50 protein-coding genes (1 of these 50 running past the window's edge) are annotated in these 56,886 nt (G+C 66.9%); 27 read left to right on the top strand and 23 right to left on the bottom strand.

From position 1 onward, the window contains the following. The 4 genes from BUB09_RS06455 to BUB09_RS06440 all read left to right on the top strand — a co-directional run. Positions 1–1,058: the 3' portion of a DUF885 domain-containing protein gene (locus BUB09_RS06455; RefSeq protein WP_217650251.1), read on the top strand. 778 nt of this gene lie to the left of the window's left edge; 1,058 of the gene's 1,836 nt are visible here — the last part of the coding sequence; its start codon lies off the left edge, out of view; it ends in the stop codon at positions 1,056–1,058. Between the two features lie 44 nt (positions 1,059–1,102). After that, on the top strand, positions 1,103–1,963 hold the full coding sequence (locus BUB09_RS06450; RefSeq protein WP_072895803.1) for an outer membrane lipoprotein-sorting protein: 861 nt from the start codon (positions 1,103–1,105) through the stop codon (positions 1,961–1,963). Between the two features lie 6 nt (positions 1,964–1,969). Then, complete coding sequence (locus BUB09_RS06445) at positions 1,970–4,738, top strand: MMPL family transporter (RefSeq protein WP_084083219.1); 2,769 nt, start codon at positions 1,970–1,972, stop codon at positions 4,736–4,738. Positions 4,739–4,868: 130 nt separating this feature from the next. Next, complete coding sequence (locus BUB09_RS06440; RefSeq protein ID WP_072895800.1) at positions 4,869–5,288, top strand: hypothetical protein; 420 nt, start codon at positions 4,869–4,871, stop codon at positions 5,286–5,288. A gap of 59 nt (positions 5,289–5,347) precedes the next feature. Here the strand turns inward: BUB09_RS06440 and BUB09_RS06435 are convergent, their stop codons facing one another. Both BUB09_RS06435 and BUB09_RS06430 read right to left on the bottom strand, forming a co-directional pair. Beyond that, complete coding sequence (locus BUB09_RS06435) at positions 5,348–5,884, bottom strand: NUDIX domain-containing protein (RefSeq protein ID WP_072895796.1); 537 nt, start codon at positions 5,882–5,884, stop codon at positions 5,348–5,350. A 10-nt stretch (positions 5,885–5,894) separates the two neighbouring features. Beyond that, entirely contained in the window at positions 5,895–6,347 is a 453-nt protein-coding gene (locus tag BUB09_RS06430; RefSeq protein ID WP_072895794.1) for a YiiD C-terminal domain-containing protein, read from the bottom strand. 48 nt (positions 6,348–6,395) lie between these two features. Between BUB09_RS06430 and BUB09_RS06425 the strand changes: the two genes are divergently transcribed. From BUB09_RS06425 to BUB09_RS06415, 3 genes are all read left to right on the top strand, one after another. Continuing rightward, positions 6,396–8,186, top strand: a complete 1,791-nt coding sequence (locus tag BUB09_RS06425; protein WP_072895791.1) for a patatin-like phospholipase family protein — start codon at positions 6,396–6,398, stop codon at positions 8,184–8,186. A 107-nt stretch (positions 8,187–8,293) separates the two neighbouring features. After that, positions 8,294–10,435 (top strand): prolyl oligopeptidase family serine peptidase, encoded by a 2,142-nt coding sequence (locus BUB09_RS06420; protein ID WP_072895788.1) that lies wholly within the window; start codon positions 8,294–8,296, stop codon positions 10,433–10,435. A 7-nt stretch (positions 10,436–10,442) separates the two neighbouring features. Then, positions 10,443–10,847 (top strand): CAP domain-containing protein, encoded by a 405-nt coding sequence (locus BUB09_RS06415; protein ID WP_072895785.1) that lies wholly within the window; start codon positions 10,443–10,445, stop codon positions 10,845–10,847. A 25-nt stretch (positions 10,848–10,872) separates the two neighbouring features. Here BUB09_RS06415 and erpA read toward each other — a convergent pair whose 3' ends face one another. Genes erpA through argC form a run of 4 tightly spaced genes read right to left on the bottom strand, consistent with a single transcriptional unit; the run spans position 10,873 to position 13,594 of the window. Next, complete coding sequence (gene erpA, locus BUB09_RS06410) at positions 10,873–11,271, bottom strand: iron-sulfur cluster insertion protein ErpA (protein WP_072895782.1); 399 nt, start codon at positions 11,269–11,271, stop codon at positions 10,873–10,875. An 11-nt stretch (positions 11,272–11,282) separates the two neighbouring features. Continuing rightward, a complete protein-coding gene (locus tag BUB09_RS06405) occupies positions 11,283–11,786 on the bottom strand; it encodes a bactofilin family protein (RefSeq protein WP_072895776.1) in 504 nt (167 codons plus the stop codon). Beyond that, positions 11,783–12,559 (bottom strand): DUF6776 family protein, encoded by a 777-nt coding sequence (locus BUB09_RS06400; RefSeq protein ID WP_072895759.1) that lies wholly within the window; start codon positions 12,557–12,559, stop codon positions 11,783–11,785. Before BUB09_RS06400 ends, BUB09_RS06405 begins: the two co-directional genes overlap by 4 nt. 3 nt (positions 12,560–12,562) lie before the next feature. After that, entirely contained in the window at positions 12,563–13,594 is a 1,032-nt protein-coding gene (gene argC, locus BUB09_RS06395; RefSeq protein ID WP_072895756.1) for an N-acetyl-gamma-glutamyl-phosphate reductase, read from the bottom strand. A gap of 147 nt (positions 13,595–13,741) precedes the next feature. Here argC and hemJ point away from each other — a divergent pair, with 147 nt between their 5' ends. Next, positions 13,742–14,158 carry a protoporphyrinogen oxidase HemJ gene (gene hemJ / locus BUB09_RS06390; RefSeq protein ID WP_072895754.1) on the top strand — a complete coding sequence of 139 codons (417 nt, stop codon included), beginning with the start codon at positions 13,742–13,744 and terminating at the stop codon, positions 14,156–14,158. A 73-nt stretch (positions 14,159–14,231) separates the two neighbouring features. Here hemJ and bfr read toward each other — a convergent pair whose 3' ends face one another. The 3 genes from bfr to BUB09_RS06375 form a co-directional block, all read right to left on the bottom strand. Continuing rightward, entirely contained in the window at positions 14,232–14,714 is a 483-nt protein-coding gene (bfr, locus tag BUB09_RS06385) for a bacterioferritin (protein WP_072895752.1), read from the bottom strand. A gap of 116 nt (positions 14,715–14,830) precedes the next feature. Next, positions 14,831–15,055 carry a (2Fe-2S)-binding protein gene (locus tag BUB09_RS06380; protein ID WP_072895749.1) on the bottom strand — a complete coding sequence of 75 codons (225 nt, stop codon included), beginning with the start codon at positions 15,053–15,055 and terminating at the stop codon, positions 14,831–14,833. A gap of 83 nt (positions 15,056–15,138) precedes the next feature. Further along, positions 15,139–15,651, bottom strand: a complete 513-nt coding sequence (locus BUB09_RS06375) for an RNA pyrophosphohydrolase (protein WP_139250147.1) — start codon at positions 15,649–15,651, stop codon at positions 15,139–15,141. Between the two features lie 99 nt (positions 15,652–15,750). On the opposite strand from BUB09_RS06375, the gene BUB09_RS06370 reads away from it, so the two are divergent. Further along, the gene (locus BUB09_RS06370) at positions 15,751–16,410 is read left to right on the top strand and encodes a histidinol-phosphatase (protein ID WP_072895744.1); all 660 of its coding nucleotides are present in this window, start codon (positions 15,751–15,753) and stop codon (positions 16,408–16,410) included. 9 nt (positions 16,411–16,419) lie between these two features. Here the strand turns inward: BUB09_RS06370 and BUB09_RS06365 are convergent, their stop codons facing one another. Then, complete coding sequence (locus tag BUB09_RS06365; protein ID WP_072895741.1) at positions 16,420–17,364, bottom strand: SPOR domain-containing protein; 945 nt, start codon at positions 17,362–17,364, stop codon at positions 16,420–16,422. 286 nt (positions 17,365–17,650) lie between these two features. Between BUB09_RS06365 and BUB09_RS06360 the strand changes: the two genes are divergently transcribed. From BUB09_RS06360 to BUB09_RS06350, 3 genes are read left to right on the top strand one after another with little or no spacing between them, the layout of a single operon-like run. Next, complete coding sequence (locus BUB09_RS06360; protein ID WP_072895738.1) at positions 17,651–19,117, top strand: RimK family ATP-grasp domain-containing protein; 1,467 nt, start codon at positions 17,651–17,653, stop codon at positions 19,115–19,117. Beyond that, complete coding sequence (locus tag BUB09_RS06355; protein ID WP_072895735.1) at positions 19,117–19,572, top strand: GNAT family N-acetyltransferase; 456 nt, start codon at positions 19,117–19,119, stop codon at positions 19,570–19,572. The genes BUB09_RS06360 and BUB09_RS06355 overlap by 1 nt, the downstream gene beginning before the upstream one ends. A gap of 25 nt (positions 19,573–19,597) precedes the next feature. Continuing rightward, complete coding sequence (locus BUB09_RS06350; protein ID WP_072895732.1) at positions 19,598–20,356, top strand: hypothetical protein; 759 nt, start codon at positions 19,598–19,600, stop codon at positions 20,354–20,356. Between the two features lie 18 nt (positions 20,357–20,374). On the opposite strand, the gene BUB09_RS06345 is transcribed toward BUB09_RS06350, so the two are convergent. The 3 genes from BUB09_RS06345 to lpxL form a co-directional block, all read right to left on the bottom strand. Beyond that, positions 20,375–21,571, bottom strand: a complete 1,197-nt coding sequence (locus BUB09_RS06345) for a L,D-transpeptidase family protein (RefSeq protein ID WP_072895729.1) — start codon at positions 21,569–21,571, stop codon at positions 20,375–20,377. A gap of 7 nt (positions 21,572–21,578) precedes the next feature. Next, a complete protein-coding gene (locus tag BUB09_RS06340) occupies positions 21,579–22,565 on the bottom strand; it encodes a tetratricopeptide repeat protein (RefSeq protein WP_245793169.1) in 987 nt (328 codons plus the stop codon). 80 nt (positions 22,566–22,645) lie between these two features. Further along, entirely contained in the window at positions 22,646–23,584 is a 939-nt protein-coding gene (gene lpxL, locus BUB09_RS06335; RefSeq protein WP_072895726.1) for an LpxL/LpxP family Kdo(2)-lipid IV(A) lauroyl/palmitoleoyl acyltransferase, read from the bottom strand. A gap of 109 nt (positions 23,585–23,693) precedes the next feature. Between lpxL and waaA the strand changes: the two genes are divergently transcribed. Genes waaA through BUB09_RS06320 form a run of 3 tightly spaced genes read left to right on the top strand, consistent with a single transcriptional unit; the run spans position 23,694 to position 27,607 of the window. Further along, a complete protein-coding gene (gene waaA, locus BUB09_RS16915) occupies positions 23,694–24,950 on the top strand; it encodes a lipid IV(A) 3-deoxy-D-manno-octulosonic acid transferase (protein ID WP_072895723.1) in 1,257 nt (418 codons plus the stop codon). A 12-nt stretch (positions 24,951–24,962) separates the two neighbouring features. After that, complete coding sequence (locus BUB09_RS16910) at positions 24,963–26,012, top strand: ligase-associated DNA damage response exonuclease (protein WP_072895721.1); 1,050 nt, start codon at positions 24,963–24,965, stop codon at positions 26,010–26,012. Beyond that, positions 26,012–27,607, top strand: a complete 1,596-nt coding sequence (locus BUB09_RS06320) for an ATP-dependent DNA ligase (RefSeq protein ID WP_072895718.1) — start codon at positions 26,012–26,014, stop codon at positions 27,605–27,607. Before BUB09_RS16910 ends, BUB09_RS06320 begins: the two co-directional genes overlap by 1 nt. An 11-nt stretch (positions 27,608–27,618) precedes the next feature. Here the strand turns inward: BUB09_RS06320 and rarD are convergent, their stop codons facing one another. Then, positions 27,619–28,563 (bottom strand): EamA family transporter RarD, encoded by a 945-nt coding sequence (gene rarD / locus BUB09_RS06315; RefSeq protein ID WP_072895715.1) that lies wholly within the window; start codon positions 28,561–28,563, stop codon positions 27,619–27,621. Between the two features lie 149 nt (positions 28,564–28,712). Here rarD and gcvA point away from each other — a divergent pair, with 149 nt between their 5' ends. The 4 genes from gcvA to BUB09_RS06295 all read left to right on the top strand — a co-directional run bounded on the left by gcvA (position 28,713) and on the right by BUB09_RS06295 (position 32,740). Beyond that, on the top strand, positions 28,713–29,609 hold the full coding sequence (gcvA, locus tag BUB09_RS06310) for a transcriptional regulator GcvA (RefSeq protein ID WP_072895712.1): 897 nt from the start codon (positions 28,713–28,715) through the stop codon (positions 29,607–29,609). Between the two features lie 164 nt (positions 29,610–29,773). Then, positions 29,774–29,980, top strand: a complete 207-nt coding sequence (csrA, locus tag BUB09_RS06305) for a carbon storage regulator CsrA (RefSeq protein WP_072895710.1) — start codon at positions 29,774–29,776, stop codon at positions 29,978–29,980. A 42-nt stretch (positions 29,981–30,022) separates the two neighbouring features. Further along, entirely contained in the window at positions 30,023–31,021 is a 999-nt protein-coding gene (locus tag BUB09_RS06300; protein WP_072895707.1) for an enoyl-CoA hydratase/isomerase family protein, read from the top strand. A gap of 240 nt (positions 31,022–31,261) precedes the next feature. Continuing rightward, on the top strand, positions 31,262–32,740 hold the full coding sequence (locus BUB09_RS06295) for a flavin-containing monooxygenase (protein WP_245793166.1): 1,479 nt from the start codon (positions 31,262–31,264) through the stop codon (positions 32,738–32,740). 87 nt (positions 32,741–32,827) lie between these two features. Here BUB09_RS06295 and BUB09_RS06290 read toward each other — a convergent pair whose 3' ends face one another. From BUB09_RS06290 to BUB09_RS06280, 3 genes are read right to left on the bottom strand one after another with little or no spacing between them, the layout of a single operon-like run. Then, positions 32,828–33,829 carry a hypothetical protein gene (locus BUB09_RS06290; protein WP_072895701.1) on the bottom strand — a complete coding sequence of 334 codons (1,002 nt, stop codon included), beginning with the start codon at positions 33,827–33,829 and terminating at the stop codon, positions 32,828–32,830. A gap of 35 nt (positions 33,830–33,864) precedes the next feature. Beyond that, complete coding sequence (locus BUB09_RS06285; protein ID WP_072896626.1) at positions 33,865–34,464, bottom strand: DJ-1/PfpI family protein; 600 nt, start codon at positions 34,462–34,464, stop codon at positions 33,865–33,867. Positions 34,465–34,500: 36 nt separating this feature from the next. Beyond that, positions 34,501–35,136 carry a LysE family translocator gene (locus BUB09_RS06280; RefSeq protein WP_072896624.1) on the bottom strand — a complete coding sequence of 212 codons (636 nt, stop codon included), beginning with the start codon at positions 35,134–35,136 and terminating at the stop codon, positions 34,501–34,503. A 138-nt stretch (positions 35,137–35,274) separates the two neighbouring features. Here BUB09_RS06280 and BUB09_RS06275 point away from each other — a divergent pair, with 138 nt between their 5' ends. Then, positions 35,275–35,694 carry an HIT family protein gene (locus tag BUB09_RS06275; RefSeq protein ID WP_072895698.1) on the top strand — a complete coding sequence of 140 codons (420 nt, stop codon included), beginning with the start codon at positions 35,275–35,277 and terminating at the stop codon, positions 35,692–35,694. Positions 35,695–35,748: 54 nt separating this feature from the next. Here the strand turns inward: BUB09_RS06275 and BUB09_RS06270 are convergent, their stop codons facing one another. From BUB09_RS06270 to aceE, 4 genes are all read right to left on the bottom strand, one after another. Further along, entirely contained in the window at positions 35,749–37,218 is a 1,470-nt protein-coding gene (locus BUB09_RS06270; RefSeq protein WP_072895695.1) for a M20/M25/M40 family metallo-hydrolase, read from the bottom strand. A 71-nt stretch (positions 37,219–37,289) separates the two neighbouring features. Next, entirely contained in the window at positions 37,290–40,673 is a 3,384-nt protein-coding gene (locus BUB09_RS06265) for a pyruvate carboxylase (protein WP_436232908.1), read from the bottom strand. A gap of 256 nt (positions 40,674–40,929) precedes the next feature. Continuing rightward, positions 40,930–42,672 carry a dihydrolipoyllysine-residue acetyltransferase gene (aceF, locus tag BUB09_RS06260; protein WP_072895690.1) on the bottom strand — a complete coding sequence of 581 codons (1,743 nt, stop codon included), beginning with the start codon at positions 42,670–42,672 and terminating at the stop codon, positions 40,930–40,932. 18 nt (positions 42,673–42,690) lie between these two features. Continuing rightward, entirely contained in the window at positions 42,691–45,351 is a 2,661-nt protein-coding gene (gene aceE, locus BUB09_RS06255) for a pyruvate dehydrogenase (acetyl-transferring), homodimeric type (RefSeq protein WP_072895688.1), read from the bottom strand. A 115-nt stretch (positions 45,352–45,466) separates the two neighbouring features. Here aceE and BUB09_RS06250 point away from each other — a divergent pair, with 115 nt between their 5' ends. After that, positions 45,467–46,360 (top strand): LysR family transcriptional regulator, encoded by an 894-nt coding sequence (locus tag BUB09_RS06250; RefSeq protein WP_072896622.1) that lies wholly within the window; start codon positions 45,467–45,469, stop codon positions 46,358–46,360. A gap of 362 nt (positions 46,361–46,722) precedes the next feature. On the opposite strand, the gene BUB09_RS06245 is transcribed toward BUB09_RS06250, so the two are convergent. Then, the gene (locus BUB09_RS06245; RefSeq protein ID WP_072896621.1) at positions 46,723–47,625 is read right to left on the bottom strand and encodes a LysR family transcriptional regulator; all 903 of its coding nucleotides are present in this window, start codon (positions 47,623–47,625) and stop codon (positions 46,723–46,725) included. A gap of 118 nt (positions 47,626–47,743) precedes the next feature. On the opposite strand from BUB09_RS06245, the gene BUB09_RS06240 reads away from it, so the two are divergent. From BUB09_RS06240 to BUB09_RS06215, 6 genes are all read left to right on the top strand, one after another. Next, the gene (locus tag BUB09_RS06240; protein WP_072895685.1) at positions 47,744–48,538 is read left to right on the top strand and encodes an SDR family oxidoreductase; all 795 of its coding nucleotides are present in this window, start codon (positions 47,744–47,746) and stop codon (positions 48,536–48,538) included. A 38-nt stretch (positions 48,539–48,576) separates the two neighbouring features. Next, positions 48,577–49,560 carry an NADPH:quinone oxidoreductase family protein gene (locus BUB09_RS06235; RefSeq protein ID WP_072895682.1) on the top strand — a complete coding sequence of 328 codons (984 nt, stop codon included), beginning with the start codon at positions 48,577–48,579 and terminating at the stop codon, positions 49,558–49,560. A 16-nt stretch (positions 49,561–49,576) separates the two neighbouring features. Then, positions 49,577–50,791 carry an acyl-CoA dehydrogenase gene (locus BUB09_RS06230; RefSeq protein ID WP_072895679.1) on the top strand — a complete coding sequence of 405 codons (1,215 nt, stop codon included), beginning with the start codon at positions 49,577–49,579 and terminating at the stop codon, positions 50,789–50,791. Positions 50,792–51,114: 323 nt separating this feature from the next. Further along, positions 51,115–52,041 (top strand): lysophospholipid acyltransferase family protein, encoded by a 927-nt coding sequence (locus BUB09_RS06225; RefSeq protein WP_072896619.1) that lies wholly within the window; start codon positions 51,115–51,117, stop codon positions 52,039–52,041. A 30-nt stretch (positions 52,042–52,071) separates the two neighbouring features. Further along, the gene (locus tag BUB09_RS06220; protein WP_072895676.1) at positions 52,072–52,656 is read left to right on the top strand and encodes a c-type cytochrome; all 585 of its coding nucleotides are present in this window, start codon (positions 52,072–52,074) and stop codon (positions 52,654–52,656) included. 51 nt (positions 52,657–52,707) lie between these two features. Next, positions 52,708–54,534, top strand: coding sequence for an acyl-CoA dehydrogenase (locus tag BUB09_RS06215; RefSeq protein WP_072895674.1), 1,827 nt, complete (start codon positions 52,708–52,710; stop codon positions 54,532–54,534). A gap of 6 nt (positions 54,535–54,540) precedes the next feature. Here the strand turns inward: BUB09_RS06215 and BUB09_RS06210 are convergent, their stop codons facing one another. Continuing rightward, positions 54,541–56,058, bottom strand: coding sequence for a sulfatase family protein (locus BUB09_RS06210; protein ID WP_084083217.1), 1,518 nt, complete (start codon positions 56,056–56,058; stop codon positions 54,541–54,543). Positions 56,059–56,886: the final 828 nt, after the last annotated feature.

Below are 56,886 nucleotides of genomic sequence, written 5' to 3'. Positions count from 1 at the left end.
CCTGCGCCGCCGCACCCGGTCTCGCCGCGCAACCGCAAGGCGATGCGTTCTATGCCTACCTGGCGCGTCACCACACGACGACGACGCTGACGCCGGATCAGATCCATCAAATCGGCCTGAGCGAAGTGGCGCGCATTCGTGCGCAGATGGAGACGATCCGCAGCCAGGTTGGGTTCGAAGGCGACTTGAAGGCCTTCTTCGAGCATCTGCGCACCGACCCGCGCTATTTCTACGAGTCGCCGCAAGCGCTGATGGACGCCTACACGCTGATCGTCAAGCGCATCGACCCCCAGCTGGTGCGCTTGTTCGGCAAGCTGCCGCGCACCCCCTACGGTGTGCGCGCGATCCCCGACAGCTCGGCGCCCGACACGACCACCGCCTACTACTACCCACCCGCTGCCGACGGCAGCCGCGCCGGCTATTACTACGTGAACCTGTACCGGCCCGAGACGCGGCCGAAATGGGAGATGGAAGCACTCAGCGCGCATGAGTCGGTACCGGGCCATCACCTGCAGCTGGCGCTGCAGATGGAACTGGGTGACATGCCGGCCTTCCGCAAGTACGGCGAGGGCTATACGGCCTATGTCGAAGGCTGGGGCTTGTACGCCGAGTCGCTCGGCGGCGAGCTGGGCTTGTATGCCGACCCGTATTCGCGATTCGGACAGCTGACCTACGAAATGTGGCGCGCGGTGCGTCTGGTGGTCGACACCGGCCTGCACGCCAAGGGATGGACGCGGCAGCAGGCGATCGACTACTTCGCCGACAACGCAGCCAAGACGCCGCTGGACATCGCCAACGAAATCGACCGCTACATGGCGATGCCGGGCCAGGCACTGGCGTACAAAATCGGCGAGCTGAAGATCAAAGAGCTGCGTGCGCGGGCCGAGCAACGCCTGGGCGCGCGCTTCGACGTGCGCGCGTTCCATGACGCGGTGCTGGCCAGCGGCGCGGTGCCGCTGCAGATTTTGGAGCAGCGCATCGACGCCTGGATCGAGACACAGGCGCAAGCCGGCGCCGGGTCGGGAAATCGCTCAGGCGCCGGCGGGCAAGTCGGCTAGACTTCGGCCGATCGCCCATCGGCATCGTCGCCAGGAACCCTCACATGAAGTCCGCCTTCGTCCGCGTCTCCGGTCTTGCCTTGCTGCTTGCCAGCACCGCTGCTGCCGCTGCCAGCCCGGCCGGCAACAAGCCGGTGCCGACCGCCGCGCCGGGCGCCGGTTCGCCGCCGTTGAACGCGTTTGCCGCCACGGTCGAAGAGATCAACGTCTGCACGCGCGGCAACCTCGCCGACCGCGGGTCGTTGCGCGACGTGACGCTGACCAGCAAGGCTCGTGACGGCAAGGAGCGCGCGCTCAAGCTCAAGCTGTTCTGGAAGCCGGTCAAGGACACCGGCGAAGCCCGCCTCAACGTGCGCGTCACCGAACCCAAGGACCTGGCGGGCTCCAGCTACTTGCTGGTGCGCAGCGAAGGACAGGAGCAGATCTACTTCTACCTGCCGGCCGCCAACAAGGTGCAGCAGGTCAGCGGTGATGACCTGAATCGCCCGCTGTGGGGCACCGACCTGTCGTACACCGACCTCAAGCAGCTGCAGGGCCTGGCCGCCAACGGCACCACGAAGCGCATCAACGACACCGTGATCGCCGGCCGCGCGCACTATGTGCTCGAAACCCAGCTCGCCGACGCGGCGCCGCAGTACGCGACGCTGCGCACCTACGTCGACCAGCAGAGCTGTGTGCCGATGCGCTCGGACTTTCTCGACGGCAGCGGCAAGCTGGTCAAGCAGCTGCAGGCCGATGCCGCAACGCTCAGCGAGCTGTCGCCGTACTGGTTTGTCACGCACTACGCGATGAAGGACCTGGCCCGTAACAGCGAAACGCAGATCGAGCTGTCGGACATCTATTTGCTGGAACGGCTGTCCGAAAAGAACTTCGCGCCCGCGACGTTCTATCTGAAGAACGAGTAAGCCGCGATGGCGACAGCGGCGCCGGCGGATACCGCGGCGCGCCGTGGCAGCCTGGCCGCCTGGATCGCCGAGCGGCCGCGGCTGATCGTTGTGCTGATCACGCTGCTGTCGCTGGCAGCGCTGCTGCAACTGGTCGACTTCCGCGAGCAGCGGCTGAGACTGACGGTCGACGCCTCGCTCGACCCGATGATCGCCCCCAACCTGCCGGCGCAACCGGTCGACGACATCGTCCATGCGCGCTTCGGCGCCGCCGACGACGCCGTGCTGGTGCTGCTGCAAGCGGCCGACGTGTATTCCCCGGCGGTGCTGCGCCAACTCGATGAATTGAGCCGGGCGCTGGCCGCACTGCCGGGCGTGGCCGAAGTGCAGTCGCTGACCCGCGTGCCGTTGCCACGCGGCGGCGACGGACAGCTGAGCCTGCGACGCCTGAAGCCGTCCGAATTTGACGACGCGGCACTGATCGCAGCCTTGCGCCGCAGCCTCGATGCCGACCCGCTGCTGCGCGGACAACTGGTGACGCTCGACGGCCGGTCGGCCGCGATCCGCGTTGCGCTGAGCACGCGCAGCGACCGCGACACGCTCGAAAGCGGTGTGGCCGAAGCGATCCGGCAAACCGCGCATCGCTTCGACGGTCCCGACTTGAGTATCGCCGTCACCGGCATGCCGATCGTCCGCGACGCCACCAGCCGTGCGGTGCTCGACCAGCTCGGCTGGACCGTGCCAGCGATCGTGCTGGTGCTGGCCGGCTTGCTGGCGCTGGCGTTTCGCAGCTGGCGCGGCGTCTGGCTGCCGCTGCTGACGATCAGCCTGGCCTTGCTGTGGACGATGGCGACGCTGTCGGCCAGCGGCCGTCCGCTGAACCTGATCACCAGCCTGGTGCCGCCGCTGCTGGCGACGATGGGGCTGGCCTACTGCGCTCATGTACTGACCGACTTTGAAGCGCTGCTGCGCGAGCCGCGCATCCGCGACCGCAGCAAGCGCATCGAGCATTTGCTGCGCGACGTGACCGGGCCGGTCGTGCTGACCGGTTTCACCACTGGCGTCGGCGTGCTGGCGTTGGTGACCAACGATCTGCCGGCGATCCGCGAATTTGCGCTGCTGTCGTCGCTGGGCGTGGTCTACACGGTGCTGCTGGTACTGACCTTCGTCCCGGCGATGTTGGGACTCACAACCCGTCGCACGCCGCGTCAGCCGTTGCCGGCGGACCGTTTGTTCCGCAACGGCAGCGCAATGATCGGGCGCTTCGACGTGGTCAATCGGCGGCGCATCCTGTGGGTCGCCAGCGCCATCGGCGTCGCCGCCGTGCTGCTGGCCACCAGGATCGACGTCGGCGATCGATTCGTCGGCGCGTTCTCGGCGGGCAGCGAAGTGCGCCGCGACTACGAGCGCGTCAATACCGCGCTCGGCGGCGTGACGCCGCTGTCGATCCTGATCGACGGCGCGGTTCCCGAGCTGTTCCTCGAACCCGAGTCGCTGCAGGAACTCGACGCGCTGCAAGCCTGGCTGCGACAGCAGCCAGGCGTCGGCACGGTGACCGGCATCACCGACCATCTGCGATCACTGAATCGCTTGCTGACCGGCAGCGATGTCGCCGCCTTGCCCGACAGCCGCGAGCTGACCAGCCAGCTGCTGTTTTTCGGCGATACCGACACCTTGTCGCAGCTGATCGACAGCGACCGTCAATCCACGCTGATCAACCTGCGGCTGACGATCGACGACACCGCCGAGATCGGCGATCTGCTCGCGCGCATTGAGCAGCGCCTGCAGCAACTGCCCAAGAGCATGCACGCACAGGCCAGTGGCGAAGCCGTGCTGATGACGCAGTCGGTGCATGCGGTTACGTCGGGTCAGCTGCAGAGCATCGCGCTGGCACTGGGCGTGATCTATCTGTGCCTGGCGATCCAGTTCGCCTCGCCCTGGGTCGGGCTGCTGGCCAGTCTGCCGACCTTGCTGCAAACCGCGCTGTACTTCGGCGCGCTGGGCTTGTTCGGCGTCAAGCTCAACGCGAGCACCAGCTTGGTGGAATGCCTGGTGCTGGGCTTGGCGGTGGACGACACGATTCACTACCTGTCGCGGTTCAATACCGCCGCGCGACGCACCGCGTCCGAGACCACGGCCGCCGTGTCGGCGCTGCAGGCCGTGCTGCGACCGATCACGCTGACCAAGGCGATTCTCGCTGCCGGCTTTCTGGTGCTGACCACCGGCGAGTTGCAGAACCAAGTGCTGTTCGGCTGGCTGGCCGCGTTCACGCTGGCCTGTGCCTGGCTGGTTGACGTATTCGTCACGCCGGCCTTCATCAGCGGCGTGCGCGTCGTCACGCTGTGGGATTCGCTGCGCTTGAACCTGGGCGCCAACGTGCAGGGCACGATCCCGCTGTTCGCCGGCCTGAGCTCGCGCGAGGCGCGCATCTTTGCGCTGATGTCGCGTGTCGAAGTCGTGCCGGCCGGCGTGCTGATCATCCGCGAAGGCGATCCGGGCGGCGACATCTTCATCGTCATCGACGGCAAGCTGGCGGTATGGACGTATCGCGACGGCGAGCGCGTCGTGCTCAACCAGCACAAGCGGGGCGGCGTCGTCGGCGAAGCCGGCTACTTCGGTCAGAAGCGCATGGCCAACGTCGAAACGCTGAGCAAGACGCGATTGCTGCGCTTCGACGATGCCGATCAGGAGTTGATCTGTCGCCGTTACCCCCGGATCGCGGCCCGCATCTTCCTGAACATGAACCGCATCCAGGCCGAACGTCGCGCCCGCGATACCGCGATGCCGGCGACTTGAGTCAACAACGCACGTCGTGTCGGTCCAACCCGATATCGCGCCCCCAACGGATCACGGTCGCGCGCTTGATCGGCATTGATCACACCGGCGTCACGCGCGCGGCTGAATCCTGGAACGGAGTACCGACACGATGCGCATCGATCTTCAGTTCAGGCTGTCAGCGATCGGCATGATCGGCCTCGCCGCGCTGTCGGCGACACACGAACTGCGCGACCGCATGACCGAGCCGGAGCCGCTGCTCGCACTGAGCCTGGGTGTCATGCCCAATCTGGCCGCGGCGTTCGGCATGCCGCTGATTCTGGTCAGTTTCACGACCCCGGCCGCCGGCCTGCCCGATGCAAGCGCGTGCCATCGCGCATTCCGTCGCGTGCTGGCATTCACCACGCTCGGCTTGTGCGGATGGGAACTGGCGCAGACCACCAACCCGCGCTTCGTGTTCGATGTTGCCGACCTGATCGCCACCGGGCTCGGCTCGGCCCTCGCATACTTGGCGTTTACCTGGCAGCTACGGCGCGAGCGGGCAGCGCACTCGGGTCATGGCCCGACGTGATGTCCGCGGTCAGTCCCGTTGCCGACGAGACGGCGATCGCGACGTTCGAGCCGCCTTGCTCAAGATGACGTCGTGCCACCCCGCGCGCTCGGCCATTCGATCGGCTGCGCGTCGATGCCCTTGGCCATGAGCCAATCGCGCAGCGCAAAGCCGGTACCGGCGGGCCAGTAGCGGCACTGGTCGAACGGGACGTGCTTCCAGTCGACCAACTCTTCGTTGAGGCGCACGGTGCCGGTCGCGGGCACGTGGTACGCGATCAGCAGCTGGTTCATCCGGTGGAACTCGTACAGCCCGACGAAGTTCGCGGCCAGTGGCGTCAGGCCCAGCTCTTCCTCGACTTCGCGCTGCACGCCGATCTCCGGGGTTTCGCCGCGTTCCAGAAAGCCGGTGATCAGCGCATACGCGCCCGCCGGCCACGCTGCGTTGCGCGCCAGGATGATCTGCCCTTCGTGCTCGACGATCGCCGCCACGACCGGCACCGGATTGTCCCAGTGCACGTAGCCGCACTGCGGATCGGCGCAGCCGCTGCGGTCACGGTCGCCGAAGCGGGCGACGATCAAGGGGCGTGCGCATTGCGGGCAGTACTGGAATTTCATGGCAGCGGACTCAGGCAGGTTCGATCAGCGCAGCGTAGGTGGCATCGTGGATCACCGCGTCGGCGGCGGCATCGGCGCCGATCACGCGGCTGTGCAGGTCGATGCGTGCGCGGCCGCGGCTTCGCAGCCGATCGACGAACGCCGGCCAGTGCTCGGCCGGCAAGCGCGCTTCCGACACCAGCGCGCCGGTCACCGGCCGATCGAACCGGCATTGGCTGCGCTGCACGACCAGCGCCGCGTCGATGCCGGCATCGCGCAGTGCCACATGCAGCAGTGACCAGCCGGTCAGCACACTCAGCAGGGCCAGGCTGCCGCCAAATGCGGTGTGATGATGGTTGAGGTTGTTGGCCAGCGGCGCTTCAAGCACCACGTGCTGCGGCGTGCAGACGCGCACCCGCACGTCGACGGCCGTCAGCAGCGGAATGCTGCGACGCAAAAATTCAGTCAGTTCGGCGGGAGACATGCGCAAGGATAGCGTCGCTCCGTGGGCTTGAGACTACACTCGCTGCCCATGGACCCCCATGCGTTGCTCGCTCAGAGCCGATTGTTTGCCGGCATCGCGTCGACCGCGCTCGACGCGCTGGCGCGTTGCACGACGATCTGCGGATTCCGCAGCGGCGAATCCGTGTTTGCGATCGGCTCACCGGCCGACTGCATCTATGTCGTCGCCACCGGCCGGCTGCGCGTCGAGAACGCCGACGGCAGCTTGCGCGGCGAAGTCGGCATGCTCGAGTGCGTCGGCGAAGTGGCGATCCTCGGCGGCAACGCGCGCAGCGCCCAGGTCTACGCGGTGCGCGACAGCTACCTGCTGCGGATCGGCCGCGACGACCTGCTGGCGTTTCTGCAGGATCATCCCGATGTGCTGCTACGCCTGACGCAGATGATCATCTCGCGGCTGCAAGCACGGCCGACGCCATCGGCACTGGCGGCTGCCAACCGGCCGCGCTGCATCACGCTGCTGCCGGTGACGCCGACCATCGACTTGCACGCGATCGCCGAGCGCATGCGCGACACGCTGGCCGAATGCGGCGACGTGCGCATCGTCGATGGCCCGAGCGTGGACCGGTCGCTGGGGCGCGGCGCATCGCAAATGGCGCCGGGCTTGGCATCGGAAGGCAAGCTGGTGCAGCACCTGCACAGCGCCGAACGCGTACACCGTCACTTGATCTACTTGGCCGACCGCGTGCCGAGTAGCTGGACCGACCGCTGCCTGCGACAGTGCGACCGCGTGATGGTCGTCGTCGATGCGCGGACGCCGCCGACGTTGACGCCGATGCTCGACGAACTACGCAGCCTCAATCTGCGAGTCCCTGTCGAACTGGTGCTGCTGTGCCCCGCCGACGCGAGCGCCGAAAACGTACTGCTGTGGCGCGAGCTGTGCGGCGCCCGCACGCATTACCTGCTGCGCCCCGATGTGCCGCGCGATGCCGAATCACTGGCGCGCAGCATCAGCGGGCGTGCGCTGGGGCTGGTGCTCGGCGGCGGCGGTGCGCGCGGCTTTGCGCACATCGGCCTGCTACGCGCGCTGCATGAGCTGCGCCTGCCGCTGGACGTGCTCGGCGGCACCAGCATGGGCGCGTTCATTTCGGCGTTGACGGCCTGTGGCTACGACTGGCGGCAAGTGCTGGAAATCACGCGCGACACCTTCGTCGAACACCGGCTGCTGAACGATTATCTGCTGCCACGCGTCGCGCTGATTCGCGGGCGCAAGTTCTATCGACACTTGCAGAAGCTGTTCGGAGAGCGGCGTATCGAGCAGCTGCGCACGCCGTTTTATTGCGTCAGCACGAACCTGACGCGCGGTCAGCCGGTGGTGCACGATCGTGGCCCGCTGGCGCTGTGGGTCGCCACCAGCATGGCGATCCCAGGGGTGGCACCTCCGGTGGTCTGGCGGGGCGATTTGCTGGTCGACGGCGCCATCGTCAACAGTCTGCCGACCGACATCATGCAGAGTCTGGAACGCGGCCCGATCATCGCGTCGGACGTGTCGACCGAAGGCGCGCTGGCGATGCCCGGCGTCGAAGGTCCGGACCCGGATGCCGTGTTGCGCTGGGCGCCGCTGCGGCCTCACGAAGGACGCCGGCCGAGCCTGATCTCGATCTTGTTCCGCACCGCGACGCTGACCAGCGAATCAGGCGTGGCCGCGCGCGCGGCGCGGGCCGATGCCTATCTGCGGCTGCCGGTGTCCGGCATCGCGATGTTCGACTGGGACAAGCTCGACGATGTGGCGCAGCGCGGCTACGAGTTCGCGATGCAGGAGCTGCCCAAGCTCGAAGGCCGGCTGCGCGCCTGCCCGATCTAGCGGCAATGCGGGCGACGCTCGTCGTGTCGGCTGCGATCGATGCCACGCTCGGCCGACATCGTTTTGCGGCAAGCTAGACACTGATCCCTTGGGCGAAGGACTGCGTGATGCGTTCACTGTGGCTGGCAGCGGCACTGGGGATACCGATGACCGCGATGGCGCTGGACTACCCGGCATCGCCGCGTGGCGATGTCGTGGATACCTACTTCGGCACCGCGGTGGCCGATCCGTATCGCGCGCTCGAAGACCTCGACGCGCCGCAGACACGCGACTGGGTCAACGCACAAAACGCGTTGACGCTGCCGTTTCTGGCCGCGTTGCCCGAACGTGAAGGCTTGCAGCAGCGCCTGACGCAGCTGTGGAACTACGAGCGCTTCGACGTACCGGCCAAGGCCGGCGGGCAGTACTTCTACACGCGCAACGACGGCCTACAGAACCAGGCCGTGCTGTACGTGCAAAAAGGCAGTGATGCGCCGCGCGAGCTGCTCGATCCCAACCGTCTGTCCAGCGACGGCACCGTGGCGCTGACGCAGTTCGAACCCTCGCCCGATGGCCGGCGGATCATGTACGCGACGGCCGCCGCCGGGTCGGACTGGAACGAGTTCCGCATCCGCGATGTCGCCAGCGGCGTCGACAGTAGCGAGACGCTGCAGCGGATCAAATTCTCCGGCGTGTCGTGGACGCAGGATGGCGAGGGTTTCTACTACTCGCGCTATCCCGATCCGCCCGCCGAGTTGGCCGACAAGACCAGCAATCGCGCAGTGTTCGACGGGCTGGCGAACCAGAAGCTGTACTACCACCGCGTCGGCACACCGCAGCGCGACGACGTGCTGGTCTTCGAGATGCCCGACCAGCCGAAGTGGTTCATCGACGGCCAAGTGACGCGCGACGGCCGGTATCTGATCGTGACGATGCGCGCCGGCTCGGGCGACAAGAGCCGCGTCTACATCCGCGACCTGCAGCAAGCCGATGCGCCAACGATCAAGCGCGTCGACTCCTTCGATCACGCCTACCAGTACATCGGCCACCACGGCAGCCTCGCCTACTTTATGACCGACCGTGACGCACCGCGTCGCGCGATCGTGTCGCTGGACTTGTCCCAGGCCGCCGACGCGCCGTGGACCCCGGTCGTCGCTGAAACGCCCGACACGATCGTCAATGCCAAGCTCGCCGGCGGTCAGCTGGCAGTGCTGAGCCTGCACGATGCGTCCAGCCGGCTGACGCTGTACACGCTGGCCGGCAAGCTGCTCGGGCCGATCAAGCTGCCGGGTCTCGGCGCCGTGGCCGAGGACTTCCATTGCAGCCATGACGACGACGAGCTGCTGTTCGGCTACACCAGCTACAACCAACCGCTGACGCCGTATCGCGCCAGCATCAAGGCGCGTTCCGCCAGCGCGTTCCGCACGCTGCGGCTGGCATTCGACCCGACGCAGTACGTCACCGAGCAAGTGTTCTATCCGTCGCGCGACGGCACGCGCGTGCCGATGTTCATCAGCTACCGCAAAGGCTTGAAGCGCGACAGCCGCACCCGCGCGTTCCTGCACGGCTACGGCGGTTTCGACATCGCCAAGACGCCGGCCTTCGATGTGTCGGCGCTGGCCTGGATGGAGCGCGGCGGCGTCTATGCGGTGGCCAATCTGCGCGGCGGCGGCGAATACGGCGAAGCTTGGCACCTGGCCGGCACGCGCGAACGCAAGCAGAACGTGTTCGACGACTTCGTCGCCGCGGCCGGCTACCTGGTGTCGCAGCGCTACACGGCCTATCCGCGGATCGCGATCTGGGGCCGAAGCAACGGCGGCCTGCTGGTCGGCGCCAGCGTCAACCAGAACCCGCAACTGTGGGGTGCGGCGGTGGCGACGGTCGGTGTGATGGACATGCTGCGCTTCCACAAATTCACGGTCGGCTATGCGTGGACCGGCGACTACGGCTCGTCCGACGACGCCGACGGCTTTGGCTATCTGTCGCGTTATTCGCCGTTGCACACACTCAAGCCGGGCACCGCCTATCCGCCGACGCTGATCACCACCGGCGACCACGACGACCGCGTCCATCCAGCGCATTCGTACAAATACGCCGCCGCGCTGCAAGCAGCGCAGGCCGGCGAAGCCCCGGCACTGATCCGCATCGACACGCGCGCCGGCCACGGCAGCGGTAAGCCGGTGTCGAAAGTCATCGAAGAAGAAGCCGACAAGCTGGCCTTCATGTGGCATTACACGGCCGGATCGGCCGAATCGCCGTCGGCGCCGTGAGCAGGCAATGAAGGGCGACACGCAGCTGATCGAGATCCTGAGGCTGACCAATGCGTCGAGGATGGCCGCCGGCATGGAGCCGCTGGTGCACGACTCGCGTCTCGGCCGCGCCGCGCAGTTGCACGCCGAATACCTGGCCGAAGGCGGCTTTCTATCGCATGGCGGTTTCGGCGACAGCTCGCCCGGCGACAGGGCGACGGCCGCCGGCTATGGCTGGAGCCGCGTCGGCGAGAACGTGTTGGCGCGGACCCGCGCCGAGCCCGAGGCGGCCTACCAGCAGTGGTGGCTCAGCCAGGGCCATCGCGACAATCTGCTGACGGCCGCATTCCAGCACTGCGGCCTGGGGCGGCATTACTCGCCCAAGGTGGACTGCTGGTACTACGCGATGCTGCTGGCGACGCCGGCCGCCTGATCGGCAGCGGCGTCGCAATGACGCCTTAGACCGAGAACGACGACCCGCAGCCGCACGTGGTCTGCGCGTTCGGATTGCGGATCACGAACTGCGCACCTTCGACCGTGTCCTTGTAGTCGATCTCGGCGCCGATCAGATACTGCAGGCTCATCGGATCGACGACCAGCGTCACGCCCAGCGTCTCGACGCGGGTGTCGTCGTCTTCAGCGGCTTCGTCGAACTTGAAGCCGTACTGGAAGCCCGAGCAGCCGCCGCCGGAAACGAACACCCGCAGCATCTGGTTCGGGTTTTCTTCTTCGTCCAGCAGTTCACGCACCTTGCGGGCCGCCGACTCGGTGAAGATCACGTCGCTGGCCGGCGCGGCAGCCGCGGCCGCCGCCTTGGACGGGGAATAAACGCTGGGTTCGGTCTGCTGCGTGCTCATCTGGACATCCTCTAGCCCGGGGTAACAGCGACCGAGGAAGTGGTTTCCCCGTCGATGATCCGGGACTCATCGCTGCTGAAAGACTGACGGTGATCCTGTACGGCGGCCGGCGCGCGGGCCACCACCATCGCGGCGGCCATCGATTCGTGTACCAGCTGCCCGTTGACCTGCGCACCCGGCTGCATCTCGATGACCTTGTAGAACACGTTGCCGGTTACGCGAGCCTTGGCGCCGAGCGTGATCTTCTCGGCCACATGCACGTCGCCAACGACGGCGCCGTTAAGAACCAACATGGGGACGCGCACCTCGCCTTCAACCGACCCGGTTTCGCTGATCGACAGATGCGCCGATTGTTCGGCCGTGGAACAGACGTTGCCGAACACGCGGCCGTCCAGATGCAGGCCGCCGCTGAAGCGGATATCGCCGGCCACTTCGGTCTGACGGCCGATCAAGGTCTCGACGGAACCATTGCTGCGGGGCGGCGGCGGCGCGCTGGCCTTGTTGGAGAACTTCATGGTGCGGGATCGAGGCTGGCGGACGGGAACGACGAGTCGTCCTTGATCTTACTCCAGTCGAACGGGTTCTCGACCGTCGCCTCGGCGCCGTCGATGTCCAGCATCACCGTCATCCGGGCCGGGCGGAAACCGGCCGGCAAGCGGAATTCACCCGAGAATTCCTGGAAGTACTTGAACGCGAACTGCGGCAGGCGCCGGTCGCCGGTCAGCAACGTTTCGAGATCTTCGGTCGTGTCCTTGCCGTCGCGGCTACCGGCGATCACGACGCGGATGCGCCCGGCCACCCGCTTGTCGTGGCGCACCGACTGAATCAGCACCAGGTCGTAACGCCAGCGATCGGCGTCGGCCTGAGGCGTGACTTTCAGATCGAGCACGCGCACGCCGGCGCGGGTTTCGTCGGGCGATACGATGCCGCGATAGAACGCCACTTGTTCGCGCAGGTCGGCGGCCTCGGCCTGCAGTTCGGACAGCGACGCTTTGACGTCGGTACAGGCAGCGCCGTCGATTTCGCCGGCGCGCTCCGCGTACACCACCTGCTGGCGCAACTGGGCGTTCTCGGCGCGTGCCGCGCGCAACTCGCGCGCCAGATCGCGGCGCTCGTCACGCAGCTGTTCCAGCTCGGTCTTGGTTTCGCGGAATTCCGAAATCAGGTTGGTGCGCGCCCACGCGTAAACAGCAAATCCGGCAATCGCAAGGCCGGCGACGCTGCCGGCGATCAGCCCCGCCTTCAGCCAGGGCCGATGCTGCTTGACGATGATCCGGTGCTGGACCACGCGTTAAGGCGTCATGCCCGGCGCATCGAGCCCGGCGGTTTCGGGCAGGCCGAACATCAGGTTGAAGCACTGGATCGCTTGTCCCGACGCGCCTTTGACCAGGTTGTCGATGACCGACAGCACGACCACGGTTTGGCCATCCGGCGCCAGATGCACGGCGATGCGGCACTGATTGCCGCCGCGGACGCTGCGCGTCTCCGGGTGATCGCCGGCGGGCAGCACGTCGACGAACGGCTCGCCGCGATAGCGCGACTCGAACAGCGCCTGCAAGTCGACGCCGGGCTGCGTCAGCCGGGCATAGAGCGTCGCGTGGATGCCACGAATCATCGGCGTCAGATGCGGCACGAACGTCAGTGATACCGGGCCGTCGGCCGCGACGCGTAAGCCCTGCTGGATCTCCGGCAAGTGGCGATGGCCGGGTACCGAATACGCGCGGAAGTTATCGCCGGCCTCACAGAACAGCGAGGTCACGCGCGCTTCGCGCCCGGCGCCGGACACGCCGGACTTGCAGTCGGCGATCAGCTGCGAGGCGTCGATCAAGCCCGCTTCCAGCAGCGGCAGAAAGCCGAGCTGCACTGCGGTCGGATAACAGCCGGGGTTGCCGATCACGCGCGCATTGGAGATGGCGTGACGATTGACTTCCGGCAGGCCGTACACCGCTTCCTCGAGCAAGGCCGGGGCCGTGTGGTCGAGCTGATACCAGCGCTTGAATTCCGCAGCATCCTTGAGCCGGAAGTCGGCCGACAGATCGATGACCTTGACGCCCGCCTCGACCAGCGCCGGCGCCATCTGCATCGCCGTGCCGTGCGGCGTGGCGAAGAACACCGCGTCGCAGGCTGCCAGCGCCGCTTCGTCTGGCGCCGAGAACACCGCGTCGCAGTGGCCACGCAAACTCGGGAACAGATGGTCGGCACGCAGCCCGGCCTCTTTGCGCGAGGTCAGCGTCGTGACCGCCACTTCGCGGTGCCCAGCCAGCAGTCGCAACAGTTCGGCGCCGGTGTAGCCGGTGCCGCCGACGATTCCCACCTTGATCATGGCCCGCCCTAATCTGTGATGCCGCTAACAAAAGGACCGGGATGATAGGCTTTTGCCGCGGCGCAATGAAACACGCGCCGGCAACCGGGCCCGTCGTCACCCTGCCCGCCGCCTACGCCTCGTCTAACCCTCGTTTCTGGAGTCCGCATGCTTTGGGTCAAAGCGATACACGTGATCTTCGTCGTCGCCTGGTTCGCCGGGCTGTTCTATCTGCCGCGGCTGTTCGTCTACCACGTCGACACGCAGGACACCGCGGGTCATGACCGCTTCGTGCTGATGGAACGCAAGCTCTATGGCCTGATGACGATCGCGATGATCGGCACCTGGGTGTTTGGCCTGGCAATGGTGGTGATGAATCCCGGCTACCTGCAGCTCGGCTGGATGCACGCCAAGCTGACGCTGGTGATCGCGCTGAGCGGCTACCAGGGCTGGTTGAAGGTCAATCTGCGCAAGTTCGCCAACCGCACCAACACCCGCAGCGGCCGCTTCTGGCGCATAGCCAACGAAGTGCCGGCCGTGCTGCTGATCGCGATCGTGATTCTGGTCGTCGTCAAGCCGTTCTAAAACGGCCCAAGGTCGCGGCGGCGCCAAGCGCCCGCCGCGACCTGTACGGCGGTACGCCGGATGGACCTTCGGATCAGGGGCCCTTCAGTTCGCCGACCGCCGACTGGATGTAGTTGGGCAGACCCATCTGCTCGATCAGCTTGAGCTGCTCTTCGAGGAAGTCGATGTGGTCTTCCTCGCTCTGCTGGATCGCGACCAGGATCTCGCGCGTGCCGTAGTCCTTGACGCTTTCGCAGTAGGCGATCGCTTCCTTGTACAGCGGATGCGCCTCGTACTCGCGCTTGAGGTCGCATTCGAGCACCTCCTGCACGTTCTCGCCGATGTACAGCTTGCCGAGGTCCTGCAGGTTGGGCAGGCCGTCGAGGAACAAGATGCGCTTGATCAGCTTGTCGGCGTGCTTCATCTCGTCGATCGATTCCTCGTACTCGAGCGCTTCGAGCTTTTTGAGGCCCCAGTTGCCGAGCATTCGTGAATGCAGGAAGTACTGGTTGATCGCCGTCAGTTCGTTCTTGAGGCCGAGGTTGAGGTACTCGATGACCTTGGTATCGCCGCGCATGGCTGTCGTCCTGGGAAAGTCGCCGCAGTGTAACGGCGCACGCCTCGGTGAGTCCAGCCTAAGTGTTTGTTAGACAAGCACTTTTAGAGTGGTTATGCGTCTGATTCGCAACTGCCTCAAGCGGTGGCGGCAAACCCCGGCGCAATGCCCAGGTCAGCCAGCCGCAGCGGCTGCGACGACCGCTGGGACGACAGCAGCTCGCGCGCGGCCGGCACGCACTTGCCGCAGCAGCTGCCGAGCCCGGTTTCCCGGACGACCTCACGCAACGTGGTGGCGCTGCCTTCACAGACCATGCGCTTGATCCGGGTATCGGAGACGGCCTTGCAGACACAGACGTACATGGCGGCGGCGATTGCGTGAATGAGAACGATTGACAATACGCTACGCCAACTGCGAACTGGAATCAAATAACAATGGTTCTCGTCTAAGACGCCGTACCCAGCGACGAGGCCACCAGCGGCAACGGCACGCCGGCCGCGTCGGCCAGTTCGGTCAGCGCCCGGCGATACACCTCGCGTTTGAACTCGATGACCTGCTCGGCCGGCGTCCACCAGTCGATCCAGCGCCAACCGTCGAATTCCGGCGTCGGACTGGCGTCAAAGTGCACGCGATCTTCCGAGCACAGCAGCCGCAGCAGGAACCACTTCTGCTTCTGGCCGATGCAGACGCGGCCACGGCCCTGACGCAAATAGCGCTTGGGCAGTTGGTAACGCAGCCAACCCTGGGTGACGGCGACGATCTCGACGTCGTCGGCGGTCAGCCCGAGTTCTTCGTGCAACTCGCGCAGCAGTGCGTCGCGCGGTGCTTCGCCGCGCTGAATGCCACCTTGGGGAAATTGCCAGGCGTCCTGGCCGATGCGCTTGGCCCACAGCACTTGCCCGGCCGGGTTGGCCAGGATGATTCCGACGTTGGGACGGTAGCCGTCCGAATCAATCACGTGAATCGACCGCGCAATGGGCTGAGCTGGATTCTTCCACAAGGCCGCGAGCAGCGGCAAACTGCGCGACCTTTTATTTTGACGGCCAAAACCGCTGCCATGCGTCTTGCGATCTTCGATCTGGACAACACCCTGCTGGCCGGTGACAGCGACTACCTGTGGGGCCAGTTTCTGGTTGAACAGGGCGTGGTTGAGCGCGTCGCCTACGAACGCGAAAACCAGCGGTTCTACGACGAATACAAAGCCGGCACGCTCGACATCGAAGCGTTCTGCCACTTCAGTTTTGCGCCGCTGGCCGCGCACGACCTGCCGACGCTGCTCGGCTGGCGCGAGCAGTTCGTCCAGACCAAGATCGTGCCAGTGATCGCGCCTCTGGCGCCGGCGCTGCTGGAACGCCATCGGATGCAGGGCGATCACCTGATGATCACGACCGCGACCAACCGCTTCGTCACCGAGCCGATTGCCGAGTTGCTCGGCGTCGACACGCTGATCGCCACCGATCCGGAATTCGTCGACGGCCGCTACACCGGGCGCCTCGCCGGGCTGGCCAACTTCCAGGGCGGCAAGGTCGTGCGCCTGAACCGCTGGCTCGACCAGCAGCAGCCGCCGTTCGAGCACCTGAGCTGCTATAGCGACTCGCGCAACGATCTGCCGCTGCTGGAGCGTGCCGACGCGGCCGTGGCCGTGGACCCTGACGACGTGCTGCGCGCCGAAGCCCAGCGCCGCGGCTGGCCAGTGATCAGCTTGCGCGGTAACTGAGCGCGGCGCTCAGTACGGCGCGACCCAGATCTGCGTCATGCCGAAGCGCTCCTTGACGTCGGCGGCGAACGCTTCGGCCTGGGCGCGCGTGGCGAAGCTGCCGATCGTGACGCGGTAGACACGCTTGCCGTTGGGCGGATCGAAGATTCGCACGACGCCCGGCAAGCCTTGGTCGATCAGCCCCTGCACTTCGAGCGCGGCCGACTCGGCGTCGCCCAGCGCTGCAGCGACCAGCATCCAGCCTTGTGCAGTCTCGGCCGTCACCGGCGGCAGACGCGGCGGCTCCTGAGGCGGCGCCGGCTTGGCCGGCGGCGCCGCGTTGACGCTGGAATAGTCGGTCAAGGCCAGCTTCTGATTCATCGACGGTCGATCCGGGCTTTGCCGGTGCAGGCCGGTGGCATCGACGATCAGGCAATCGCCCGGCTCTTCGAGGCGCTCGGCACCGGAAACCGTGACGATTTCGACGGCGCCCGACAGCAGGCAGACGCTGCGTCGCTCAGCGCTGGACTCGGCCCAGACATCAGCGCCGAACACCCGCAGGCGCAAGTCGGTCAGCGTCAGGCGAATGTCCTGGGGTAGCCGGCGCTCGCGGCTGCCATCGATTCGCAGCGCGCCGCGGACCAGCTTCAGATCGAGCCGGCCGTTGAAGCCGCCGGCTGGCTGCTGGATGTCTTCAACCAGCGCCTCGGCCTCCGGACCCAGCGTCATCAAGGCCACACCAAAGCGCAGCGAGCCGCGACCGTTGACGCCGGTGCGCAGCACGTCGGCCTTGGCCACCGGCAACTCGCGTGCAGGCGGCACCACCTGATCGGCCCGCATCACCGAGAACGGCTTGGCGGCCTGGAGCACGACCAGGGTCATCGGCTCGGCTGCGGCGGCGCTGCCGGGGACTGCCAGCAGTGCCGACAGCGCCCACAAGGTGCAGCGGGACAGCAGCGGGGAGCGAGAGCGCATCGTGATATTCCATTGTACGAACCGACGTAAGCCATTATATAAGCACAGCGCGACGGACGATCGGCCGGTCGGACGCGCAGGCTGCGGCCAGCGACGACAACCGTTGAGCAATGCGCCTTGCGGACCCCCGACTGCAACGCGGGCTGATGCTAGGATTCGCGCTCGTTGGCCGTAGTCACCCAATCAAGGAACGAGCCGTTTTTCAGCGCATGAGTCTGGCCGCAACGCTGCAACTCCCCCTGCCGAGACTCTTGCCCGAGGCCGCGCCAACGCGTCGGACCGCGCGATGAGCGGACTGGTGGTCGTCGATGCACGGACCGACTGGCCGTTGCAGATCCCCGGCATGCATGTGATGACGGCCTGGGACTATCTGACGCTGACGCCCGAGGTGCTGCAGCGGAACATCCGCGTGTACAACCTGTGCCGCAGCTTCAGCTACCAGAGCACCGGTTACTACGTCAGTCTGCTGGCCGGTGCCCGCAGCCATCGGCCGTTGCCCGACATCACAACGATTCAGGATTTGAAGCTCGCCGAATCGCCCGGCGTGCTGAACGACGAAATCGACGAGCTGATCCAAAGCTCGCTCGCGCGGCTGGGCTCGTCGGAATATGTGCTCAACGTCTACTTCGGCCAGAGCCCGACCAAGCGCCACGAGCGCTTGGCGCGCGCGCTGTTCAATCTGTTCCCCGCCCCGCTGCTGCAGGCCACGTTCGAGTACAAGGGCGACGAATGGCGCGTCGATTCGATCGGCCCGATCGCGCTGGGCGAGGTGCCCGGCTCGCATCTGGAGTTCATGCATCAGGCAGCGCGTGAGTACTTCACGCGGCGGCGCATGCCGCGGCAGAAGAAGGATTCGTATCGCTACGATCTGGCGATCCTGATCAACGAGGCCGAAAAAGACCCGCCGTCGAACGCGCGCGCGCTGAAGCTGTTCGAGAAAGCCGCCGAGGATCTGGGCTTTCAGGTCGACTTCATCGACAAGGGCGACTACGGTCACGTCGCCGAGTTCGACGCGCTGTTCATTCGCGAAACCACGGCCGTCAACCATCACACGTATCGCTTTGCGCGCCGCGCCGAGCGCGAAGGCCTGGTCGTCGTCGATGACCCCAAGTCGATCCTGCGCGCCGCCAACAAGGTGTTCTTGTCGGAGTTGATGGACCGACACCGGATTCCGCAGCCGAAGACGATGTTGATCCATCGCGGCAACGTCAAACAGATCGCGCGCGAACTGGGCTTCCCTTGCGTGCTCAAGCAGCCGGACTCGCAGTTTTCGCGCGGCGTGATCAAGGTCGACAACGAAGCCGAACTCAAGCGCGAAGTGCGCGATCTGCTCGAACGCAGCGACATCGTGATCGGCCAGTCGTTCGAGCCGACCGACTACGACTGGCGCGTCGGCGTGCTCGACGGCGTGCCGCTGTACGCCTGCCGTTATTACATGGCCAAGGACCACTGGCAGGTGGTCAAGCACGGCCGCAACGGCGGCAAGATCGAAGGCCATCACGACACGCTGCCGATCGACGCGGTGCCGCCGCTGGTGCGCAACGTCGCCGTGCAAGCGGCCAAGGCGGTCGGCAGCGCGCTGTATGGCGTCGACCTCAAGCAGTTTGGCAATGTGGTCAAGGTCGTCGAAGTCAACGACAACCCCAACATCGACTTCGGCGTCGAAGACTTGGTGCTGAAGGAGACGCTGTATCGGCGGATCATGGAGTACTTCGTGCGCCGCCTCGAAGCGCGCGTAAAGAACCAGCCCTGATGCAGCCGGTGGAAGTGCGGCGCGCGCGACCGGCCGATCTGCCGGCGCTGCTACATCTGGAAGCGCTGTTTCCTTCCGATGCGATGTCGCGGCGCAGCCTGCGTCGCTTCATCGACAACAGCAGCGCGGTGTTTCTGGTCGCCGTCGACGGCGCCGACGGCCCGATCGTCGGCAATCTGTTGCTGCTGACGCGGCGCGACCGCGACAGCGCGCGGCTGTACTCGATCGTGGTCGATCCGGCCGCACGCGGCCGCGGCATTGCGCAGCAGTTGATCGAAGCCGCGCACCGGCAAGCCCAGCAGCGCGGCTGCCGCCGCGTGGTGCTCGAAGTGCGCTGCGACAACGCCGCCGCACTGGCGCTGTACCAGCGACGGGGCTATCGAGCGGTTGAAATGCTGCCGGCCTACTACGAGGACGGCGCCGATGGCACGCGTCTGGCTGTGGATCTGACATGACCCCGCGCAGGCAAGGATTCCGCCGATGAGTCGCACCGACACGCTACGACAGCAGATTCTGTTCAGCGCGCCCTTGGGCGCCCACGACCCCAACGCCGGCGCAAAGGCGGTGTTGATCATCGGGGTCATTGCGCTGGGTCTGGTGCTCGACAGCCGGGGCTCGCCGTTGCTGCATCTGGCGGCCAGTGTCCCGGTGTGGTTGACGCTGCTATGGCTGCTGCACCAGCAGACGCCGGCCTGGCGGCTGACGCTGGTCGTGGCCACCGCGTTCGCGCTGGCGGCCGAAGCGCTGTTCTCGCTCGGCTGGGGCCTGTACGACTATCGCTTCCACGACATCCCGGCCTATGTGCCACCCGCGCACACGCTGCTGTTTATGGTCGGCGTCTATTGCGGCCGCAAGCTGCCCGCGCGGCTGGTTCCGCTGCTGCTGCTGATGTTGGTTGCCGGCGCGCTGTGGATGACGATCAGCGGCGCCAGCCGATTCGACGGCCTGATGCTGCTGATCCTGCTGGCGCTGGCGCGCTACGGCAGCCAGCCGCGCATTTACATCCTGATGGTGCCGATCGCGCTGATGGTCGAACTCGGCGGCACCGAACTGGGGGAATGGCGCTGGCAACGCGAGGCGCCAGGTCTGGGCTTGAGCCTGCACAACCCGCCGCTGCTGGCCGGCGTCTGCTATTCGCTGTTCGACGTCTACATGATGCGGACCGCGCGCTGGTTCCATCGCTGGCGTGGCGCGCCGTCATCGCTGTCGGACGCCGGTGCGGCCGCGCCCCAGGCCTGATGCCGGCGCCACGCTCGGCTAAAGATTCTCTTCGCGAAAGATCTTCCACTCGCCCTTGGCGTTTTGCCGCCAGTACTGCTGCTTCTTGGCGCGACTGCTGAAGTTGTCGCTGCGGTAATCGAGCGTGAATTCGGCCAGCATCATCGGCTCGCCGGGATAGCGGAACAGGCTCAGGTCATCGAGACGCACTTCAATCGAGCGCTTGCCCGCATTGACGCGCCGCTTGTGCGCCGCAAACGCGGCCTTGTCCATGCCGTCGGTGGTGAAGTCGGCACCGTAGTAGCCCAGGTAGCCCTCGGTATCGATCGACGTCCACTTGCGCCGCCAGTCCTCGATCCGCGCCAGGAATGTGTCACGTTCGCGCGCTGCATCGGCCTTGGGCACCCAGTCGAGCCGATCGGACAACACCACGGGCGCGTTGGTGCTCAACACATAGGGCTTGAGCGCCACCAGATCGTCGTTGGCCATCGTCACGCAGCCCTCGCTGCTACGCGGGGGCCGCACGTAGGTGATTCTCGGCACGCCGTGCAGCCAGATGCCGTAGCCGGTCTTGACCCGGAAGCGGTCCCACAGATTCGGATAGTTCAGCGGCAGTGCGCCCGCGCCGTACAACTCGGGCAGCTGATCGTCGGGCTTCCATCCGGTGATGTGGTAGATGCCCACCGGAGTGCGCAAATCACCGGCTGCCTTCTTGCCGAACCCATTGCGGCCCATGCCGGCGTAGTGGCTGTGCATCAGCCGCAAATCGCCGCCGCGGTTTTCGAACAGGTTCAGCCGCGCATTGGGCAGGTCGACGACGACCAGGTACGGGTATTCGGTCGCCAGCTTCAGCACATTGCCCGGCACGGTGCCGGGCGGTGGCGTAAACCGCGCTTGGGCTTCGCGAAAATGGGCCTCGTCGAACAGATCCTTCAGCGCCGGGTCTTCGCTGTCCGGCATGATGCCGGGGATGCCCGAACGCGCAGCCAGCACATTGGCGTAGACGAACTGCGCAAGCCGGAAGTTCGGATACTGCTGGGTCAGCTGCGACAGCTTGTCGAGTGCCTGCAGCGAACGGTCGGCGCGCAAGTCGTCGACCGCTGCCATCAACCGGGTTTCAGGACTGGCGACCGGCGCAGTCGTCGGCGGTGCGGCAGCGGGCGCAGCGAGCGGAATCGCGGCAAAGACACCACCTGCGGCTGCCCGGCGCAGCCGCTGCCACCACCGCTGAGGCATCGAGCGACTAGCGCGTGTATTCGCGAACGATCAGCCAACTCGCGCCGGCCTGTTCCAGCTCAAGCGTCTTGGACACTTGATCGGAAAAGCTGTCCGACTCGTAGTTCTGCGTGAACGTCACGGCGACGCGGTCCGACGAGACGCGCTCGACCTTCGGGTCGGCGGCGCTGACGCTGATCCGCGTGGCGCGCAGGATGCGTTCGCGGCGCTGCGCTTCCCACGTGGTGCGACTCAGGTTGCCTTCGGGAACGAAGCGCGGAGAGTAGGTGGCGAAGTAGGCCGTCAGCTCTTTGGCCGACCAGGCCGCAGCCCAGGCGTTGACGACGCTGGTCGCGCTCTGCGCGGTGCTGGCGTCAAGACCGGCGGCGGCCGGCGGCGGAACCGTCGATGGCGGCGGAACGGCGGCCGGCGCGGGCGCTGGTGTCGGTGCTGCCGCCACCGGCGTGTTCGGCGCCGGGGCAGCGCCCTTGCCGCCTGCGCTGTCGAGCTGGCTGATCAGGGCCAGCTTGCTGCGCACCATCTGGTTGCTTTGGTCGAGCGTCAGCGCGCGGTTGTATGCGGCGCCGGCGAGCGCGGCATAGATGTCGCCGAGGTTTTCGTGTGCGGTGGCGTAGCTCGGATGCGTCGCCAGCGCGGCTTCGAGCGCGTCGCGGGCTTTTTCGTAGTCACCCTGCTGCGCATAGAGCACGGCGAGGTTGTTGTAGGGCTCGGGCAACTGCGGGTAGTCGCGCGTCAGGTCGGCGAACACCTTGATCGCCTCCGGGCCGCGGTTGAGCTTGACCAGGATCAAGCCGCGCAGGAAGCGGGCTTCGGCGTCCTGAGGTGCGGTCTTGAGCTGAGCGTCGACCTTCTTCAGCGCCTGATCGAACTGACCCTGCGACAGCAGCGTCTGCGCTTCCTCGACGGCCGATGCGGCGAACGCGGCCTGCGAGGCCAGCCACAGCAACGATGCGGCGGCGCCGCGGCTGATATTCAGATAAAAGCGTTTATCCACCCGGAAAGCCTCGATGTGTTCAGCTGGTGACGCGTCGAGTTTAGCAGCAGCCCGTCGCAGGCGGCGCACACCCGTATCGGTCAGTAAGGTCGTGGCAGCCCGGGCGGCTGCTTCTTGAAGCGCCGGTGCAACCAGAAGTACTGCGGCAGGGCCAGTGCAATGCCCTGCTCGATCACCTGATTGATCCGCGCCGCATCGGCATGCTCGTCGGTGCCCGGGAAGTCGGTGAGCATCGGCAGGAAACGGACGATCCAGCGGCCCTGCTCGTAGCGCGGGAAGTACGGCAGCACGCCGGCCCGGCCCATCTGCGCCAGCCGCGAGGTGGCGGTCAGCGTCAGCGTCGGCACGCCGAAGAATGGCGCGAACACCGACAGCTTCTCGTCCAGCGTCTGGTCGGGCGCGTACCAGATCGCGCGGCCGTCGCGCAGCGAGCGAACCAGCCGGCGCAGGTCTTCGCGCGGCAGCGCCGGTAATTGCGCACGGCGCTCGCGCCAGCGGTGCATGCAGAAATCCATCACCGGGTTGGCATACGGCCGGTACATCGCGTGGAACGGCAGCTGCGCGGTCGTGCACAGCACGCGGGCGCCGATCTCCAGCGTCGTGAAATGGCCGGTCAACAGCAGCAGGCCCTTGCCGCTGGCCAGCGCCGCGTCCAGATGCTCGCGCCCTTCGACCGCAAACCGCGGCGCCAGCCGACGGTCCGACGCAAACCAGGCCAGACCGGCCTCGATCGCACCAGCACCGACAGCGCGGAAGTGCGCGCGGCGCAGCTCGGCGCGTGTCGCGTCGTCGAGCGACGGAAAGCACAGCCGCAGATTGACGTCGACCACATGGCGCCGGCTGCGGATGCAGCGGCCCAGCAGCGCGCCCAGACCGGCACCGAAGGCCAGACTCCAGCGCATCGGCAGCATCGCCAGCAGCCACAGCAGGCCGATGCCGAGCCAGGTCGGCCAGTGCCACGGCGCCAGCAGGCGCGCGCGAAACGGCGGCGCCGCCGATGAAGAAGGGTTGGATGCCATAAGCCGTGCAGTTTAGGCGCTTCGGCCGGCGCGCTCATCGTGGCGTCGACGGCGCGCGATCACGCCGACGGTTGTTGCTCAATGCCGCGGCGCCTCGCATGCTCCGCCGATGCGCTGGCTCTACACCTTTCTGCTGTACTGGCTGACTCCGCTGATCCTGCTGCGCCTGTTGTGGCGCAGCCGCGAGCTGCCCGACTACCGACGTCGCTGGGCCGAGCGCTTCGGCTGGGTGCGGCCGTCACCGGCACCGATCGCGGTCTGGGTGCATGCGGTGTCGGTCGGCGAGTCGCTGGCCGCTATGCCGCTGATCCGCGCGTTGGTCGACTTGCACGGCGAAGGCGCCGTTTGGGTGACGACGACGACGCCGACCGGATCGGCACGCGTCACCGAGACGCTCGGTGCGCGCGTCCGTCACAGCTACGCGCCCTACGACCTGCCGGGCTCGGTCGCGCGCTTCCTGCGCCGCGTGCGACCGCAGTGCGTCGTCGTCATGGAAACCGAGCTGTGGCCCAACTTGTTTCATCAGCTCGGCGCGGCCGGCACGCCGCTGATCGTCGCCAATGCGCGGCTCAGCCCGCGGTCGATGCGCGGCTACTCGCGCGTGCGCGGCTTCGCCCAGTCGACGTTGGCAGCAGCGCGCATCGCCGCGCAGAGCGCGGCCGATGCCGAGCGCTTCCGCCAGCTCGGCGCACAGCGCGTCACGGTGATGGGCAACATCAAGTTCGACCTGAGCATCGACGAGTCGCAAATCCGCTCCGGGCACGACCTGCGCCGCCGCATCGGCGCGCAGCGGCCGGTATGGGTGGCCGCCAGCACGCACGAAGGTGAAGAAGACATCGCGCTGCGCGCGCATGCCGAACTGCGCCGCGCCTATGCCGATGCGCTGCTGATTCTGGTGCCGCGGCATCCGCAGCGTTTCGACACCGTGGCGCGGCGCATCGCCAGCAGCGGCCTGGCGATGGCGCGGCGCGCGTCCGGCGACGATCCGTCTGCGGCGGCCGTGCTGCTCGGCGACACGATGGGCGAGATCTTCGTCTACTACGCCGCTGCTGACCTCGCGTTGGTTGGCGGCAGCTTCGTCGACATCGGCGGACACAATGTGCTGGAACCGGCATCGATCGGCCTGCCGGTGCTGTTCGGCCCGCAGATGCACAACTTCCTGCCGGCGCGCGACCTGCTGCTGCAAGGCCAGGCCGCGATCGGCCTCGACGAGCCGGTGATGCTGGTGCCGACGCTGCATGCGCTGCTGGCCGACCCCGAGCGCCGCGCGCGGATGGGTGCTGCCGGCCGCGACGCGGTGCAGGCCAATCGGGGCGCGCTGCAGACGCTGCTCGGCTTGATCGCCGATCCCGCGTCGCTGGACTAAGCTGCCGCGCTCATGAACGACCTCGTCATTCCCACCGGCCAGGGCCTGTACTGCCCGGCCGGCGATTTTCATATCGACCCCTGGCGCCCGGTCGAACGCGCGGTGATCACGCATGGTCACGCCGACCATGCGCGCTCGGGCAGCAAGCGCTACTGGGGCGCCGCGCCCGGCTTGAGCCTGCTGCGCGAGCGCATCGGCTATGGCGCCGGCATCGTGCCACTGGCCTACGGGCAGCGCGTCGAGTTTGGTCCGGTGACGGTGTCGCTGCATCCGGCCGGCCACGTGCTGGGCTCGGCGCAAGTGCGGCTCGAACATCAGGGCCAGGTCTGGGTGGTGTCCGGCGACTACAAGCGCGACCCCGATCCGACCTGCACGCCGTTCGAAGTCGTGCCCTGCGATGTGTTCATCACCGAGGCCACGTTCGGCCTGCCGGTGTACCGCTGGCAGGAGCCGGCCGAGATCGCGCGTGAAATCCACGAATGGTGGCAGGACTGCAAGGCCCAGGGCCTGTGCGCGATCCTGCATTGCTACGCGCTGGGCAAGGCGCAGCGCGTGCTCGCCGAGCTGATGCGCTACACCGACGAAACGGTGTATCTGCACGGCGCGATGACCAAGCTGGTCAAGCTGTATCGCGATGCCGGCGTGGCGATGCTGCCGACCGATGCGATCGGCAACCAACCCAAGTTCTTCGACTGGAAAGGGCGCCTGCTGCTGGCGCCGCCGGGCGCCGGCGGTACGCCATGGATGCGCCGCTTCAAGCCCTATTCGACCGGCTTTGCATCCGGCTGGATGCGCGTGCGCGGCTCGCGCCGGCGCCAGGCCTACGACCGCGGCTTTGCGCTGTCGGACCACGCCGACTGGCCGTCGCTGCTGCGCACGATCACCGAAACCGGCGCCAAGCGCGTGCTGCCGACGCACGGCAACACCGAAGCGCTAGTGCAGTGGTGCCGCGAGCAAGGTATCGACGCCGCGCCGCTGAAAACCGAATACGAAGGCGAGCCGCAGCACGATGCGGCTGCCGTGGCCGACAGCGAGGACCCTGTCGCCAACCCGGCGGGCTGATGCGCCAATTTGCCGCGCTGTACGCGCAGCTCGACGCGACGACGTCGACCAGCGCCAAGCTCGCGGCGATGCAGCGCTATTTCGCCGACGCACCGCCGGCCGACGCGGCTTGGGGGCTGTACTTCTTGCTGGGCCATCGGCTCAAGCGCGTGATCCCGCCGACGCGGCTGCGCGACTGGATCAGCCAGCTCACCGGCCTGTCGCCGGCGCTGGTCGAAGACAGCTATGCGCATGTCGGCGACCTCGCCGAAACCGTCGCGCTGCTGCTCGATGCGCGCCTCGACCGGATCGCGCCCGACCAGGCCAGTGCGCCGCCGCTGCACGAATGCGTGGCGCTGCTGCAATCGCTGGCGGGCGCCGACCCGGACCTGCAGCGCGACACCGTGTTTGCCTGGTGGCAACAACTGCCGTTCGAGCAGTGCTTCCTATTCACCAAGCTGCTGACCGGTGCGCTGCGCGTCGGCGTGTCGGCCGGGCTGGCCGCGCGCGCCCTGGCCGCACAGTCCGGCGTCGACGTCGCCGTGATGCAGCATCGACTGATGGGCGAATGGCAGCCGTCGGCCGCGGCATTCACCGCCCTGCAGGCCGTGGCACCGGCGCAACAGTCGCCGTCGCAGCCCTACCCGTTTTGTCTGGCGCAGCCGCTCGACGATGCCGCACCCGACGCCGTCGGCCCCGCCGACGCGTTCCTTGCCGAATGGAAATGGGACGGCATTCGCGGCCAGCTGATCCGGCGTGAAGGCCAATGCTGGCTGTGGTCACGCGGCGAAGAGCTGCTCAACGGCCGCTTTCCCGAGATCGAAGCCGCCGCTGCATCACTACCCGACGGCTGCGTGCTCGACGGCGAAGTGCTGGCGTGGAAAGACGGCGCGGTGGCGCCATTTGCGCTGCTGCAGACGCGCATCGGCCGCAAGGCACCCGGCAAGAAAACGCTGGCCGACGCGCCGTTGATCTTCATGCCCTACGACCTGCTGGAACTCGACGGCGTCGACTTGCGCGCACAGCCGCTGCAGCAGCGGCGCAGCGCGCTGGCCGCGCTGTGTGATCGCAGCGCGTTCACGCCATCGCCGACGATCGACGCGCAGAACTGGGACGCGTTGCGGGCGCAGCGCGAGCAGGCGCGGCAGCGCGGCGTCGAAGGCCTGATGCTGAAACGCCGCGACTCGGTCTACGGCGCCGGTCGCAAAGCCGGGCTGTGGTGGAAGTGGAAAGTCGATGCACTGACGATCGACTGCGTGCTCGTGTATGCGCAGGCCGGCCACGGCCGCCGCTCGAACCTGTACACCGACTACACGCTGGCCGTGTGGAGCGGCGATGCGCTGGTGCCGGTGGCCAAAGCCTATTCCGGGCTGACCGATGCCGATTTGGTGGCGATGGACCGCTGGATCCGCGCCCACACGCTGGAGAAGTTCGGCCCGGTGCGCAGCGTCGAGCCGCTGCAGGTGTTCGAAATCGCGTTCGAAGGCATCCAGGCCAGCCCGCGCCATAAGGCCGGTGTCGCGCTGCGCTTTCCGCGGATCGCGCGCTGGCGTCAGGACAAGCCGGCCGCCGAAGCCGATACGCTCGACAACGTCCGCGCGCTGATCGGCCGCTGAGCGCGGCGTCGTCAGCGGCCGGCGTTGGCGGCCACGCGCAGCGCCGGCGCCGGCCGACCGCGCCACACGCCATCAACGGCGTACACCACCAAGCCCAGCCAGATGCAGCCGAAACCGACCGCCTGGACGGCCGTGAACGGCTCCTTGAACACCAGCAGCGCCGTGATCAGTTGCAGCGTCGGCGCCATGTATTGCAGCAGGCCGATCGTCGTCAGCGGCACGCGGCGCACACCAAAGGCGAACAGCACCAGCGGCACTGCCGTCAGCAGGCCGCTGGCAACCAGCAAGGCATCGAGCTGCCACGACACCACGCCGAACACCGAAGCGCCGCGGCCGTATTCGAACAGCAACCACGCCAGCGCAAACGGCAGAATCAGCAGCGTTTCGACGGCCAGCCCGGCGACGGCGTCGACGACGACGGTCTTGCGAACGAAGCCGTACAAGCCGAACGAAAACGCCAGCGTCAGCGCGATCCACGGCGGCCGGCCGACCTGCCAGGTCAGCCAGGCCACACCCAGCGCCGCCAGCGCCACCGCGATCCACTGCCGCGGATTGAGCTTCTCGGACAAAAACAGCACGCCCAGCAGCACCGACACCAGCGGGTTGATGAAGTAACCCAGGCTGGCCTCGACGACGTGGCCGTTGCCGACGGCCCAGACGTAGGTCAGCCAGTTGATCGTGATCATCACCGCCGACGCGAACAGCCTCAGCCGCGTGACACCGTCGGCCAGCGCCCGTGTCACATGCCCCAGTTCGCCGCGCACGCCGAGCCAACCGAACACGAACAGACAGCACCAGACGACGCGGTGGGTCATGATCTGGAACACCGGCGCCTGATGCAGCAGCTTCAGATACAGCGGCAGCAGGCCCCAGATCGCGAATGCGCCGATCGCGGCCAGCAAGCCGCGGCGATCAAGGCGTGCAAGCACGGGGGACGACGGATCGGGCTGACTCATGGGTACGGCCTGGGCCGCGAGCGGCGGCGGGTACGGGTAGCGGGCGCGTATTGTCGGCGCCACTGCGCGTCAGCGGAATCGAAGCCTGCTGGCGCGTCCCGTGAAGCAGATTCACAGCGCGCGCCGCGCAGCGCTATGCTCGGACGGCCATGTCGCTACGCCTTCCGCCACTGCAGGCGCTGCAAGCCTTCGAGGCCGCCGCGCGTCATCAGAGTTATTCCCGCGCTGCCGAAGAGCTGGCCCTGACCCACGGCGCGATCAGCCACCAGATCGCGGCGCTCGAAGTGCGTGTCGGCACCAAGCTGTTCCGACGTCAGCGCAACAGCATGCTGCTAACCGATGCCGGACGGATGCTGCTGGCCAACGTCCGCCAAGGCTTGATGCTGCTGGAACGTGCGTTCGACGTTCGCCCGCCGACCGAGCGGCGCGTTGCGCTGACGCTGAGCACGCTGCCCTCACTGGCACGTTGCTGGTTGCTGCCGCGGCTGTCGCAGTTCCAGCGAGCGCATCCGGACATCGACCTGCTGGTGGACCCGAGCGGTGCGCTGGTCGACCTGCAGCACGACGCGGTCGACATCGCGATCCGCTACGGCGGCGGCAGCTGGCCGGGTGTCCAGCAAGTGCTGATGATGGACGACGAGTTGTTCCCGGTCTGCAGCCCGCGCTATCGCGATGGCCAGTTGCCGCCAACACCATCGGACTTGGTCGACTGCGCGCTGCTGCACAACCCATGGCAGCCCTGGGAGCCGTGGCTGCACGCAGCCGGGCTGTCGCTGCGCGAAACGGCGCGCGGCGTCAGCTACACCGACTCGGCGCTGTTGCTCGACGCCGCCGCCGATGGCCAGGGCGTGGTGCTGGCGCGGCGAGCCTTGGCGGCGCGTGACCTCGCACAAGGGCGTCTGGTGCGGCTGTTCGACATCGCGATACCCGACTCCAACCGCTACTACCTGCTGTGGCGTCACGATCATCCTCGGCTGAACGATGTGCTGCGCTTGCGCGACTGGCTGCTATCGCAGGCCTCGGCAACGGATGGGGTCGACTTTTGACAACAATCGATTTCAACGCGGCTTTTTCGCACAAAAACGGTCGATACAGCGTCCAACGGAGGTGCGATACTCAAGCGGGGTGCGGCATCCGGCCAACAGGCACGGAGGACCGCCGGGGTACGCGACGCCGGCAACGACCGGCGTCCACAAAAGGACGACGAGCAATGCTGATTCTGACTAGGAAAGTCGGCGAGAGCCTGATCATTGGCGACGAAGTGGAAGTGTCGGTGCTGAGCGTCAAAGGCAGCCAGGTGCGAATCGGAATCAAGGCGCCCAAAGGCGTGGCGGTCCACCGCCATGAAATCCTGGAACGTGCTGCGGCGGCCAAGGTCGCCGGCGGCGGTGATGATGGCGGACCGCAAGCGGCCTGAGTCGTATCGGCGGCACGGCTCCACCCTTCGGTGGGGCTCACCATGCGGCTGATCGATCCGACGACGGTCGAGGCGTACTGCCGCGATCCCGCGACCTTGGCGGCGGCGCTCGACGTCGCGCCCTACGTGCTGCTCGACCTGCGGGATCCGCAGTCCGCGTCGCCGGCGGCCGACGTGGTCGATGGTGTCGGCACGCTGCCCTGCCCGGTCATCGCGCTCGGCCCGGTCGCAGCGGCACATGCGGCGCTGGCGCTCGCCTGCGATGCGGTCGCCGACACGCCCGATGCCGCCGCGTCGATGATCGACGGCCTGCTGCGCAGTCCGATGGCCGCGACGGTTCTGGTGCAGACACTGCGCGCCATTGAGTCGTTGCCGCTGGCGTCGGCGCTGGTGGTCGAATCGCTGGCCTACGCCAGCCTGCAACGCGGCGCTGAATTCCAGCGCTGGCTGGCAACGCGCCCGCCGCCACCTTCACCCGTCGAAGAGTCCGGCCCCGCAGTCGAGATCGAGCGCGACGGCGACCGCGTGCAACTGCACTTGAACCGGCCGCTGCAACGCAATGCGATGACGCTGGCGATGCGCGATGCCCTGGTTGAAGCACTGCAATGGATTCGCGCCGACGACAGCGTTGCCGTGTTGTCGATCGACGCACGCGGGCGCTGCTTCAGTACCGGCGGCGAGCTCAGCGAATTCGGCACCGCGCCCGATCCCGCCACTGCGCACTGGGTCCGCAGCCTGGCGCTGCCGGGCCGCGAGCTGGCGCTGTGCCGGCACGCGGCAACGCAGGCTCATGTTCACGGCGCCTGCATCGGCTCGGGCATCGAGTTTCCGGCGTTTGCGCAGACGCTGAGCGCGCATCCGGACACCCACTTCCAGCTGCCGGAGCTGCGCTTCGGGCTGATTCCCGGCGCCGGCGGCTGCGTCAGCATCAGCCGGCGCATCGGTCGCCAGCGCACCGCCGCCTGGGTGCTGTCGGGCAAGCGCATCCCCGCGCGCACCGCGCTGGCTTGGGGCTTGATCGACCGGATCACCGACGCCTGAGCCGCCGTACCGGGGCGCCGTTGGCCGCGCCCTTCCGTTGATTCCACTGGCTGCAGCACCCGGCCCAGCGCAAGACGTTCGCGCCGGCCTCGTCGTGCTGGCGCCTCAACCTTGACATCAACCGTTGTCAGAATTAGTGTGACATCACACGTTGTCAGTTTGAAACTTCCTTTCAGCAACACACCCAGGAACACATCGATGGGCATTGCCGACACGCTTGCGACCTCCTCCACGCCGCGGGTGAAACCCGATTACGGCACTGCCATCGTCGGCACCGGCTTCGGTGGCCTGGCCATGGCGATCAAGCTGCGCGAAGACGGCCGCAACGACTTCGTGCTGATCGAGCGCGGTGATTCGGTCGGCGGCACCTGGCGCGACAACCGCTATCCCGGCGCGGCCTGCGACGTGCCGTCGCATCTGTACTCGTTTTCGTTCGCGCCCAAGACCGACTGGTCGCGGCTGTACCCGACGCAGCCCGAGCTGTACGCGTATCTGCGTCAGGTCGCCGAGCAGCACCAGCTGCTGCCGAACTGCCAGTTCAACAGCACGCTGACCGGCGCCGTGTACGACGAGGCCGCGCAGCTGTGGCGGATCGAAGTCACGACGGCCGGCGTCAGCCGCAGCCTGACCGCGCGCGCGCTGGTGCTCGCCAACGGCGGCCTGGCCGAGCCCAAGCTGCCGGACGTGCCCGGCGTTGAGACGTTCAAGGGCAAGACCTTCCACAGCTCGCAGTGGGATCACGGCTACGACCTGGCCGGCAAGCGCGTCGCCGTGATCGGCACCGGCGCATCGGCGATCCAGTTCGTGCCGGCGATCGCACCCAAGGTCGGCCGCCTGGACGTCTACCAGCGCACGCCGAACTGGATCATCCCGCGTCCCGACCGGCCCTTCTCCGACCGCACCAAGTCGCTGTTCAAGCATGTGCCGCTGTTGCGCAAGGCGTATCGCGCATTCATCTACTGGGGTCATGAAGCGCGCGTGTTCGGCCTGGTGCTGAACCCGGCGTTCATGAAGCTGTTCCAGAAGATCGGCGAGGCGCACATCAACCGCCAGGTCAAGGACCCGGTGCTGAAGCAGAAAGTCACGCCCGACTATCTGATCGGCTGCCGCCGCATCCTGATCTCGAACGACTGGTATCCGGCCGTGTCGCGCCCGAACGTCGATCTGGTCACGCAGGGCATCCGCGAAATCCGCGAACACAGTATCGTCACCACCGACGGCGTCGAGCGCGAAGTCGACTGCATCATCTTCGGCACCGGCTTCTACGCCACCGAAAACCCGATCGGCCACATCGTCCACGGTCGCGACGGCGTGACGCTGGCCAGTGAATGGCAGAACGGCGAAGAGGCGTATCTGGGCACGCTGGTCAAGAAGTTCCCGAACCTGTTCCTGATCGTCGGCCCGAACACCGGCGTCGGCCACACGTCGATGGTGTTCATCATCGAGAGCCAGGTCGCGCTGATCCGCCGCCTGCTGGCGAAGCTGCGCAGCACCGACGGCACGCTCGAAGTGCGCGCCGACGTGCAGGACGAGTTCAACCGCAAGCTGCAGCAGCGCTTGAGCGCCTCGGTCTGGAGCACCGGCTGCAAGAGCTGGTACAAGCACCGCAGCGGCAAGATCACCGCGCTGTGGCCGGGCTTCACGTTCGAGTTCCGCCGGCAGACGCAGAGCGTGCCCGACAGCGCCTACATCCTGACCAAGCCGACGGTCAGCGCCTGATACGCGGTTTGATACGCCGCGTCATGCGGTAACGAAAAAGCCCCGTCGAGACGGGGCTTTTTCTTGTGCGGCGATCGCGCAGCCGGCTCAGCGCGACGCCGGCAAGCGTCGCTGCAGCGACGCTGGCAGCACGCGCAGCACGCGCTCGCGGCTGGCATGCCAGAACGCCGACAGCAGCAGCAGCGCCGACCCTATCGTCAGCGCGGTCACGGCAAAGCTCAGGCTGACCGCACCATAGCCCTTGAGCAATGCGCTGAACGTGTACAGCACGTAGAACAGCGACGACACCATCAGTGCGCGGCGGTCGATCGCCAGCGAGATCAGCGCGATGCCCAGGTACAGCGCCACGACGATCACCGCTTGCAGCAGATGCGTCTGGCCGGTGGCGACGCCGATCCACGAAAACACCGGGTGCACGACCATCGGCGCTGCCAGCAAATGCAGCCAGAACGCGACGTCACTGTGACGGTGCCGGCGTTGTGTGTCGGCAGCATCCCAGCGCATCGCCAGCGCAAACACCGCCAAGCCCAGCACGAACAGCAATGCCGGCACCCAGCGCTCGCCGCCAACGACGCTGGTGATCAAGCCCAGCGTCAGCATCAAGGCCACCGCCGCAGTGCCGGCGGCGACCGTGATCGGCACCTGAAAGCGACGCCAGTGCAGATACGCGGCCACGGCCGTCCCGCCGGCCGCGATCGCAGCCGTCGTCTGGCCGTGTTCGGTCCCGATCACGGCCGTCAGCGCGCTGAATACGCTGGCGACGAAGGCCAGCAGCAGCACGATCGCCGGCAAGGCCATATGGCGGCGGCGGACGAAGAATTCGGCCAGCAACCAGGCGGCGGTCGCGATCGCCGCCGCGCCGAGGCCCGGCTGGCCCAGCGTGGTGCCGATCCACTTGATCGACAGCAACAGCATCGCGCAGGCGATGACGACGAAGATGTCGTTGAAGCTGCTGACCAGCCGGAACGATTCCTCGTCGACGGCCACCGCATGGTGACGCTGCGCAACGTGAGCGCGAAACGCGGCCACGTTGTCGTCGGTGAGCACGCCGGCCTGAAGGGCCGATTCAAGATCGTCGTCGGTGTACATCGTGAGGTCTGTCGTCCTTGAGGTGAGGGCGGCCGCTACGGCGCGGCCTCGGGGTTGCCGGTCCAGTCGAAATCCATTTGCCGCGCGGTGCGCAGCGCCAGCTCGCGGCCGGCGCAGCGCTCGACCAAGTGCAGGCTCATATCGATGCCGGCCGAGATGCCAGCCGAGGTCACGATGCGGCCCTGGTCGACCCAGCGCACGCCGTCGACGACGCGCAGCGACGGCCAGCCGGCGCGCAGATCGTCGATGTCTTCCCAGTGCGTGGTCACCGTCTGCGTGTCGATGACGCCAGCCTTGGCCAGCAGGAACGCGCCGGTACACACCGACGCCGTGAGGCGGCTCTGCGACGCCACTTCGGCGATCCAGTCGATGAGGGCCGGCGACGCCAGCGCAGCGGTGACCACGCCACCGGGCACGATCAGCAGGTCGACCGGCGGATGCGCGTGCAGTGCATAGTCGGCACGCACGACCAAGCCGGCGCGGGCACGCACGGCATCGGGCTCGGCGGCGACGGTCATCACCTCGAACACGGGCTGTTGCGCAACGCGCGTTGCGGTCGTGAAGACTTCGTAAGGACCGGCAAAGTCGAGCACTTCGACGTTGTCGAACAGCAGGATCGCGACACGCTGCGTGATCATCGGCCGGGCATCTCCTGCGCGCTCATCGGAAGGTCACCTCGACGATAACGCCAGCTTGACCCCGAAGGACAGCATCAGCGCGCCGATGGTGCGGTTCAACCACAGGCCGGCACGAGCCGGCAGCCGGATGCGCGAGCTTGCACCAGCGGTGAACGCGGCCAGTGCCAGGCACCACAGCGTGCCGTTGACGTTGAAAATGCTGCCGAGCACGACGAAGGCGAGTGCCTTGTCCGGTGAATCGGGCGCGATGAACTGCGGCACGAACGCCAGAAAGAACAGCGCCACTTTCGGGTTCAGCACGTTGGTCAGCAGGCCCTGACGGAAGATCGACGACAGCGGCAGCGGCGCGATCGCATCGGCCCGTGGCGACGCCGACGTCGTCGCGCGCGTCCGCAGCAGGCCGATACCGACGTACAGCAGATACGCTGCGCCCAGCAGCTTGAGCACCGTGAACGCGGCGGCCGACGTCGCCAGCAGTGCCGACAAGCCCAGTGCCGCCGCCGTGATGTGAACCAGCGTGCCAGCGCCGATGCCGAGCGCGGCCGCCGCGCCGGCACGCCAACCCTGCTGCGCGCTGCGCGCCATGATCAGCAGCGAATCGGGCCCCGGCGCGATATTCAGCAGCAAGCCCGAGACGATGAACAGCGGCAGATCGTGTATGCCCCACATACGCAGTTCACCGATGGATGTCGCGCCGAGTATGCCAGCGCCGGCCTCGCATCGACGCCGCGAAACGCCCATACCGGGGCACGCGGATTGGTGTAAAACCGTCGCTCCTCCAACGCCGGGCTTTGCCCCAACACGCCGATGGCCTACGACGATCAGAACCCCTTCGCCAAGATCCTGCGCGGCGAGCTGCCGTGCTTCAAGCTGTGGGAAGACGAGCACACGCTCAGCTTCATGGACATCATGCCGCAGTCCGACGGCCATGCGCTGATCATCCCCAAGGAGCCGGCGCAGACGATCATGGCGCTGTCGGAAGCCAGTGCGATGGCCTGCATCCGCACCACGCAGCGCATCGCGCGCGCGGTCGAGAAAGCGATGCAGTGCGCTGGCATCCAGGTGGTGCAGCTGAACGGGCCGATCGCCGGGCAGACGGTGTTTCACGCCCACTTCCACGTGATTCCGCGTTACGTGCAGCAGCCGTTGGCGATGCATGCCGCGCAGATGGGCGACATGCAGAAGATCAAGGGCCACGCTGAGCGCATCGTCGCCGCGCTGAGCTAGCAACACCGACGGTGCCGGCGCGCTAGCCGCCGCCGGCACTGCGGCGTCGCCGCGTCAGCGCGGCGCGGTCGGCGCGCGCTCCAGCGGCTCGGGCAAATCGGCCAGCGCGTACGCCAGCACCGCGAGCACCGCGGTCTGGCGGCGCAGCGCTTGCGGGTCGATCTTGTCGAACGTGTCGGCCGCCGTGTGGTGCAGATCGAAGTAGTGACGGCCATCGACCAGCGGCGCAATGCCGGGCACGCCGGCTGCTTGCAGCGGTGCGATATCGGCGCCGACGTCGCCGGCCACGGTATCGACAACGCCAGCACCGATCGCGCGCAGCACCAGACCCACCGGCGCAAGCCGCTTGGCCTGTGCCTCGCTGATCGACGCGCTGAAGCCCAGCGGGCCAGCCAAGCCGAAGTCGCTCTCGATTGCAGCCGACTGGGTGGCGATGCGGTCTTTCACCGCATCGAAATACGCCTTGCCGCCGCGCCCGCCGTTTTCCTCGTTCATCCAGGCGACCATGCGCACGCTGCGGCGCGGCGCCAGCCCGAGCGATTTGAGTACCTGCACTGCGCCCATCGCGGCGGCGACCCCCATGCCGTCGTCCATCGCGCCGGTGCCGAGGTCCCAGGAATCCAGGTGCCCGGACACGATCACCACCTCGTCGGGTTTTTCGCGGCCTGGCAGGTCGGCGAGCACGTTGTGGCTGTCGGCATCGGGCAGCGTTTGCGGCGTCAGCACCAGCTTCAGCGACACCGGCCCCTGCGCGGCCAAGCGCTCGATCAGCATCGCGTCTTCGGCGGTCAGCGCCGCGGCGGGAATCGGCGCCACGCCGTCGCTCCAACGCGTGGTGCCGGCGTGCGCCAACCGGTAGTTCGCACCACCGACCGAGCGCACCAGCGCGGCCCGGGCGCCGGCTTGTGCGGCCACCGAGGGACCGATGAAGCGCGGCTCGCCAGCCTCACGGTAGGCCTGCCCGGCCTGGCCGTTGTCGGCGTAGTTCTGATTGAACGGCGTGCTGATCAGCACGATGCTGCCGCGTGCCTCGGCGGCGCGCTCGCGCAGTTCGGCGACGCTGCGCACCAGCAGCACTGGCGCCGTCAGGCCCTTGGCCGGCGTAGCCGCCGAGCCGCCGAGCGCGGTCAGTTGCAGATGCTGCGTGACGCCGGCCGGGCGTCCGGCGTAATCAACCAACTCGCCGGTTTCCAGGCCGCGCACCCAGTGCGGCACCTTGACCGGCTGCAGGCTCACGGTCAGGCCTTCGGCTTTCATCGCGGCGGCGACGTAGGCAACGGCCGCCTCCGCACCGGCCGAGCCCGACAGGCGCGGGCCGATCTTGTCGCTGAGATCGGCCAGACGCTGATAGGCATAGTCGCTGGCCATGGCCGCGTCGCGAATCCGCGCCAGCGTCGCCACGTCGATCTCGGCGGCAGGCACCGGCGGCATCGGACCCGGCGCGGCTTGGGCGTGCAGCGGCAGGGACCACGATCCGCAGGCGACACTGATCGCGAGGATCGACAACGACAGGGCAAAGCGCATCAGACGGCACCGTTGAACAAGACCAGTGCGAGTCTGCAGCAAAGGCCGGGCCGGCGCGCCCGGCGTTAGGCTTAGCCTAGTTCGATCAGCAGATCCTTGGCCGACACGCTCTGGCCGGTGGTGGCGACGACACGCTTGATCGTCGCGTCGAAGTCGGCGCGGATCTGCGTTTCCATCTTCATCGCCTCGATCGACACCAGCGGATCGCCCTTGGCGACTTTCTGCCCGGCCTTGACCGCGACCGTGACGACCATGCCCGGCATCGGCGCGCCGATGTGCTTCAGATTGCCATCCTCGGCCTTGGGCAAAGCCGCTTTGTTGCGGGCGTCGGGCTTGGCGACGCGGATCATCCGCGGCTGGCCGTTGAGCTCGAAGAACAGCTTGTCCTCGCCTTCTTCCAGGTTCTCGGTGCGGCCCTGCAGCCGGATCAGCAGGGTCTTGCCCGGCTCCAGGTCCATCGACACTTCCTGCTGTTCGCGCAGGCCGTAGAAGAACACCGGCGTCGGCAGCTGGCTAACGTCGCCATAGGTCTTCAAGTGCGCGGCGTAGTCCTTGAACACTTTCGGATACATCAGGTACGAGGCCAGCTCGGTATCGCTGATCTTGTGGCCAACCGCCTTTTCGGCGTCGTGCCGCGCCGATTCCAGGTCGACCGGCGGCAGGTTCAAGCCCGGACGCCCGTCGAGCGCCGGCTCGTCGCGGATCACTTTCTTCTGCAGCGCGGCCGGGAAGCCGTCGGGCGGATAACCCAGCTCGCCCTTGAACAGCGAGATCACCGATTCCGGAAACGCGATGTCGCGCGCCGGGTCGGCGACTTCGTCCGGCGTCAGGTCGTTGGCGACCATGTACAGCGCCATGTCGCCGACGACCTTGGATGTCGGCGTCACTTTGACGATGTCGCCGAACAGCTGGTTGACGTCGGCATACGCCTGGCTGACTTCCGGCCAGCGGTGATCCAGGCCCATCGCACGCGCCTGCTCACGCAGGTTGGTGTACTGGCCGCCCGGCATTTCGTGGCGATACACGTCGGACGTGCCGCTGCGGATGTCGGCCTCGAACGGCGCGTAGTAGCGGCGCACGCCCTCCCAGTAGAAGCTGATCGACTTCATCGCCTCCAGATCGACATCGGGTGCGCGTGCGGTGCCTTGCAGCGCGGCGACGATCGCCGACAGATTCGGCTGCGACGTCAGGCCCGACATCGCATCGAGCGCACCGTCGACCGCGTCGACACCCGCGTCGATCGCCGCCAACACGCTGGCCGCTGCGATGCCGCTGGTGTCATGCGTGTGGAAGTGGATCGGCAAGCCGACCTCTTGCTTGAGCGCGCGCACCAGTTCAGCGGCAGCGCGCGGCCGGCAGACGCCGGCCATGTCCTTGATACCGAGCACATGCGCGCCGGCGCGCTCCAGCTCCTTGGCCATCTTCACGTAATAGGCCAGGTTGTACTTGGGCCGCGAGGCATCGAACAGATCGCCGGTGTAGCAGATCGTGCCTTCGCAGATCGCGCCGGATTCGATCACCGCGTCCATCGCCACGCGCATGTTCTCGACCCAGTTCAGCGAGTCGAACACGCGGAATACGTCGACGCCGTTGGCCGCCGCCTGTTGCACGAAAAACTTCACGACGTTATCGGCGTAGTTGGTGTAGCCGACCGCGTTGCTGGCGCGCAGCAGCATCTGGAACAACACGTTCGGCGCTGCCGCGCGCAGCTGGTGCAAGCGCGCCCACGGGTCTTCCTTCAAAAAGCGCAGCGCGACGTCGAAGGTCGCACCGCCCCAGCATTCCATCGAGAACAAGCCCGGCAGCATCCGCGCGTAGTACGGCGCGATCGCCGCCATGTCGGCGGTGCGCATCCGCGTCGCGAACAGGCTCTGGTGCGCGTCGCGCATCGTCGTGTCGGTCAGCAGCACCTGCGGCTGGTCCTTCATCCACTGCGCAAAACCGGCAGCGCCGAGCGCCTTGAAGCGGTCGCGCGAGCCCGGCGGAATCGGCGCCGTCAGATCGCAGACCGGCATCACCGGCGCAGCGAACTCGCCTTCCGGCATCTTGCGGCCCTTCATCTCCGGGTTGCCGCGCAGCGTGGTCTCACCGAGGAAGCGCAGCAGCTTGCTGGCGCGGTCGCGGCGCTTCTTGAAGTTGAACAGCTCGGGCGTGTTGTCGATGAACTTGGTGATGACATCCCCGTTGATGAAATCGGGATGGTTGATCACGTTTTCGAGAAACTGCAGGTTCGTCGACAGCCCTCGGATGCGGAACTCGCGGAGGCCGCGATCCATCCGGTGGATCGCCTCGTCGGCCGTCGGCGCCCACGCGGTGACCTTGACCAGCAGCGAGTCGTAGTACGGCGTGATGATCGCGCCGGCATAGGCGGTGCCGCCGTCGAGGCGCAAACCGAAGCCGGCCGCGCTGCGGTACACGGTCAGTCGGCCATAGTCCGGCGTGAAGTTGTTTTCCGGGTCCTCGGTGGTGACACGGCATTGCAGTGCATGGCCGTTCAGACGGATGTCGCGCTGCTCGGGCACGCCAGCGCTGCTGCCGATCACCGCGCCCTGGCAGATGCGGATCTGCGCCTTGACGATGTCGATGCCGGTGACCTGCTCGGTGACCGTGTGCTCGACCTGGATGCGCGGATTGACCTCGATGAAATAGAACCTGCCAGTGTCGGCATCCATCAGAAACTCGACGGTGCCGGCGTGCGTGTAGTTCACCGCACGGCCGAGCTTGAGCGCCGATTCGCACAGCGCCTGGCGCGTGGCCTCGTCCAGATACGGCGCGGGTGCACGCTCCACGACTTTCTGGTTGCGGCGCTGCACCGAGCAGTCGCGCTCGAACAAATGCACCAGGTTGCCGTGACGATCGCCGATGATCTGCACCTCGACGTGGCGCGCGCGGCGCACCAGCTTTTCCAGATACACCTCGTCGTTGCCGAACGCCGCTGCGGCTTCGCGCCGCGCGATCTCGATGTTGCCCGGCAAGTCGGCTTCGCTTTCGATCACGCGCATGCCACGGCCACCACCGCCCCAGCTGGCCTTCAGCATCAGCGGATAACCGACGTCGCGCGCCATCTGCTTGCAGGCCTCGATGTCGGCCGGCAGCGGCGTCGTGGCCGGCATCACCGGCACGCCGGCGGCCGTGGCCGCGTTGCGCGCGGCGACCTTGTTGCCGAGCGTGCGCATCACTTGCGGGCTCGGGCCGATGAACAAAATGCCGTTGGCGGCACAAGCCTCGGCAAAGTCCGGGTTCTCCGACAGAAAGCCGTAGCCGGGATGGATCGCATCAACCTTGGCCATCTTGGCGACGCGGATGATGTCGTCGATGTCGAGGTAGGCGGCGATCGGCTTCTTGCCGGCGCCGACGCGGTAGCTCTCGTCGGCCTTGAACCGGTGCAGCGCGAAGCGGTCCTCGTTGGCATAGATCGCAACGGTCTTGATGCCCATCTCAGCCGCGGCGCGCATCACGCGGATCGCGATTTCGGATCGGTTGGCAACGAGGATCTTGCGGATGCTGGCCACGGCGGATTCCCTTTTGATTCTGGTCTGGTATCGGAATGCAGAAAACGAACCGCGCTGGTTCGCCCGTACGATTGTAGACGCACCAGCACGGCCGACCCCCGACTTCGGTCGGACTGGGTCGGACTGGGTCGGATAGCGGTGGATCGTGGCGGCAGCGCGGCAGCGGGCGCGGGCGCCGCGCGTGCCGCGATGCGCGGTGCTACAGCGTCAGCCGGCGCAGATCGCCGAGCAGCTTGGTCAGCATCACGATGAAGCGCGCGCCGAGCGCGCCGTCGATCACGCGATGGTCGTAGCTCAAGCTCAGCGGCAGCATCAGTCGCGGCTGGAACGCCTTGCCGTCCCACACCGGCTTCATCACGCCACGCGACACGCCGAGGATCGCGACTTCCGGCGCGTTGACGATCGGCGTGAAGTAGCCGCCGCCGATGCCGCCCAAACTGCTGATCGAAAAGCAGCCGCCCTTCATCTCGTCGGGCTTGAGCTTGCCGTCGCGGGCCTTCTTGGCCAGCTCCGCGCATTCATTGGCCAGTTGCACGATGCCCTTCTGGTCGACGTCGCGCACCACGGGCACCACCAGGCCGTTGGGCGTGTCGGCGGCAAAGCCGATATGCAGGTACTTCTTGCGGATCAGGCTAGCGCCGTCGGGCGACAGCGAGCTGTTGAAGTCGGGATAGGCCTGCATCGCCTTTTCGACGGCCTTCATCACGAACGGCAGCAGCGTCAGCTTGGTGCCGCTCTCGTCGCTGGCCGATTTGCGGAACGCTTCGAGGTCGGTGATATCGGCGTCGTCGGTCTGCGTAACGTGCGGGATGTTGACCCAGGCGCGATGCAGATGCGCCGCTGACAGCTTGCGAATCCGCGCCAGCGGCACCGTCTCGATCTCGCCGAACTGGCTGAAGTCGACGGCCGGTATTGGCGGAATGCCGCTGCCGCCGGCTGGCGCGGCGCTGCTGGCGGCGGCGGCAGGCTGCGCCAAGGTTTGCTTGACGTAGCCCTGCACGTCTTCGATGACGATGCGCCCGCGCAGGCCGCTGCCCTTGACCAAGCTCAGATCCACGCCCAGCTCACGCGCGAACTTGCGCGTCGCCGGCCCGGCATACGGCAGCTGACCCGGCTTGCCGCTGCTCTGCTGCGGCGTCTCGGCCACCGGCTGCGCCGCCGCTTTCCTCTCTCCCGCCGGGAGAGGGTGCCCCGCAGGGGCGGGTGAGGGCGTTTGAGATTTCGGGCTGGCTTGAGCCTCGGACGCCCTCACCCCTGGCCCCTCTCCCGGGGGGAGAGGGGTAGACGCAGCCGCGCCCTGCAGACTGCACACCGCATCGCCCTTCGACACTTTGTCGCCGGCCTTCAACTTCAAGCCCTGAACGACGCCCGCGCCGGGGCTCGGGATTTCCATCGTCGCCTTGTCGGTTTCCAGCACCAGCAAGGGCTGCTCGGCCTTGACGGTGTCGCCGTCCTTGACCAGGACTTCGATCACCGGCACCCCGCTGAAGTCGCCGATGTCCGGGATCGTCACCGCCAGCGTGCTCACCGCACCCGCGGCTTTGCCCTCTCCCGCCGGGAGAGGGTGCCCCGCAGGGGCGGGTGAGGGCGTTTGAGACTTGGGGCTGGGTTGAGCCTCAGACGCCCTCACCCCTGGCCCCTCTCCCGGGGGGAGAGGGGTGGCAGCGCCCGGCGCCGGTGCGGCTGCCTTGGAGGTAGCGGCGTCGGCGCTCTGCAAGCTGCAAATCACATCGCCCATCGACACCTTGTCGCCGGCCTTCAGCTGCAAGCCTTCGACGACACCGGCGCCGGGGCTCGGGATCTCCATCGTCGCCTTGTCGGTTTCCAGCACCAGCAGGGGCTGTTCGGCTTTGACGGTGTCGCCGTCCTTGACCAGGACTTCGATCACCGGCACGCCCTGATAGTCGCCGATATCCGGGATCTTGATTTCAAGCTTGGCCATCGTGCGTCCTCTGCAGTCTTAAACGGTCCACGGCGCCGCGCGGTTGGGCTTGATGCCGTAGATCTTGATCGCCTGGGCGACACGCTCGGCAGGCACCGTGCCCTGTTCGGCCAACGCGGCCAGCGCCTTGACGACGATCCAACGCCGATCGACTTCAAAGAAGTCGCGCAGTGCCGGACGGTTGTCCGAGCGCCCGAAGCCATCGGTTCCGAGCACGTGATACGGCGCGCTCAGATACGGGCGGATGCTCTCGGCATACGCGCGCACCCAGTCGGTGGCGGCGATCACCGGCCCGGTCATGCCGCCGAGGCATTCGGCGACATAGCTCTTGCGCGGCGGCTTGCTCGGATTGAGCAGATTCCAGCGTTCCACTTCGCGACCGTCGCGGGCCAGCTCGTTGAAGCTCGGCGCGCTCCACACGTCGCTGGTCACACCCCACTCTTCGCGCAGCAGATCAGACGCGGCGATGACCTCGCGCATGATCGAGCCCGAGCCCATCAGTTGCACGTGGGCGGCGGCCGGCTTGTCGTCCGACTTAAACAGATACAAGCCTTTGACGATGCCGCTTTCGACGCCGGCCGGCATCGCCGGATGCGTGTGGTTTTCGTTGTAGATCGTCAGGTAGTAGTAGCAGTCATGCTGGTCGACGACCATCTCGCGCAAGCCGTGATGGATGATCACCGCCAGCTCGTAACCGAAGGCCGGGTCGTAGCTCTTGCAGTTGGGCACCAGGCCGGCCATGACCAGGCTGTGACCGTCTTCGTGCTGCAGGCCTTCGCCGTTGATCGTCGTGCGGCCGGCGGTGGCGCCGAGCAGGAAGCCGCGCGCGCGCATGTCGCCGGCGGCCCAGCACAAGTCCATTACGCGCTGGAAGCCAAACATCGAATAAAACGCATAGAACGGCAGCAGCGTGAACTGGTGGTTGGCGTATGAAGTACCGGCCGCGATGAAGCTCGACATCGCGCCGGATTCGGTGATGCCTTCTTCGAGAATCTGGCCTTTGATGTCTTCTTTGTAGAACGCGAGCTGGTCGGCGTCCTCGGGCTTGTACTTCTGGCCGACAATCGAATAGATGCCGAGCTGACGGAACATGCCCTCCATGCCGAACGTGCGCGCCTCGTCTGGGATAATCGGTACCACGCGGTTGCCGACGTTCTTGTCACGGATCAGCGTCTGCAGCAGCTGCACGAAGGCCATCGTCGTGCTGATCTCGCGCTCACCCGTGCCATCGAGCAAGCGCTGGAACGTCGCCAGCGGCGGGATTTCCAGCGTTTCGGGGCGCACCACGCGCGCTGGCAGCGAGCCGCCGAGTTCAGCGCGGCGCTGCTTCAGGTATTGAATCTCGGGCGAGTCATCGGCCGGTTTGTAGAACGGCATCGCCTCGAGCTGATCGTCCGGCACCGGGATCTTGAAGCGGTCGCGGAACTTGCGCAGTGCTTCCAGGCCGATCTTCTTCTGTTGATGCGTGATGTTCTGGCCTTCGCCGGCCTCGCCCATGCCGTAACCCTTGACGGTCTTGGCCAGGATCACGGTCGGCGACCCGGTGTGCTTCATCGCGGCGGCATAGGCGGCGTAGACCTTGTGCGGATCGTGGCCGCCGCGCGGCAGCGCGGCGATCTCCTCGTCGCTCATCGTCGCCACCAGCCGCTGCAGCTCGGGATACTTGCCGAAGAAATGCTCGCGCGTGTACGCCCCGCCGCGCGCCTTGTAGCTCTGGTATTCGCCGTCGACGGTTTCGTTCATCGCCTGGATCAGCTTGCCGCTGCCGTCGCGCGCCAGCAGCGAATCCCAGGGCCCGCCCCAGACCAGCTTGATCACGTTCCAGCCGGCACCGCGGAAGTAGCCTTCCAACTCTTGAATGATCTTGCCGTTGCCGCGCACCGGGCCGTCGAGCCGCTGCAGGTTGCAGTTGACGACGAACACCAGGTTGTCGAGCTTTTCGCGATCGGCGATGTCGAGCGCGCCGACCGACTCGGGCTCGTCCATTTCGCCGTCACCGCAGAAGCACCAGACCTTGCGCTTGGCGGTGTCCTTCAAGCCGCGGTGATGCAGATACTTCATCAGCCGCGCCTGGTAGATCGCCATGATCGGACCCAGGCCCATGCTGACGGTGGCGAACTGCCAGAAGTCCGGCATCAGCCAGGGATGCGGATACGACGACAGACCCGGCGACAGCGCCTCCATCCGGAAGCGGTCGAGCTGCTCCTCGGTCAGCCGGCCTTCGAGGTAGGCCCGGGCGTAGATGCCCGGCGTGCAATGGCCCTGGATGTAGACCAGGTCCTGGCCGTCGGCGTGGTCCGGGCCCTTCCAGAAGTGGTTGAAGCCGATCTCGTACAGCGTCGCGGCCGAGGCGTAGCTGGCAATGTGGCCGCCGATGCCGTGGTGTTCCTTGTTGGCGTTGACCACCAGCGCCATCGCGTTCCAGCGCAGCAAGGAGCGGATCTTCCACTCCAGCTCATGGTTGCCGGGGCTGCGCTCTTCCAGATGCGGCGGGATCGTGTTGATGTACGGCGTGTTCGGCGAGAACGGAATGAACGCACCCGACAGGCGCGCCTTCTCGACCAGCGATTCGAGCAGCTGGTGCGCCCGCTCCGGGCCTTCGCGTTCCAGCACGGCTTGCAGGGCGTCGAGCCACTCGCGGGTTTCGGTCGGATTCGGGTCGTTTTCGTCGGTCTGCATCGGGAGTTCTCGGTCGCTGCCGCTGGCGCTCAGCCTCGGCCGGCGACTGTAGACCGCGGCTTAACGATACGTCCAATATATGGCAGTCTATGCCGTCATAGGTTTGGAGTATCAGATGGAACTGCGACACCTGCGCTATTTCGTCGCGGTCGCCGAGGAGCTGCACTTCACCCGGGCCGCCCAGCGGCTCGGCATCGGCCAGCCGCCGCTGTCACAGCAAATCCAGCAGCTGGAGACCGAGCTGGGCGCGCCGCTGTTCAAGCGCCTGCCGCGCGGCGTGGCGCTGACCGAGGCCGGCATGGCGTTCTTCTTCGATGCCAAGGCGGTGCTGGCGCAAGTGGAACGCGCGACGCGCAATGTGCAGCGGATCGCGCGCGGCGACCAGGGCGCGATCACGATCGGCATGATCAACTCGGCGCCGTTCCATCCGCGCGTGCAGCTGATCCTGCGTGAGTTCCGCGAGCAGTACCGCAGCGTACAGCTGTCGCTGACCGAGGCGAGCACGCCGGAGCTGGCCAAGGCGGTGCTGGCCGGCACGATCGACGCGGCGTTCGTTCGCCCGCTGATCAGCGACGACCCGGGCCTGATCGTCGAGACGCTGTTCGACGAGGACCTGCTGATCGCACTGCCGGCCAACCACCCGCTGGGCCAGCAGAAGACGCTGTCGGTGGAATCGCTGGCGCGCGAGCCGTTCGTGATGTTCAGCCGCGAAGTCGGATCGGGCTTGTACGACGAGATCATCGCCGCCTGCCGCCGCGGCGGCTTCTCGCCGCGGATCGAGCAGCAAGCCTCGCAGGTGACGTCGATCGTCAATCTGGTCGCCGCCGGCCTCGGCGTGTCGATGGTCCCGGCCTCGATGCGCCAGATCAACAGCGACGGCGTGATCTACCGGCGCATCGACGACCCGGCGCCGAAGGCGCGGATGAGCTTGGTCTACCGCGAGAACTACCAGTCGGCGAGCCTGAGCCATCTGCTGGCGCTGGCACGGCAACGCTCGCAGGCGCCGTAGCCACGAGCCTGGCAGGCCGTAACCGCCTTACGGTTGGACGGTGTCGCCCGCCGTGCCGCGGCACTCGAACCATGGTCGTGGTAAGGGCGTCCAAGGAACGAGCCCGGCACGAGCCTCGAACGCCCTCACCCCCGCCCCTCTCCCGGCGGGAGAGGGGAGACCCGCCCGCCGCATCGCCGCTTAATTTCAAACCCCGGCCAGTTCTACCAGCCGCCCCCCGCTTGCCTCTCCCCCCGGGAGAGGCCGGCGCGCACTGCGCGCCGGGTGAGGGCGTCCAAAAAAACGAGCCGGGCCCGAGCCTCCACAGCCCTCACCCCCGCCCCTCTCCCGGCGGGAGAGGGGAGCGCTCCGCTTGCAGCGCCCTAGCCGTCCAGCGCCCGCAGCAGCCGCTCGCGCAGCCAGGCATTGGCCGGATCGGCGTCGAGCTGGGCATGCCAGTACAGCACCGCGTCGAGTGTCGGCGTCGGCAGCGGGAACGGCAGCAACTGGCAGGCCCACTGCGCACTGGCGATCCGCGCGTAGCTCTCCGGCATCGTCAGCACCAAGTCGGTCTGGCTGACGACGCGGCAGGCGCTGAAGTAATGCTGGCAGCGCAGCCGCACGCGGCGCTGCAGGCCGTGACGGCTCAGCTCGGCGTCCTCGGGCGCCGGGCCGCTGCGGCGCGAGCTGGTCAGCACGTGGTCCAAGCGGAGATAGGTGTCCAGATCCAGCGCCGCGTCCGCCTGCGGGTGCCCGGCACGCGCAACGACGCATAGCGCATCGGCGACCAGCCGCTGGCGGCGCACGGCCGGTGACAGCGGCAGCGCAATGTCGATCGCCGCATCCAGCGTGCCGCGCGCCAGCTCGGCTTCCAGCTCGCGCCGGTCGGCGCGGACGGCCGCGATATCGACGCCCGGCGCTTCGACCGCCAGCGCGCGCAGCAACGGCGGCAGCAGCCGCGCTTCGAGCACGTCGCGCACGCCCAGCGTGAAGCGGCGCGTCGAGCGAGCCGCATCGAAGGCCTGCGATTCGGACAGCGTCACCTCCAGCCCGCGTAGCGCGGCGCGCACCGGTTCGATCAGCGCGCGGGCGCGCGGCGTTGGCACCAGCCGGCGCCCTTCGCGGACGAACAGCGCGTCGTCGAACAAGCGCCGCAGCCGGTTCAGCGCGTGGCTGACCGCGGGCTGCGTCAGATGCAGCTTGTCGCTGGCGCGGGTGATGCCGCCTTCGGTGAAAATCGCGTCAAGCACGACGAACAGGTTCAGGTCGATGCGGTCGAGTTGCATGGACATCCGTCATTCATGAACAACATTGATGGATCGGCATAAGCCGTATTCATTTGAATGACGGTAAGCGTCGGCCTAGGCTCTGCGCAAACCCGCATTCCGCCAAAGGCCACCCGCGATGACCGACCACCCTGCGCTGTCCCCGAGCCGCTTGTTCGACCTGAGCGGCCAAGTCGCCGTCGTCACCGGCGCCAGCCGTGGCATCGGCGAGTCGATCGCGCGCACGCTGGCCGCCGCCGGCGCTCAGGTGGTCGTGTCCAGCCGCAAGCTGGCCGACTGTGAAGCGGTGGCCGCGTCGATCCGCGCCAGCGGTGGCAAGGCCACGGCGCTGGCCTGCCATATCGGCGAGATCGCGCAGATCGACGCACTGTTCGCGCAGGTCGAGCAGCAGTTCGGCCGGCTCGACGTGCTGGTCAACAACGCGGCAACCAACCCGCACTACGGTCCGATCTGGGAAACCGACGTCAGCGCGTTCCAGAAGACGGTCGACGTCAACATCCGCGGCTACTACTTCATGAGTGCCGGCGGCGTGAAGCTGATGATGAAGAACGGCGCGGCCGGCGGCGCGATCGTCAACACCGCCTCGGTCAACGGCGTCGTGCCCGGCCTGCTGCAAGGCATTTATTCGATCACCAAGTCGGCCGTGATCGCGATGACCAAGGCTTACGCTCGCGAATGCGCGCCGCTGAACATCCGCGTCAATGCGCTGCTGCCGGGCCTGACCGACACCAAGTTCGCGTCGGCGCTGATCCGCCAGGGCGAGGCCAATGCCGGCTTCATGTCGCATATCCCGATGGGCCGCCATGCCTCACCGGACGAGATGGCGGCCACCGTGCTGTATCTGGTGTCGCCGGGCGCCAGCTACACCACCGGCGCCTGCATCAACGTCGACGGCGGCTACCTGACCGCCTGACCGACGCACCCACGCCCCGACTTTTGACGAGCCCGCCCATGAAAGCCCTGCTGTGCACGCACTACGGTGAACCCGAAACGCTGGTCTACGGTGATATCGACACGCCGACGCCGGGCGATCATCAAGCGCTGGTTCGCGTGCACGCGGCCGGCGTGAACTTTCCCGACACGCTGATCGTGCAGAACAAGTACCAGTTCAAGCCGCCGCTGCCGTTTGCGCCGGGCGGTGAATGCGCCGGCGTGGTCGAAGCCGTCGGCGCCAAGGTCAAGCACCTGCGGCCCGGCGATCGCGTGATCGCATTCACCGGCTGGGGCGCGTTTGCCGAATACGTGCTGGCCGACGCGCAAGCGCTGATGCCGATGCCCAACGGCCTCGACTTCGTTACGGCATCGGCCTTCGTGCTGACCTACGGCACCGCCTACCACGCGCTGGCCGACCGCGCCGCGCTGCAGAGCGGCGAGACGCTGCTGGTGCTCGGCGCATCGGGCGGCGTCGGCCTGGCCGCGATCGAGATCGGCAAGGTGCTCGGCGCGCGCGTGATCGCCGCAGCATCGACGGACGACAAGCTCGCGATCTGCCAGCAACACGGCGCCGACGAGCTGATCAACTACAGCCGCGACGATCTGAAGGACCGGCTCAAGCAACTGACCGAAGGCCGTGGCGTCGACGTGACGTTCGACCCGGTCGGCGGCGCGTTCACCGAAGTCGCGCTGCGCTCGGCTGCATGGCGCGGCCGCCACTTGATCATCGGCTTCGCCAACGGCGAGATCCCGAAGATTCCAGCCAATCTGACGCTGCTGAAAGGCTGCAGCGTCGTCGGCGTGTTTTGGGGCGATTACACCAAGCGCGAGCCGAAGAACAATTACCGCGATCTGACCACGCTGTTTGGCTGGCTGCAGGAAGACCGCCTGCGCCCGCACATCGGCGAACGTTTCCCGCTGGAACGCGGCGCCGAAGCGCTGCGCGCGCTGATGGACCGACGCGTGTCGGGCAAGGTCGTCGTCACCGTCGTCAACGAATAACCACCGGATACCTGCCATGGACTTCGAATACTCGGCGCGCACGCGCGACCTGCAACAGCGCCTGACGGCCTTCATGGACGAGCACGTCTATCCCAACGAGGCGCGCTTCGCAGCCGAAGTGGCGCAAGGCGATCGCTGGCAGCCGACGCAGATCGTCGAGTCGCTGAAGCTCAAGGCCAAGGCTGCCGGACTGTGGAATCTGTTTCTGCCCGAGTCGGAGCTGGGCGCCGGCTTGAGCAACGTCGAATACGCGCCGCTGTGCGAAATCATGGGCCGCGTCGCCTGGGCGCCGGAAGTGTTCAACTGCAACGCGCCCGACACCGGCAACATGGAAGTGCTGACGCGCTACGGCACGCCCGAGCAACAGCAGCGCTGGCTCAAGCCCTTGCTCAACGGCGAGATCCGCAGCTGCTTTGCGATGACCGAGCCGGACGTGGCCTCCAGCGATGCGACCAACATCAGCAGCCGCATCGTCCGCGACGGCGACGACTATGTGATCAACGGTCGCAAGTGGTGGTCGTCGGGCGCCAACGACCCGCGCTGCGCGCTGTTCATCTTCATGGGCAAGAGTGACCCGGACAACCCCGACCGCCATCGTCAGCAGTCGATGATTCTGGTGCCGCGCGACACGCCGGGCGTGACCGTGCTGCGGCACCTGCCGGTGTTCGGCTACGACGATGCACCGCATGGCCACGGCGAACTGGTGTTCGACAACGTGCGCGTGCCGGCGAGCAACATGCTGCTCGGCGAGGGCCGTGGCTTCGAGATCGCGCAAGGTCGGCTCGGGCCGGGCCGCATCCATCACTGCATGCGGCTGATCGGCTTGGCCGAGCGCGCACTGGAGCTGATGTGCAAGCGCGCGCTGTCGCGCACCGCGTTCGGCAAGCCGGTCGCCGCGCAGACGGTGACGCTGGAGCGCATAGCCGAAGCGCGCATCCAGATCGACCAGTGCCGGCTGCTGACGCTGAATGCGGCGTACATGATGGACACCGTCGGCAACAAGGTCGCCGCCAAGCAGATCGCGATGATCAAGGTCGCCGCGCCGCTGATGGCCTGTCAGGTGATCGACTGGGCGATCCAGGTGCACGGCGGTGCTGGCGTTAGCGATGACACGCCGCTGGCCTACATGTATGCGCAAGCGCGCACGCTGCGCCTGGCCGACGGCCCCGACGAAGTGCATCGCAACCAGATCGGCAAGCTGGAGCTGTCGCGCTACGTCAGCCGGCACTGAGGCCACGACGCGCTGTTACACGCACTGCCTTGTCAGTGACGTGCAGCGGCCCGTAGCATCCTGATCACAGGTCACGGCCGCCGTCGCAGCAGCACGGCGGCTTCGCGATCGCACACGGACGTGCAGGGATCAGGGCAATGGATGGCAGCGGGCCGGGGGCTGGGGCCTCCGCGTCTGGCCGCGACGGTCGCTACGGCGCCAACGTCGACGCCGGACCTCAATCATCGGTTTTCACACCATCGAGCGGTGCACGACGCGACGCGTATCCGCGCACGAATGTCGCGGCCACCAGCGGCTTTTCTTGGGCGCCGTCGCAATGGCCGATGGCCGCATCGCTGCGGCTCGCTTGGCTGGCGACGCGACTGCTGCCCTACCGCGTGCTGTTCGGCGCCGGTGTGGCTTGGGGCGATCTGAGTCGTCGCGTGCAGCCAGGTCGATGGCGCAAAACGGCTGAGCATCTACGGCGTTGCTTTCCCGAGCTGGATGCGCAGGCCATCGATCGCCTGCTGCGCGCCAACGCACGCAACTATGGCATCGGCGTCGCCGAGAAATTGATCGGCTGGTGGTGGCCGGTGTCACGCCTCGATCGATTGCTGAGTGGCGTGCACGGCGTCGACGTCGTTCGCCACGTGCAGCAGCAATGTCGCGGCGTGCTGTTGCTGGTGCTGCATACGACGACGATGGACTTGTGCGCCGCGCTGCTGCGTCGGCAACTGATCGTGGATTTCACCTACCAGCCTGCGGCGCACCCGGTAATCGAGCAGGCCCAGCGTCGTGGCCGTACCCGCCGCGACATTCGCCCCGGCGATGGCAGCACGCCACAGCACGACGTCGACACCGCCCCGATCCAGGCTCACGCGGTGCGCCACGTGATCAAGCGCCTGCGCGCCGGGCGCTGCGTCTGGTATGCGCCTGATCGCTACTACGCCGGTAAGACGCACGTGATAGCCCCGTTATTCGGGCAGCCGGCAGCGACGATAACGGCCGCGTCGCGCTTGGCCAGCATGACCGGCGCCGCCGTCGTCGGCCTGCGTTTCTGGCGCGACCGCGACGGGCGCTACCAACTCGAATTCAGCGCGCCATGGCGCGACTTTCCGAGTGCCGACGCGGTCGCCGACGCGACGCGGATCAATGCCTGGATCGAGCAGGCGGTGCGCCAGCATCCTGCGCAGTATCGCTGGGTACACAAGCGCTTCCGCCAGCCATCATGCAGCGCGGGGCATGGTGTGCTTATTGCGACGACCTGCTAGCGCGAATCGGCGCATCAGGAGCCTGACGCGATGGACCGCATGGCCCGCTTGAAGGCGCGCTCGAAACGCCGCGTAGCGCGGTGGACGACGAGCCTGGCGACCGCGGCAGCGCTGATGCTGGGCGCACCGGCGGTCGCGGACGACGCGCCCGTGCGAAAGCCGCCGCTGAGCACGACGCGCAAAACCAATCGCGTGATCTACCGGCCAACCGAAGGCCGGCAGATTTATCGCGACCGCTGCGCTGTCTGTCATCGCGCCGACGGCAGCGGACGCGGCGGTGATGATGCCGATAGCAACGGCTTCCCGCCGCTAACCGGCCTGTCGGCTTGGCTGGCGACGGCAGAAGGCCAGCAGTACGTAGCGCACGCGATCATCTACGGCCCTTATGGTGCAGTCGAAGTCGGCGACAAGCTGTATTACGGCCTGATGCCGCGCTTTGGCCCGCGCTTCACCAATCTGCAGATCGCCGAAGTGATCCGCTACATCGCCGAAGTGCTGAACAAGCCGGCGCCGGGCTATCGGCCGATCACGGTCGAGCAGGTCGAAGCGGCGCGGCATCTGCCCGACGACATGGCCGCGCTCGAACAGGAACGCATCGCGCTGCCACCGCGCTGAACGCCGGGCGGCGCTGCAGTATGCTGGCCGCCGTTTGCCAGCGAGCCGCCCATGTCCCTGATCCTGTCGCGTCGCGATCTCGACTTCCTGCTGTACCAGTGGCTCGACGTCGAAGCGCTGACGCGTTTCCCGCGCTACGCCGAGCACAGCCGCGATACCTTCGATGCGGTGCTCGATACCAGCGAGAAGATCGCCACCGAGCGCTTCGCACCGCACAACAAACTCAACGACCAGCATGAGCCGCATTTCGACGGCGAGCGCGTGACGATGCACGATCAGGTCAAGCCCGCGCTCGACGCCTACTGCGACGCCGGGCTGATGGCCGCCGCGCAGGACGCGGAGTTCGGCGGCATGCAGTTGCCGACCGTCGTCGAGAAGGCATCGTTCGCGTACTTCCTCGGCGCCAACGTCGGCACCTCGGCCTACCCATTCCTGACGATCGGCAACGCCAACACGCTGCTCAAGCACGGCACGCCGGCGCAGATCGACGCCTTCGTCCGGCCGCAGTTCGCCGGGCGCTATTTCGGCACGATGTGCTTGTCGGAGCCGCAGGCCGGCTCGTCGCTGAGTGACATCGTCACGCGCGCCGAATACGAGGGCGACAGCGCGCTGGGCCCGCAGTACCGGCTCACCGGCAACAAGATGTGGATCAGCGGCGGCGAGCACGAGTTGAGCGAGAACATCGTCCATCTCGTGCTGGCCAAAGTGCCCGATGACAACGGCCGGCTGATTCCCGGCGTCAAAGGCATTTCGCTGTTCATCGTGCCCAAGTACCTGGTCAACGCGGACGGCACGCGCGGCGAGCGCAACGACGTCGTGCTGGCCGGGCTCAATCACAAGATGGGCTATCGCGGCACGACCAATTGCCTGCTGAACTTCGGTGAAGGCACGCGCCATCGCCCTGGCGGCAAGGCCGGCGCGATCGGCTACCGCGTCGGCGAACTGCATCGCGGCCTGGCCTGCATGTTCCACATGATGAACGAGGCGCGCATCGGCGTTGGCCTGGGCGCGACCATGCTCGGCTACACCGGCTATCTGCATGCGCTGGACTACGCGCGCACGCGCAAGCAGGGCCGCGTGATCAGCGGCAGCGGCAAGGAAGCCAGCGCCCCGCAGCAGCCGATCATCGAACACGCCGACGTGCGCCGCATGCTGCTGGCACAGAAGGCCTATGTCGAAGGCGCGCTGGCCTTGAACTTGTACTGCTCGCAACTGGTCGACGTGCAGCACAACAGTGATGACGCCGCCGAGCGCGAGCGGATGACGCTGCTGCTCGAAATCCTGACGCCGATCGCCAAGAGCTGGCCGTCGCAATGGTGTCTGGAAGCCAACAGCCTGGCGATCCAGGTGCACGGCGGCTACGGCTATACGCGCGATTACAACGTCGAGCAGTTCTACCGCGACAACCGGCTCAACCCGATCCACGAAGGCACGCATGGCGTGCAGGGCTTGGACTTGCTCGGTCGCAAAGTCGTAATGCAGGACGGCGCCGCACTCAAGGCGCTCGGCGCCGTGGTCGCGCGCAGCGTGGCGCGCGCTGCCGCCGTCCCCACGCTGGCCGACTACGCCAAGACGCTCGGCGAGTCGATGCAGAATCTGGCCGTGGTCACGCAGCGGCTATGGGCCGCCGGCGACATCCACAAGACGCTGGCTAATAGCAGCGTCTATCTGGAGGCGTTCGGCCACACGGTGCTGGCGTGGATCTGGCTCGAACAAGCGCTCGCAGCGCAGCGGCTCCCCGCCGACGATTTCACCGCTGGCAAGCTGCAAGCCTGCCGCTACTTCTTCGAATGGGAACTGCCCAAGGTCGGCCCGCAGCTCGACCTGCTGGCGGCGATGGACACCACGGCGCTGGACATGCGCGACGCCTGGTTCTAACGCGGCTCAGGGGCCGGCGCGACAGGCATCGCCGGCACAGCGCATCAAGTCCTGTAAGCGCTGCCGCATTGCTTGCTGTGCGGCCGCATCCATCGTCGCAGCGCGATTGTCGGACTGGCTGGGATCAGCGGCCAGATCGTAGTACTCGCTGTCACCGTAGGCGTAGTCGACCAGCACCTCGTGGCCGCGATGCAGGGCTGCGTATTCCAACGCGAACGGATTCCGGTTGACCTTGTTGATCGAGTCGGGATTGTTGGCGAAGTGTTCGACCAGAAAGTCGGTTCGCCAGCTCACCGGCTCGCCCAGCAGCAAGGGTTTTAGCGATCGACCGTCCATCGACGCCGCTCCATCGGCGATCCCGGCCAGATCGAGAATCGTCGGCGCCAGATCGATATTCAGCACCAGTGCATCACTGCGCCGCCCCGGTGCGATCGACGGGCCGCGGGCGAAAAACGGAATGCCGATCGCTTCTTCGTAAGGCGTATCCTTGATGCCCGACAAGCGGTGCTCGCCCATGTGCAGACCGTTGTCGCTCAGGAAGAACACATAGGTGTTGGCGCCGATGCCGCGTCGATCCAGGATGCCGAGCAACTGTTCGACCGACTCGTCGACGCCCAGCATCGACCGCGCCCGGTTTTCGTTGAACTGCTGCAGCTGTGCTTGCTGTTCATCGGTCAGCAGCGGCAGGTCGCGAATCCAGCGCGGCTTGTCGGACATGTCGGCCTCGTTGTAGGCCGGAGCGCGTAGCGGCGGAGCCACCGTCGCCGCCGCATGTCGCGGCGCCGGCGTGGCCGGGCCATGCGGGCTGACGTAGGACACGAATGCCAGGAACGGCGCACACACCGATTCAAAGTACGCCGCTGCATCGCGCGTGATCACGTCTCCGAAGTAGTCAGCCGCCTGCGAGCCGAAGAAACTCGACGTCGCATCGGTACGCGCCATGTTGTAGTTGAACTGGTTGTACGGTCCGGTCTTCGGAAACACGTCGACGGCGGCAAACCAGTGCGTCCAGCCGGGCGGCACGCTGACCGGCGCCGGCCACTCGGTGTAACTCGGATACTGGTTGATGTACTTGCCGATGAACGCCGTCTCGTAACCGGCACGGTTCAACGACACCGCCACCGATGCCGCTTCGGCCGCACCGGCGACCGGATAACCGCCGCGCGGCTTGTCGTTCGACAGCACGCGATGATTGTGCGCGTACTGGCCGCTGAGAATCGACGTACGCGAAGGGCAACATAGCGACGTCGTGACATAGGCCTTGTCGAAGCTCAGCCCACCATCGACCAATCGCTGCGTGATTGCCGGCGTATACGACGCATCAGTGAGCCGGCGCTCTTGGTCGTCGGTCAGCAGGATGACGAAGTTGGGACGCGGCCCCGAACGCGCCGCGCACTCGGGCACCGGCGGCGGCGGCGGCGGCGGCGGTTCAGGCGGCGGTGGCGGCTCGCTGCTGCCGGGCGGCTCGGTTGCCGGCGGCGGTTCGCTGCTACCGGGCGGCTCGGCCACCGGCGGCAGTTCCACGACCGGTGGTGGCGGCCCGATGTCGACCGGGTCTGATCCCGCATCCTCAGACGAGCCCGAAGAGCACGCCGACATCATCAGCCCGCACAGCAGACCTGCGATCGCGTGACGAAGACCCGTTGAGCCACTTGGACCCATGGCCGGCGGCAGCGACGACACAAGGAATCGGCAGGGCATCAGCAGCACCTGAAGTCGACAAAATTCTCGCAAGGCTAGCAGCGATCGATGTCACGCCGATGTGATGACTCGCGCTGCTCGGGCCAGTGTCGGTGGTTCTGCTCCCCCTCTCCCTCCGGGAGAGGGGCCAGGGGTGAGGGCGTTCGAGGCTCATACATGGCTCATTCCGCAGACGCCCTCACCCGGCGCGCGCTGCGCGCCGACCTCTCCCGGGGGGAGAGGCAAGCGTGGGGCTGCTCATGGAACAGGCGGGAATGGGCACTCAGGCGGCAATTTCCCCTCTCCCTCCGGGAAAGGGGCCAGGGGTGAGGGCGTTCGAGACTCACACATGGCTCATTCTGCAGACGCCCTCACCCGGCGCGCGTTGCGCGCCGGCCTCTTCCGGGGGGAGAGGCAAGCTTGGGGCTGCTCATGGAACAGGCGCGAATGGGCACTCAGGCGTCAGTTTCCCTCTCCCTCCGGGAGAGGGGCCAGGGGTGAGGGCGTTCGAGACTCACACATGGCTCATTCTGCAGACGCCCTCACCCGGCGCGCGTTGCGCGCCGGCCTCTCCCGGGGGGGGAGAGGCAAGCTTGGGGATGCTCATGGAACGGGCGGGAATGGGCAATCAGGCGCCAGTTTCCCCTCTCCCTCCGGGAGAGGGGCCAGGGG

Source organism: Hydrocarboniphaga daqingensis (genome assembly GCF_900129825.1).
In the GTDB taxonomy this organism is placed as follows: Bacteria; Pseudomonadota; Gammaproteobacteria; order Nevskiales; family Nevskiaceae; genus Hydrocarboniphaga; species Hydrocarboniphaga daqingensis.
The sequence above is the reverse complement of the archived record's forward strand: the minus strand, read 5'-3'. Positions and strand labels throughout refer to the sequence as shown.

Coding starts and splice junctions, on each gene's coding strand:
- BUB09_RS06450 (WP_072895803.1), top strand. CDS start 1,103: ATGAAGTCCGCCTTCGTCCGCGTCTCCGGTCTTGCCTTGCTGCTTGCC.
- BUB09_RS06445 (WP_084083219.1), top strand. CDS start 1,970: ATGGCGACAGCGGCGCCGGCGGATACCGCGGCGCGCCGTGGCAGCCTG.
- BUB09_RS06440 (WP_072895800.1), top strand. CDS start 4,869: ATGCGCATCGATCTTCAGTTCAGGCTGTCAGCGATCGGCATGATCGGC.
- BUB09_RS06435 (WP_072895796.1), bottom strand. CDS start 5,884: ATGAAATTCCAGTACTGCCCGCAATGCGCACGCCCCTTGATCGTCGCC.
- BUB09_RS06430 (WP_072895794.1), bottom strand. CDS start 6,347: ATGTCTCCCGCCGAACTGACTGAATTTTTGCGTCGCAGCATTCCGCTG.
- BUB09_RS06425 (WP_072895791.1), top strand. CDS start 6,396: ATGGACCCCCATGCGTTGCTCGCTCAGAGCCGATTGTTTGCCGGCATC.
- BUB09_RS06420 (WP_072895788.1), top strand. CDS start 8,294: ATGCGTTCACTGTGGCTGGCAGCGGCACTGGGGATACCGATGACCGCG.
- BUB09_RS06415 (WP_072895785.1), top strand. CDS start 10,443: ATGAAGGGCGACACGCAGCTGATCGAGATCCTGAGGCTGACCAATGCG.
- erpA (WP_072895782.1), bottom strand. CDS start 11,271: ATGAGCACGCAGCAGACCGAACCCAGCGTTTATTCCCCGTCCAAGGCG.
- BUB09_RS06405 (WP_072895776.1), bottom strand. CDS start 11,786: ATGAAGTTCTCCAACAAGGCCAGCGCGCCGCCGCCGCCCCGCAGCAAT.
- argC (WP_072895756.1), bottom strand. CDS start 13,594: ATGATCAAGGTGGGAATCGTCGGCGGCACCGGCTACACCGGCGCCGAA.
- hemJ (WP_072895754.1), top strand. CDS start 13,742: ATGCTTTGGGTCAAAGCGATACACGTGATCTTCGTCGTCGCCTGGTTC.
- bfr (WP_072895752.1), bottom strand. CDS start 14,714: ATGCGCGGCGATACCAAGGTCATCGAGTACCTCAACCTCGGCCTCAAG.
- BUB09_RS06380 (WP_072895749.1), bottom strand. CDS start 15,055: ATGTACGTCTGTGTCTGCAAGGCCGTCTCCGATACCCGGATCAAGCGC.
- BUB09_RS06370 (WP_072895744.1), top strand. CDS start 15,751: ATGCGTCTTGCGATCTTCGATCTGGACAACACCCTGCTGGCCGGTGAC.
- BUB09_RS06365 (WP_072895741.1), bottom strand. CDS start 17,364: ATGCGCTCTCGCTCCCCGCTGCTGTCCCGCTGCACCTTGTGGGCGCTG.
- BUB09_RS06360 (WP_072895738.1), top strand. CDS start 17,651: ATGAGCGGACTGGTGGTCGTCGATGCACGGACCGACTGGCCGTTGCAG.
- BUB09_RS06355 (WP_072895735.1), top strand. CDS start 19,117: ATGCAGCCGGTGGAAGTGCGGCGCGCGCGACCGGCCGATCTGCCGGCG.
- BUB09_RS06350 (WP_072895732.1), top strand. CDS start 19,598: ATGAGTCGCACCGACACGCTACGACAGCAGATTCTGTTCAGCGCGCCC.
- BUB09_RS06345 (WP_072895729.1), bottom strand. CDS start 21,571: ATGCCTCAGCGGTGGTGGCAGCGGCTGCGCCGGGCAGCCGCAGGTGGT.
- lpxL (WP_072895726.1), bottom strand. CDS start 23,584: ATGGCATCCAACCCTTCTTCATCGGCGGCGCCGCCGTTTCGCGCGCGC.
- waaA (WP_072895723.1), top strand. CDS start 23,694: ATGCGCTGGCTCTACACCTTTCTGCTGTACTGGCTGACTCCGCTGATC.
- BUB09_RS16910 (WP_072895721.1), top strand. CDS start 24,963: ATGAACGACCTCGTCATTCCCACCGGCCAGGGCCTGTACTGCCCGGCC.
- BUB09_RS06320 (WP_072895718.1), top strand. CDS start 26,012: ATGCGCCAATTTGCCGCGCTGTACGCGCAGCTCGACGCGACGACGTCG.
- rarD (WP_072895715.1), bottom strand. CDS start 28,563: ATGAGTCAGCCCGATCCGTCGTCCCCCGTGCTTGCACGCCTTGATCGC.
- gcvA (WP_072895712.1), top strand. CDS start 28,713: ATGTCGCTACGCCTTCCGCCACTGCAGGCGCTGCAAGCCTTCGAGGCC.
- csrA (WP_072895710.1), top strand. CDS start 29,774: ATGCTGATTCTGACTAGGAAAGTCGGCGAGAGCCTGATCATTGGCGAC.
- BUB09_RS06300 (WP_072895707.1), top strand. CDS start 30,023: ATGCGGCTGATCGATCCGACGACGGTCGAGGCGTACTGCCGCGATCCC.
- BUB09_RS06290 (WP_072895701.1), bottom strand. CDS start 33,829: ATGTACACCGACGACGATCTTGAATCGGCCCTTCAGGCCGGCGTGCTC.
- BUB09_RS06280 (WP_072896624.1), bottom strand. CDS start 35,136: ATGTGGGGCATACACGATCTGCCGCTGTTCATCGTCTCGGGCTTGCTG.
- BUB09_RS06275 (WP_072895698.1), top strand. CDS start 35,275: ATGGCCTACGACGATCAGAACCCCTTCGCCAAGATCCTGCGCGGCGAG.
- BUB09_RS06270 (WP_072895695.1), bottom strand. CDS start 37,218: ATGCGCTTTGCCCTGTCGTTGTCGATCCTCGCGATCAGTGTCGCCTGC.
- BUB09_RS06265 (WP_436232908.1), bottom strand. CDS start 40,673: ATGCGCGCCGCGGCTGAGATGGGCATCAAGACCGTTGCGATCTATGCC.
- aceF (WP_072895690.1), bottom strand. CDS start 42,672: ATGGCCAAGCTTGAAATCAAGATCCCGGATATCGGCGACTATCAGGGC.
- aceE (WP_072895688.1), bottom strand. CDS start 45,351: ATGCAGACCGACGAAAACGACCCGAATCCGACCGAAACCCGCGAGTGG.
- BUB09_RS06250 (WP_072896622.1), top strand. CDS start 45,467: ATGGAACTGCGACACCTGCGCTATTTCGTCGCGGTCGCCGAGGAGCTG.
- BUB09_RS06245 (WP_072896621.1), bottom strand. CDS start 47,625: ATGCAACTCGACCGCATCGACCTGAACCTGTTCGTCGTGCTTGACGCG.
- BUB09_RS06240 (WP_072895685.1), top strand. CDS start 47,744: ATGACCGACCACCCTGCGCTGTCCCCGAGCCGCTTGTTCGACCTGAGC.
- BUB09_RS06235 (WP_072895682.1), top strand. CDS start 48,577: ATGAAAGCCCTGCTGTGCACGCACTACGGTGAACCCGAAACGCTGGTC.
- BUB09_RS06230 (WP_072895679.1), top strand. CDS start 49,577: ATGGACTTCGAATACTCGGCGCGCACGCGCGACCTGCAACAGCGCCTG.
- BUB09_RS06225 (WP_072896619.1), top strand. CDS start 51,115: ATGGCCGCATCGCTGCGGCTCGCTTGGCTGGCGACGCGACTGCTGCCC.
- BUB09_RS06220 (WP_072895676.1), top strand. CDS start 52,072: ATGGACCGCATGGCCCGCTTGAAGGCGCGCTCGAAACGCCGCGTAGCG.
- BUB09_RS06215 (WP_072895674.1), top strand. CDS start 52,708: ATGTCCCTGATCCTGTCGCGTCGCGATCTCGACTTCCTGCTGTACCAG.